Genomic DNA, 56,546 nt, shown 5'->3' on the forward strand with positions numbered 1-56,546 from the left:
GCGCCTCGGGCAGCAGCGGGGCGTCGTCCGTCCGGTCCAGGTGTCCGAGCCGGATGCGGTCCCCGTCGCGGCGCACCTCCAACCGGGGCGAGTCCCAGTCCTCGCGCAGGCGGACGCAGGCCCGTTCCGGGCCGCCCGCCGCGGTCAGCCGGGAGAACCCGGCGGACAGGAGCGCCGGGGACAGGAACGCGAGGTCGGGCACGGTCCCCCCGGGGAAGTCCCCCGGATCGCACACGATCCCGGCGGCGGCGAAGGCCTCGGCCATCCGTCCGGTCCGGTGGAGGTGGTCGATCCATTCGGTGCGGGCGGCGGGGTCGCCGGGGCCGGGGTCGGCGGTGGGGAGCTCGGCCACGGTGCGGGGGGTGCCGTCGGGGTTCAGGAACGGGGCGCGTTCGGCGCTCCCGCCCCACCGTTCGCGGGTCTCGTGGACGTACCGGGCGTCCCACAGGTGCCGTGACACCTGTCGGAGGACCTCCTCCCCGCGGCCGCGGTCCGGCTCGGCATCGGTGTCCACGTCCAGGATGACGCCCTCCGGCGTGCCGGCGTCGTCCCACCGGAGCCGGGCCGTGATCCGTGGGCCCCGGCCGTCGCCGTGCCGGGAGAGCTCGAAGCCGTCCGCGGGGACCAGCGCGGCGGGTGAGTACAGGGCCCGCGGGAAGTGCCAGCGCAGCAGGTCGGGGACGAGATGGAGCAGATCCTCTTGGACCGCGTCCGCCGCCTCCGCGCCCTGGTCCCGGCGCACGCGGTCCAGGTCGATCCACACGTCGACCCCGGCGGCCTCGCAGGCGCCCTCCCAGTCACCGTCGAGGCGGCACTCGGTGGCGCGCTCGATCATCGTCCACGGCACCGGATGGCGGCGGAGGTACCGCGGCAGGTCGGTCCGCCCCCCGGTCCGCGCGTTCCCCGCTGTGTTCTGTGGTCCGGCGTTCATTCCTCTTCCTCTCCTTCGCCGATGAGCGCCTGCCAGGCCGGGTCGGAGCCGTCGGCCTCCCAGCGCACGTCGACGGCGTCCTCGAACGTCTCGCCGTGCCGGTCGTCGCCGCCGATGTCCTCCGTCCGCGCGCCCGCCTCCAGCAGCGCCCGGGCCAGGTCCGGCGGACCGCCCAGCCGGGTGGTGCGGAACAGCGGGGTCTGCTCCTCGCCGTCCCGGGCGTCGACCTCCGCTCCGGCGGCCAGTAGGCGCGGCAGCAGGGCCTCGTGGTCGAGCAGGTGCAGGTAGTGCAGCAGGGACCGGCCGCCCCGGTCGCGGACCCGCGGGTCGCCGCCCGCGTCCAGGTAGGCGAGCAGCGCGTCGGTGTCCCCCTGCTTTACCCGGTCGAACAGGTCGTCGCGCAGGCGGGCCAGCGCCCGGGGCAGGCGGCCCCGGCCGGTGGTCCACGCCTCGCGGGCCCCGTGGCAGCCGGTCGCCGCTCCGCCCAGGGCGCGCAGCGCGGCCTCGCGTTCCTGTTCCTGATCCGTGTGCGGGACGGCCAGGCGGCCGTCGGCGTGGGAGAGGGTGTGCCACGCGCCGTTGCAGCGCACCCGCACCGGTCCGGGGGAGAGGGGCGGGGGAGGGCCGACCGGGCCCTCGGCCGGCGGACGGGCTGGGGCCAGCGCCTCGCGGACCAGGGGGTGGAGCTCGTCGGGGGACAGGCCGTCGCGGACCACGTCCACGTCGACCGGGGGCAGGCGGCACACCTCGGGGAGGATCGCCCCGCCGCCGTCCTTATCCCAGGACCTCCACGCCTCCAGGCGGAACGACGTGGACCCGTCGGGGGAGCGCTCGACCACGAAGCGGCCGTCCGCGTCGTAGGGGAACCAGTGCACGGTCCCGAGCCCGGCCTCCGCCAGCCGTTCGACCTCGCCGGCCAGCCGGGACACGGCCAGGGGCGTGTAGGAGAGCGCTTCGACCGGGTCCACCGGGCCGGTGTACTCCCTCTCCACGGGGGCGGGGTCGAACACGATCCCGGCGGCGGCGAAGGCCTCGGCCACCCGTCCGGCGCGGTGCAGGCCGTCGATCCATTCGGTGCGGGCGGCCCGGTCGCCGGGGCCGGGGTCGGCGGCGGGCGGTTCGCCGGGGGTGCGGGGGGTGCCGTCGGGGTTCAGGAAGGGGGCGCGTTCGGCGCTCCCGCCCCATCGTTCGCGGGCCTCGTGCACGTGCCTGATGTCCCACAGGTACCGGGAGGTCTCCCACACGTGCGGGAGGTTCTCCCAGTGGTTCACCCGCATGGCGGACTCGCAGCGCTCCAGCAGGACGTCCGACCAGGAGTGCCCGACGACCTTCAGGACCAGGCGGCGGTGGCCGTAGGTGTGCGGGTCGGTCCGGTGGACCGACAGCCAGGGGCCGTCCGCTCCGCCGGGCTGGGACAGCAGCAGCCGCTGGCCGGGCAGCAGCCGGCCGTCGCCGTGCCAGAACCGGGGGAAGTGCCAGCGGAGCAGGTCGGGCACCAGGTGGTGGAGGTCGTCCAAGAGCCGGTCGGTGAACTCCGCGCCGTGTTCGCGCCGCAGCGCCCGCAGGTCGAGGTCGACCGCCACGTCGGCTGCGGCGCAGGCACCGAGCCAGTCCCCGGCCAGGCGGCGCTCGGCGGCGCGCTCGATCATGGTGCGCGGGACGCCGAATCGGCGGCCCTTGCGCAGCCCGGCGGCGCGCATCGGCCGATGCGCCTTCGAGGGGTTCACGCGGCGTTCTCCTTCACCGATCCGGACCTTTCCGGCACAGCTTTCCAGAAGCCCCGGACGCACCGTACGGGGAGGCGGCCCCCGGAGGGTGCCGGGCCCGGTTCACGGCGCTCCGTTCGCGGCCTGCTCCAGGTCGCGCAGCAGTTCGGTCCACGGCCCGGGGTCGGTGTACCGGCCCGCCTTCACACCCCGGTCGACGACGGAGGCCAGCGACAGCCGCCCCCGCGCCGGCGTGCCGAGCCCGTCGGTGCGGGCGCCCGCGGCGACCAGCGCCCGGACCAGCGCGGCGTCCCCGTCGTACCGGGCCGCGTTGTACAGCGGGGTGATCCCGGGCCGGGCCTCGGCGTCCACGTCGAGGCCCGCCGCCAGGAGCCGGGGCAGCAGCACCGCGTGGTCCACCAGGGAGAGGCGGTGCAGCAGGGTCTCCCCCTCGTCGTTGCGGACCTGCGGGTCCCCGCCCGCCGCCAGATAGCGCAGGACCGCGTCGGTGTCGCCGTGCCGGACGCGCTCGAACAGTTCCGTCCGGTGGGCGCGCAGCTCACGGGGCAGCCGGCCCCGGGCGGTACGCCAGGCGTCGGACACCTCGAAGCACCCGCGGCGGCGCCCGCCGAAGGCGCGCAGCGCCTCCTCGCGTTCGTGCTCCCGCTCGGTGTGCGGTCCCCGCAGCCGGCCGTCCCTCAGGGTGACCAGGTGCCCCACTCCGCCGCAGTCGACCCACACCGGCGGCGGGGGCTCCCAGGGCGGCGGGCCGACGGGGCCGTCCCCGGTCCGGGCCGGGGCGAGGGCGGCGCGGACGGCCGGGTGCAGGTGGTCGGGGGACCCGCCCCTCAGGACCGTGACGAGGTCGCGGGGCAGCCACCCGGGGACTCCGGCCGCGGCGGCCGCCGCGGCCGCGCCGCTGTTCCGCCCGGTCTGCCTCAGGGTGACGACCCACTCGGACCGGACGGCGGGATCGGCGCCGGGCCCCGGGTCCGCGCGGGGGAGGAGCCCCCTGGCGCGCGGGGTGCCGTCGGGCTCCAGGAAGGGGGCGCGCTCTGCGCTCCCGCCCCAGCGCTCGCGGGCCTCATGCACGTACCGGTCGTCCCACAGGTACCTCTCCTCCTCCCAGGAGAGGACACCGCCCTCGTCGTAGTACCGCTGCACGGGACTTCGGTCGAGGTCGGCCAAGGCGGCCGGGTCCAACAGGTCCAGGGCCAGGCGCTGCGGCGCCATGTGCCCGCTCCTGGGGGCGAGCACGACCAGCCGTGGACCCGGACCGCCGCCGGGGCGGGACAGGACCACCGCGGAGGAGGGGCTCAGCTCCGCCCGGCCGGGGAAGGCGGACCGGGGGAAGTGCCAGCGGACCAGGTCGGGCACCAGGTGGTGGAGGTCGTCCAGGAGGGCGTCGGCGAGCTCCGCGCCGTGCTCCCGGCTGGCCCGGCCGGGGTCGAGGCGGACGTCCATCCGGGCGGCCGCGCAGGCACCGCGCCAGTCCCCGGCCAGGCGGCGCTCGGCGGCGCGCCCGATCATGGTGCGCGGCACGGCGAGCCCCGGGGCGGCGGCCACCACCAGGTCCCTCACCCAGGACGGGTCGCGGTACGGCACGGACATCGGTCCTCCGGCTTCTCGGACTCCTCCGGCCCCTGGGATTCCTCTGCCCCTCCGGCGGTTCGGACCCTCCGGTGCGGCCCTTTGAACGGCTCGGACCTGTCGGCCGGGCCGGTCCGCCGATCCCCCGGTTTCCCGGACGCGGTCCGGTCCGCGGCGGTAGCCTCCCCGGGACGGTGACACCCGGACCGGGAAGGCCTGTGATGGCGCGGGAGATCGAGACGAAGTACCGGGTGCGCGACCCCGACGCCCTGCTCGCCGCGCTGGCGGCCGCCGGTGTCGAGCTCGGCGCCCCGGCCCGCCAGGACGACCAGGCCTACGCCCCCCGGGGCTGGGACCCGTCCCAGGGGAAGGCCGGGTTCACCTTCGCCCGCCTGCGCACCCAGGGCCGGACGCACACCGTCACGACCAAGACCCCCGTGGCGAACGCCATGGAGTGCGTCGAGCACGAGACGGCCGTCGCCGACCGGGAGGCGATGCACGGTGTGCTGACGGCGCTCGGCTACGTCCCGAGCGTGCGCATCGTCAAGACCCGCCGCACCGGGACCGCAGGGCCGATCGGCGTGTGCGTCGACGAGATGGCGGGGGCCGGGGTGTTCCTGGAACTGGAGCTGGTGGTCGACGACGACCGCGACGGGCGGGCCGCCCAGGCCGGGCTCGACGCCTGGGCCCGCGGCCTGGGCGTGGAGCTGGAGCGCACCACCGACACCTACGACACCCTGGCCCGCCGGACCCCGGTCTGAGCCGGACCCGGGCCCGGGCCGCGGCCCGGGCGGCGCGGTCCCGCGGGCGCCGTCAGCGGAGCCCGGCCGCCACCGGAAGGTGGTCGCTCCCGGTGGCCGGCAGCACCCACGAGCCCTCCGCCTCGACGCCCCGGACCAGGATGTGGTCGATCCGCGCCACCGGGAACGCCGCGGGCCAGCTGAACCCGAAGCCGTCCCCGGCCGTGTCCTGGACCGGCTCCAGGAGCGCGGTGATACCGGACAGCGCGCGGTCGTCCACGGTGCCGTTGAGGTCGCCGAGCAGCACCACCCGCTCGCCGGGCTCGGCGGCGAGGGCCTCGGCGAGCGCCTGCGCGTTGCGGTCCCGGCTGTCCGTCCAGAACCCGGTCCGGGGCGTCAGCCGCACGGACCCCAGGTGGGCCACGTACACCTCCAGCGGCCCCCGGTCCGTGGCGACCGTGGTGCGCAGCGCGCGGTTGTACGCCATCGTGACCTCGTCGGGTTTGGCCTCCCCCAGCGGCCCGGCGTCCATCGCGGTGTCGACCGGGCGGGTGTCGGACAGCGGCAGCCTGCTCCACACCCCGACCGTGCCCAGCACGGCGTGGTACGGGTACTCGTCGGCCAGCTCCTCCTCGTACACGCCCCCGGCCGGCCCGGTCAGCTCCACCAGGGCCAGCACGTCCGCGCCGGAGGCGGCCAGGTCCCGGGCGGTGCCGGCCGGGTCGGGGTTGTCGGCGCCGACGTTGTGGCTCACCACGGTGAGGTCGCCGCCCTCCTGCGCCCTGTCGCCGGGCAGCCCGCCGAAGAGGTTCAGCCACACCGCGACCGGGAGCAGCAGCGCGACCGCGGCGGAGGCGGAGCGGCGCCACAGCGCCGCGGCCAGCAGCACGGGGACCGGCAGGCCGAGCCACGGCAGGAAGCTCTCGACCAGGCTGCCCAGGCCCCCGATCCGGTTGGGGACGTGCGCGTGGAACAGCAGGAGCAGGCCGAGGGCGAGCGCGGAGGCCGCGAGCACCGGGCCGCGCCGCCACGGCGCCGGGGCCAGGAGGCCGCGGAACGCCCGGAGCGCGCCCGCGCTCCGGCCGCCGCCGTCCCTCGGGGCGTCCGTGTCCGGGGCGCCCGCGGCCGGGGTGTCCGACCGCGCGGCGTCCGCGCGTGCCGGTTCGTGTTCGATGTCGTTCACCGCTGCATCCTCGGGTCCTGGGCGGGGTCGGCGTACATGTCCGGGCGGCCGCGGCCGGCGGCCTCGGGGTGCGGCTCATAGTGCCAGGCCCCGTTCCGGTGGACCCGGCACGGTCCGTGCCCCACGCCGTGCCCGGACGGCCGGGCCGTCGCCGCCGAGGGGCCCGGCCGGAGACGGCCCGGCCGAAGCCGGGCGGGTCCGGGGGGCGCTGTCCGTGTTCGGGCCATGCCCCGAGTCAAGGCGGTGCGGTGTCGCCGGCGCGTATGCGGTTCCGGATACGCCGACGATATGCTCCGGCTCCTAACCTGGGGACATGCGAGTCTTGGTCGTCGAGGACGAGCCCTACCTGGCGGAGGCCATCCGCGACGGTCTGCGCCTGGCGGCGATCGCCGCGGACGTCGCCGGCGACGGCGACACGGCCCTGGAGCTGCTGGACGTCAACGCCTACGACATCGCCGTCCTGGACCGGGACGTCCCCGGGCCGTCCGGCGACGAGGTCGCCCGGCACATCGTCGCCTCCGGCAGCGGCATGCCGATCCTGATGCTCACCGCCGCCGACCGCCTCGACGACAAGGCCTCGGGGTTCGGGCTCGGCGCCGACGACTACCTGACGAAGCCGTTCGAAATGCGCGAGCTCGTGCTCCGCCTCAGGGCGCTCGACCGCAGGCGCGCCCACAGCAGGCCGCCGGTGCGGGAGATCGCGGGGCTGCGCCTGGACCCGTTCCGCCGCGAGGTCCACCGGGACGGCCACTACGTGGCGCTCACCCGCAAGCAGTTCGCGGTCCTCGACGTCCTCATGGCGGCGGAGGGCGGGGTCGTCAGCGCCGAGGCGCTGCTGGAGCGGGCGTGGGACGAGAACGCCGACCCGTTCACCAACGCGGTGCGCATCACGGTCTCGGCGCTGCGCAAGCGCCTGGGGGAGCCCTGGGTCATCGCCACCGTGCCGGGGGTGGGGTACCGCATCGACACGGGGACCGGGGGAGGGGACCGGGGCGCGGACCGGGGAGGCGGTGCGGAAGTCGGCGGGGGAGGGGCCCGTGGATAGGGCGCCGGGGCCGAGCGTCCGGCTCAGGCTCACCCTCACCTACGCCGGGTTCCTCATGGTCGCGGGCGCCCTGCTGCTCGCCACCGTGTGGGGGTTCCTGTTGCGCGACGTGCAGGTGGTGTCGCACGGGCCGGGCGACTTCACGCCCGTCAGCGCCGTGCTCCTGCGCTCCTACCTGCCGGCGACGGTCGGGGTGATGGCGTTCCTGCTGGTGTTCGGCCTGGTGGGAGGGTGGATCCTGGCCGGGCGCATGCTGGCGCCGCTGAGGCGGATCACCGACGCCACCCGGCTGGCGTCGGCCGGGTCGCTCTCCCACCGGATCCGGTTGCCGGGACGCGCGGACGAGTTCCGCGAACTCGCCGACGCCTTCGACTCCATGCTCGCGCGGATCGAGGCGCACGTCGCCGAGCAGCAGAGGTTCGCGGCCAACGCCTCGCACGAGCTGCGCACCCCGCTGGCGATCTCCAAGGCGCTCCTGGACGTGGCGCGCACCGACCCCGGCCGCGACCCCGGTGAGCTCGTCGACCGCCTCCACGTCGTCAACACCCGGGCGATCGACCTCACCGAGGCGCTGCTCGTGCTCGGCCGCGCCGACCGGCGGGCCTTCGCGCGGGAGCGGGTCGACCTGTCCCTGGTGGCGGAGGAGGCCGCCGAGACCCTGCTGCCCCTGGCGGAGAAGCGCAGGGTCTCCTTGGAGACCGACGGGGACATCGCCCCCGTGCTCGGCTCGCCCGCGCTCCTGCTGCTGCTGACCACGAACCTCGTCCAGAACGCGATCGTCCACAACCTCCCGGAGCACGGCGAGGTGCGGGTCCGCGCCGGGGCGAGTGCCGGGGGAGGGGTGGTGCTGACCGTCGAGAACACCGGCGATCGGCTCGCCCCGGAGCTGGTCGCGACCCTCACCGAGCCGTTCCGCCGGGGGACCGAGCGCGTTCACACCGACCACGCGGGTGTCGGGCTGGGGCTGGCCATCGTCCAGAGCATCGCCCGGGCGCACGACGGGGCGCTCACCCTCACGGCGCGGCCCGCGGGTGGCCTCCGCGCGGTCGTGGAATTCCCGGCGGAGGCCCGGCCCGGCTCCTGACGGGGGCCGGGCCGCAGGAGGGCGCGGCCCTCACTCCACGCGGGGGGCGGCGTCGCAGAGCAGGTCCAGCGCCGCCTGGGTGCGGCCCGCCTCGTCGAGCGTCTCCTGGACGTCCGGCTCCGCGGGCTTCACCTCGACCTCGAGGACGAGGTTGTCCATGCGGTGGAGGGCGTGGCCGGAGCCGTCCCGGGTGCCGGTGAGCGGGAACCCGACGCCCGGGCAGTCCGGCGACTCGGAGCCGTCCGACTCCGGGCGGGAGGAGTAGTAGTAGGCCTGGGCGGCCTCGGTGCCGTTCTCCTTGCTGAGCCCGTCGACCTCGCTGGTGAAGACGATGACGCGCAGGTCCACCTCGTGGCCGGAGGCGGCCCCCCACCCGGGGTGGACCACGCACTCCAGGCCCTCGGCACCGTACGCGTAGGAATGGTCCGCTTCGAAGATCTCCAGGTTCTCGCCGTTCCCGGCGATCTCGCTCGCGGCCTCGGTGTCCAGGACCGCGCAGGGGTCCTGCGGGGCGGAGTAGACGTCCTCCGGGCCGAACCAGCCGAGGTAGTAGGCGCCGCCGAACCCGATACCGGCCGTGGCGAGGAGGAGGAGCGTGCCGCAGCCGCAGCCGATCCAGGCGAGGGTCTTACCGACCGAGCTCTTCTTGGCGGGCGGCTGCCCGGGGTGGGGCTGCCCGGGGTGGCCCGGGGGAGGTCCCCCCTGCGGCTGCCCGGGGGGAGGGCCGGGGGGAGGGCCGGCGGGGGGTTGCGGGCCGGAGGGCCGGGGAGAGCGGGGGTCCTGCGGCCGAGGGGCGCCGTGTTCGTGCATGTGCGTACTTTAGCCAGGGCCGAGGGCGGTGGCCGGGGCCGTGTACGGCCTGTTCCGGCCACCGCAGCGTTCGGCGCACGCGGCACGCCTGTTCCCGAGCGCGGGAGCCCCCGGCCGGACGGCCGGGGGCGGGGGCGGGGTCAGACGGCCGGTTCGGCCGCGCCGTGTGCGGTGGGCCGCACCCGGCGCAGCAGGGCCACGGCCAGGACCGAGCCGACCGCCAGCGCCACCGCCCCCGCCACGGCTGCGGTGCGCATGCTGTCGGCGAACGCCTCCTGGGCGGCCTGTAGCACCGCGGCCGCCTGCGGACCGGTCAGCAGCTCGGACGCGGCCACGGCCCCGCCGATGGTGGCGCCCGCGTCCTGGGCCGCCCCGGCCGGCAGGCCCGGCGGCAGGGCGCCCTCCATCGAGGTGCGGTAGACGGCCGCGCCGATGCTGCCCAGCACGGCGATGCCCAGCGCGCCCCCCAGTTCGTTCCCGGTCTCCGACAGCGCCGAGGCCGCGCCCGCCCGCTCGGGCGGGGCCGCGCCGACGACGATGTCGGTGCCCAGCGCGCTCGCCGGCGCCAGGCCCACGGCGAACACCGCCGTCCCCGCCACCACCGCCGTCAGCCCCGCGGCCCCGTCGGCCGAGGCCAGGACCGCGAATCCGACGGCGGCCACGGCCAGGCCCGCGCCCATGACGAAGGCGGGCCGGATCCGGCGGGCGGCGACGGTGGCCAGGACCGTTCCCACGAGCATGGTGCCCACCATGGGCAGGGTCCACAGGCCCGCCCGGAACGGGGACATGTCCAGCACCATCTGGAGGTATTGGGCGACGAACAGGTTGATGCCCATCATCAGGCAGCTGCCCAGCGTCATCACGCCGATCGAGGTGGAGAAGGACCGGTCGGCGAACAGGCCGAGGTCCACCATGGGGCGTTCCAGCGTGCGCTGGCGGCGCACGAACACCGCGCCCACGGCCAGGCCCGCCGCGACCGCCAGCGCGGCCGTCCAGCCCGGGCCGTGGGCCGCCGCGTCCTTGATCCCGTAGACGACGGCCAGGACCGCGGTCAGCGACAGCAGCGCGCTGAGCGGGTCGGCCGGTCCGGGGTCGGAGGCGCGGTACTCGGGCAGCAGGACGGGGCCCAGCACGAGGAGCAGGCCCATGACCGGCACCGCCAGCAGGAACACCGAGCCCCACCAGAAGTGCTCCAGCAGCGCGCCCCCGGCCAGCGGGCCGATCGCGCCGCCCACCATGAAACCGGCCATCCACACCCCGATCGCCGCGGAGCGCTGGGCGGGGTCCTGGAACATGGTGCGGATCAGCGCCAGTGTGGACGGCATGAGGGTGGCGCCCGCCACGCCCAGGACGGCGCGGGCGGCGATGAGCGTGGCCGCGGTGGGCGCGTAGGCGGCCAGGATCGAGGCCGCGGCGAACACCACGGCCCCGGTCAGGAGGAGTCGGCGCCGCCCGATGCGGTCGCCCAGCGCGCCCATGGTGATGAGGAACCCGGCGATGAGGAAGCCGTAGACGTCGGTGATCCACAGCAGTTGGGCGGCGCTGGGGCGCAGGTCGGCGCTCAGGTGGGGGACGGCCAGGTGCAGGACCGTCAGGTCCATGGTGAGGAGCATGGTGGGCAGGGACAGGACGGCCAGTCCGGTCCACTCGCGTACGCCGGCCCGGGGCGGTGCCGCCAGGCCGGTCTGGGGGTGGGGCATGTGGGGCTCCTCTGGAGGCGGTGGGTCCTACCGGGAAGCATCAGGCCTCAACATTGATTGAGGTCAAGTGGATGCCGCCCTCCCCGCGGTCGGGGCTCCGGGCGCCCCGCGCCGTCCACCGCTGTGACCTCCCCGGAGACCGCGATGCCGGGGAGGGGCGTGCAGCCCGGCGTGACCGGTATCACGGGCCGCCGGTGGCCGGCGTGTCCCGCAGGGCGTCCAGCTCCTCGAACCAGTAGTCGAAGTAGTTCCCGCAGAACACCGGGCCCGGGGCCGGCGGGAAGCCGCCGAGATGCCGGGTCCGGGCCCCGGCGCGGACCAGCGAGCGGGCCGGCCCGGTCTTGGTGCCCTCCACCGCCGCGTAGTACAGCGGCGTGCGCCCGAGGTCGTCCTCGGTGTCCACGTCGAGTCCCGCCGCGAGCAGGCGAGGCAGCAGCACCTCGTGGTCGAGGAAGCGCAGGTGGTGCAGCAGCGTCCTCCCGGACGCGTCGCGGATCCCCGGCGCCCCGCCCCCGTCCAGGTACCGGACCACGGCGCCGGTGTCCCCGTGCCGCACCCGCTCGAACAGGTCGTCCCGGCGCCGCCGCAGCTCCCGGGGCAGCCGCCCCCTCCCGGACGTCCACGCCTCCGCGACGGCGAAGCACCCGCTGCTGCTCCCGCCGAGCCCCCGCAGGGACTCCTCACGCCGCCACTCCTCGTCGGTGTGCGGGACGTCCAGCCCGCCGTCGGCCGGTGCGACGGCGTGCCACTCGCCCCGGCAGCGGACGCGGACCGGGGTGCGGTCGGCGAAGGCGGGTTCCGGCGGTGCGCCGGGTACGCGGGCCGGGGCGATCGCCTCGCGGACCAGGGGGTGCAGCTCCTCGGGGGACATGCCGTCGCGGAGCACGTCGATGTCCGGCGGCCGCGTCCAGAACGCGTCGGGCAGCACCGGGAGCCCCGCCGAGAAGCCGTCGGCGAACTCCGTGAACGCGACCCGCACGGTGTCCCCGTCCAGCGAGGCCACCAGCGTCGTGTGCGTGTCGACGGGGAGCTGGAAGGCCGGCCCCAGGCCGGTCGCGGCCAGGTGGCGGACCTCCCGGGCCAGCCGGGCGAGCGACAGGGGCAGCCGGGCGGCGACCGCCACCGGATCCATCGCGGGCGGTCCCTCCCCTCCGGGGGCCGCGACCACCTTTTCGGCGAACCCGATCCCCGCGGCGGCGAAGGCCTCGACCACCCGTCCGGCCTGGTGCAGCCCGTCGATCCACTCGGCCCGCGCGACCGGGTCACCCGGCCCGGGGTCCCCGGAGGGCAGGTCCTTCCGCGGGGTGCCGTCGGGGTTCAGGAACGGAACGCGGCGCGCGTCCCCGCCCCAGCGCTCCCGCGCCCGGTCCGTGTGCCGGGAGTCCCACAGGTGCCGCGCGGTCTCCCAGACCTGCGGCAGCCCCCGCCAGTGGCCGGTGAGGGACGACTCGGCGGTGCGGGTGATGAACGGCCGCCCCTGCGGCGAGTACGCCAGGGCGGGGTCCGGCCGCCGGTCCTGGACGGCGAGCGTGGGCCGCTGGTCCCCGATGATGCGCGCGTCCCGGAGCCCGAGCGTCAGCCACGGCCCCTCGGGGCCGCCGGGGCGGGAGAGCAGGGCGTCGTGCCCGGGGATGATCAGCCCGACCCCCTTCCAGGACCGGGGGAGGTGCAGCCGCGCCAGGTCGGGGACGAGGTGGCGCAGGTCGTCCAGCAGCCGTTCGGTGAACTCGGAGCCGTGGGCCCGCCGCAGCGAGCCCGGGTCCAGGTCCACGTGCACTCCGGCGGCCGCGCAGGCACCGCGCCAGTCCCCGGCCAGCCGGCGTTCCTCCGCCCGTTCGATCGCCTCGCGCGGGACTCCGTACAGGCGGCCCTTGCGGAGTCCTGCCGCGCGCCACGGCTCGTGCGACGCCGACGGGCGCCGGTGTCGGGAAGGAAAGGTCTTCATGGCGGCCTCCAATGGCGGGGGGTTCGCTCCCCCCGGGAGACGCTCCCGGCGCCCGTCCGGTTCTCCGACCACCAGCCCCGGGCTCACCCCCAGGAGCCGGCGTCGCGCATGGGCGACGCCGGTACCCGTCTCCGTGCTCACGGGTCCGCCGGCGGGCCGCCCTCCTCACGCAGGGCCGCCAGGGCGCCCTGCTGTTCCGCCTCTATACGTGCGGTATCGGCGGCAGCGATCGTGTTCGCCTCAGGGGAGAGGAACCACGGGTCGAGCCGTTCGACCTCCGTCAGGATCTCCAGCCAATGGCGAGCCTTCACCCGCTACCGTCCTTTCCGTGCTCAAGGGCACCCTGTTCGTGACAGGGGCCTTGTCGCGATACCTGTCGCTCCACCGGTCGGGCATGCCGCCCGCGGCCAGGATCACCGCCCGCCGCGCAGCATAAGGGCGCCCGTACGCCCGGCTCAGGCGAACGGGGAAACCGGTCCGTGAGAGGTCTCCGCGGCCGCTTCCAGGAGACGCCTCCGGAGGGAGGTGTTCACGGCCTCCGTCCTGTTCAGCCGGGGGTCATGCCCAGTCCGGCCACTGCACCGGGCCGTGCGTCGCTCCGCCTTCCATGTCCAGCAGGGTCTTCTTCAGGTCGGGGTCGGCGTTCCACCTGCCGATGCGGTCCAGCGGGATCTCTCCGCTGAGGTCCTCGGCGCGGAAGTCCGCGCTGGCGGCGAGCAGGCGGGGGAGCAGCACCGCGTGGTCCAGCAGGGCAAGGTGGTGCTGCAGGGTCTGTCCGCCCGCGTTGCGGATGTTCGGGTCCCCGCCCTCGTCCAGGTACTGCAGGACGGCGTCGGTGTCGCCGTGCCCGACCCGCTCGAACAGGTCGTCCCGGCGTTCCCGCAGCGCCCGGGGCAGCCACCCGCCCCCGGTCGCCCAGGTCTCCCGGACGGCGTGACAACCGCTCGCGCGCCCGCCGAATGCCCGCAGGGAGGCCTCCCGGGTCTGCTCCGCTCCGTCGTGCGGGATCTTCAGGCCGGTCCGGGTGGGGGTGACCTCGTGCCATTCGCCCCGGCAGCGGATCCGCACCGGGGAACGGTCGGCGAAGGCGGGCTCCGGCGGCGTGCCGGGGACGTGTTCAGGGGCGATCGCCTCGCGGACCAGGGGGTGCAGCTCCTCGGGGGACATGCCGTCGCGGAGCACGTCGATGTCCGGCGGCCGCGCCCAGCACACCTCCGGAAGCACCGGCGTTTCCTCTGCGGTCTCCATGTCGAACTCGGCGAAACCGGCTCGTACGGTGTCCCCGGTCAGAACGAACAGCAGCCGGTGCTCCCCGCTGTAGGGGATGAAGAACTCGGTTCCCAGGCCCGCCAGGGAGAGCCGACGGAGTTCGCCGGGGATACGGGCGAGGGACAGCGGCAGCCGTGCGGCCGCCGCCACCGGGTCGATGGACCCGGCGCGCGTCTTCGACCACCGGCTTTCCGGTGCCGGCGCCGTCTCGGTGGCGAACTCGATCCCCGCGGCGGCGAACGCCTCGGTCACCTGCCCGGCCTGGTGCAGACCGTCGATCCACTCGGAGCGGGCGGCGGGGTCGGCGGGTTCCGATCCGGGCATCTCCTCCAAGGGGCGCGGGGCGCCGTCGGGGTTCAGGAACGGGGCCCGGTGGGAGCTCCCGCCCCAGCGCTCGCGGGCCTCGTGGACATACCTGATGTCCCACAGGTGCCGGGAGGTCTCCCAGACGTGGGGTATGTGCCCCCAATGGCCGACGGAGGGCGAGACATTGAAGCGCAGGTACGGCAACAGTTTCCCCTGCGGGGTATAGGAGAGCCAGTGCTCGGGCACCGGCCCCTCCGCTCGCAGTCCGAGGACGGGTCCGCGGATCCAGGGGTGGTAGCGGGCCCCTACCCCGAGCGTCAGCCAGGGGTTGTCGGGGCCGCCGGGGCGGGAGAGCAGTGCGGGCTGTTCCGGCAGGAGGAGTCCCAGTCCTTTCCAGGAGCGGGGCATGTGCAGTTTCGCCAGGTCGGGGACGAGGTGGTGGAGGTCGTCGAGCAGCCGTTCGGTGAACTCCGTGCCGTGCTCGTTGCGGATCGCGTCCAGGTCGAGTTCGACGTCGATCCCGGCGGCCGCGCAGGCGCCGCGCCAGTCTCCGGCCAACCGCCGCTCGGTGGCGCGGTCGATCGCCTGGTGTGAGATCCCGTAGCGTCGGCCCTTGCGCAGCCCGGCCGCGCGCCACGGCTCGTGCGAGGCCGACGGGCGCCGGTGTTCGGACGAGGTCTTCACGGCCACCTCCTAGAAGGGCGGGGAGTCACTGAACTCGGAGCCGTCCACACCAACCGGCCGTCCCGGGAACGGCAGCTCGGCCACCGCTCCTGCGGCCAGGAGTGCGCGCCCCACTGCGGTGTTCTCGCCGTTGTCACCGCGCAACCGCCCGCTGACGAAGCGGAGAGCCGCACGGCCATCGAGGTCCTCGGCATTCACATCCGCGCCCGCCTCCAACAGGCGGGGCAGCAGTACTCTGTGGTCCAACAGGGAGAGGTAGTGCAGCAGGGTCTGGCCGCCCGCACTACGAATGTGGGGGTCACCTTCCTCATCGAGATAACGGAGTACGGCGTCGGTGTCTCCGTGCCTCACGTGCTCGAACAGGTTGTCGCGGCGTCGCCGCAGTTCTCGTGGCAGCCGTCCGGCTCCGGTCGCCCAGGTCTCCCGGACGGCGAAGCACCCGCTGCTGCGTCCACCGAGCACTTTCAAGGACGCCTCGCGGAGAATCTCCTCGTCGCTGTGCGGAATCCTGATTCCGGTGCGGGTGGGGGTGACTTCGTGCCATTCGCCCCGGCAGCGGATCCGGGCCGGAGCACGGTCGACGAAGACGGGTGCGGGGGGTTCGCCGGGCGCATGCCCGGGAGCGACTGCGGCTCGTACCAGGGGATGGAGTTCATCGGGGCTCATCCCGTCCCGGAGCACGTCGATGTCGGGCGGACGTGTCCAGCACACTTCGGGCATGGCGGTGATCTCCGACGTGTCAACGTCGAGATCGACGAAGCCCGCCCGCACGACGCCTCCGTCCATCGAGAACACCACCAGGAAGTCCTTGTCGTAGGGGATCTGGAAGCGGTCGCCGAGCCCGGCTGCGGTGAGCCGTCGGAGTTCGCCGGGGATGCGGGCGGGGGAGAAGGGCAGGTGCGCCGCGGCCTCCATCGGTACCGGGCCGGCGTCGAACCGGATCCCTGCGGCGGCGAACGCCTCGACCACCTGCCCGGCCTGGTGCAGGCCGTCGATCCACTCGGCGCGGGCGACCGGGTCTCCGGCCCCGGGATCTTCAGTCGGCAACTCCTCCAGGGCGCGCGGTCCACCGGCGGGGTTCAGGAAGGGGATGCGGCGGGCGTCGCCGCCCCAGCGCTCGCGTGCCTCATGGACGTGCCTGATGTCCCACAGGTGCCGGGACGTCTCCCATACGTGAGGAACACCTTCCCAGTGCGCGGTCGTGGACGACAGGTTGTAGCGGTGGAGTGCAGGATATTCATACCTGCCGGCTTCCAGATAGTGCCCGGGATGGGTCTCGGCCGGCTCAACCGTCAGGGCGGGTCTGCGGCTCCTGCGTGCGTACCAGGGCTCGACCTTGAGCGTCAGCCAGGGGCCGTTGGGGCCGCCGGGGCGGGAGAGCAGTGCGGGCTGCTCCGGCAGGAGGAGTCCCAGTCCTTTCCAGGAGCGGGGCATGTGCAGTTTCGCCAGGTCGGGGACCAGGTGGTGAAGGTCGTCCAGCAGCCGTTCGGTGAACTCCGTGCCGTACTCGTTGCGTACCGCGTCCAGGTCGAGTTCGACGTCGACTCCGGCGGCCGCGCAGGCACCGCGCCAGTCTCCGGCCAGGCGGCGTTCGGTGGCGCGGTCGATCGCCTGGTGTGAGATCCCGTAGCGTCGGCCCTTGCGCAGCCCGGCCGCGCGCCACGGCTCGTGCGAGGCCGACGGGCGCCGGTGTTCGGACGAGGTCTTCACGGCCACCTCTTAGAAGGGCGGATCATCACTGGATCCCGCCGAAGCACGGAGGAGCCATGCCTGGAACTCCTCCGGGTCCTTCGCCACTGCACCGGCGGCCACGAGTGTTTTCCTCGCGACGGTGTCCTCTCGAAGACCACCGGCGACCTGATCGAATACATCGAGAGGCGTACGACCGTCGCGATCCTCGGCGTTCACATCCGCCCCTGCCTCCAACAAGCGCGGCAGCAGTACCTCATGGTTCAGAAAGGCGAGATGGTGCAGTAGCGCCCGGCCCTTCCCATCACGGATGTCGGGGTCGCCTCCCCTGTCGAGGTAGTGAAGCACAGCGTGGGTATCCCTCTGCCTCACCCACCCGAACAGGTCGTCGCGCCGTTTCCGCAGGGCCTGGGGCAACCGTCCTTCGCCGGTGGACCAGGCTTCCCGGACGGCGAAGCAGCCGGTGCTGTTGCCGCCGAGTGCCCGTAGGGACGCTTCGCGGTTCGTCTCCTCGTCGTCGTGCGGGATCCGCAGCCCGACGCGTGACGGGATGACCTCGTGCCATTCGCCCCGGCAGCGCACTCGGACCGGGGAACGGTCGGCGAAGGCGGGTTCCGGCGGTGCGCCGGGGACGTGGTCCGGAGCGATCGCCTCGCGGACCAGGGGGTGGAGTTCGTCGGGTGGCATCCCGTCGCGCAGCACGTCGACGTCCGGCGGCCGCGCCCAGCACACCTCGGACAAGGCCGGTATCCCCGACGCCGTGTCGAGGTCGAATTCGGCGAACTCCACTCGCACGGTGTCCTTCTCCAGGGCAAGGAGGACCGTGGTGAGCTTGTCGTAGGGGATCTGGAAGCGGTCGCCGAGCCCGGCTGCGGTGAGCCGTCGGAGTTCGCCGGGGATACGGGCGGGGGAGAAGGGCAGCCGTGCGGCGACCTCCACCGATACCGGACCGGGGTCGAACCCGATCCCCGCGGCGGCGAACGCCTCGACCACCTGCCCGGCCTGGTGCAGGCCGTCGATCCACTCGGTCCGGGAGGGCCGATCACCGAGTCCGGGATCCTCGACGGGCAGTTCATCCGGGGCGCGTGGGGTACCGTCCGGGTTCAGGAACGGAACACGCTGGGCGTCGCCGCCCCAGCGCTCACGCATCTCGTGGACGTGCCGGGCGTCCCACAGATGCCGGGAGGTCTCCCAGACATGGGGGAGTCCCGCCCAGTGCGCGGTGAAGGACGAGATTTTCCAACGGTCCAGGGCCGGTTGTTCCCGCATCGGATGATGAGGGTTGTAGTCGGGCACGGCGCCCATCCGTCCCACCTTGAGGACGGGTCCGCGGATCCAGGGGTGGTAGCGGGCCCCTACCCCGAGCGTCAGCCAGGGGTTGTCGGGGCCGCCGGGGCGGGAGAGCAGTGCGGGCTGCTCTGGCAGGAGGAGTCCCAGTCCTTTCCAGGAGCGGGGCATGTGCAGTTTCGCCAGGTCGGGGACGAGGTGGTGGAGGTCGTCGAGCAGCCGTTCGGTGAACTCTATGCCGTGCTCGTTGCGGATCGCGTCCAGGTCGAGTTCGACGTCGATCCCGGCGGCCGCGCAGGCGCCGCGCCAGTCTCCGGCCAACCGCCGCTCGGTGGCGCGGTCGATCGCCTGGTGTGAGATCCCGTAGCGTCGGCCCTTGCGCAGCCCGGCCGCGCGCCACGGCTCGTGCGAGGCCGACGGGCGCCGGCGCCCGTCGGCCCCGCTCACCCCTCCTCCAGCAGGCTCTCCCAGTCCTGCCCCGCGATGCCCCTCTCCTCGGAGTCCTCGCCGGAGCGCTGGTCGATCACATCCACCAGGTCGTCGCCGTTCCCGATGTCCTCGGTCCGCGCGCCCGCCTCCACCAGGGCGAGCGCGAGTTCGGCGGTCCCGCTGCCGGCCACCGCGTAGAACAGCGGCGTGCGCTCCTCCGGGTCGGCGGCGTCCAGGTCCGCGCCCGCCTTGAGCAGGCGCGGCAGCACCGCCTCGTGGTCGACCATGGAGAGGTGGTGCAGCAGGGTCCTCCCGTTGCGGTCGCGCAGGTTCGGGTCGCCGCCCGCGTCCAGGTACCGCAGGACCGCGTCGGTGTCGCCGTGCCGGGCCCGCTCGAACAGCTCGTCGCGGGGCTCCCGCAGCCTGCGGGGCAGCCGCCCCTGCCCGGTGCTCCACGCGTCGCGCGCGGCGAAGCAGCCGCCGCTCGCGCCGCCCAGCGCCCGCAGCGCCGTCTCGCGCTCCAGCTCCTCCGCGGTGTGCGGGATGTCCAGGCCGTCGCCGGCGGGGGTCACCGTGTGCCACTCCCCGTCGCGGCAGCGCACCCGGACGGGGCCGAACCCCTCGGGATCGAACCCCGCAGGCCCGGGCCGCCGGTCGGCGGGCGGACGCGCCGGGGCGAGGGCCTCGCGGACCAGCGGGTGCAGCTCCTCGGGGGACATGCCGTCGCGGAGCACGTCGACGTCCGGCGGCCGGGTCCAGCACACCTCCGGGAGCACCGGGGGCTCGTCGTCCTCCCAGAGCAGGTACTCCTCGATCCCCAGCCGCGGGGCGTCCCCCTCCAGGTTCAGGATCACCGACTCGTGGATGGTGAGCGGGATCCGGAACCGCGTGCCGAACCCGGCGTCGGCCAGCCTGCGCGCCTCGCCGAGCAGCCGCGCCGGGGAGAACGGCAGCTGCGCCGCCACCTCCACGGGGTCGGCCGGGTCGCCCCAGTCCAGTTCCGCCGGGGCGGTGTCGAGGACGATCCCCGCGGCCGCGAAGGCCGCGACCGCCTCCCCCGCCTGGTGCAGGCCGTCGATCCACTCGGTCCGGGCCGCGGGGTCGCCGGGCCCGGGGTCCCCCGTCGGGAGCTCCCCGGCGGCGCGGAGCGTCCCGTCGGCGTTCAGGAACGGCGCGCGGTCGGGTCCCCCGCCCCAGCGCTCACGCATCTCGTGGACGTGCCGGGAGTCCCACAGGTGCCGGGAGATCTCCCACACGTGGGCGGCGCCCGACCAGTGCGCCGCGTAGGGGACCCGGTTGGAGCGCGGCAGGAACCCCCGCAGGAACACCTCCTCCACCGCCAGCACCAACCGCTGGTCCCCGTGGATCTTCCAGCCCCGCGGCCGCAGCGTCAGCCACGGCCCCTCGTCCCCGCCCGGGCGCGACAGCAGGACGGCCTGCTTGGGGACCAGCGTGCCCGACCCGCTCCAGAACCGGGGCATGTGCAGCCGCGCCAGGTCCGGGACCAGGTGGTGCAGGTCGTCCAGCAGCCGGTCGGCGAACTCGGAGCCGTGCTGGTCGCGCAGGTCGTCGATCTCGACGTCGAGGAGGGTCTCCACCCCCGCGGCCTCGCAGGCGCCCTCCCAGTCCCCGGCCAGGCGCCGCTCGGTGGCGCGGTCGATCATTTCGCGCGAGATCCCGTAGCGCCGGCCCTTGCGCAGCCCCGCCGCCCGCATCGGCCGGTGGGACACCGAGCGGGAGAGGTCCGAAGGCGTCACCGGTACAGGCTCGCGATCGCGCGCATGTCCTCGTGCACCCGGCGGGCCGGGCGCAGGTGCCCGGCGATCGTCCGCTTGGTGCGGCGCGGCAGGCCCGGACCGAGCCCCGCGTACTCCATGCGGCCGCTGCGGGCCACCGCCTCCGACAGCGCACGCGCGGCCGGGTAGCCGAACCCGGTGTGGCGCACCTCCAGGCGGCGCAGCGGGCTGGCGGGGATCGCCTCGGCCAGCGCCGTCACACCCGCGTCGCCCAGCTCGTTGGACGGCGCGCCCAGCGCCCGCTGCGAGGGCGGGCGGCCCAGGTCGAGCGCTTCGATGCCGCCCAGCGCCTCGGCCAGGGCGATCGCGCCGTCGGCGCCGATGCCGTTGCCGCCCAGGCCCAGGGTGACCGGCCGGTCCAGCCCGGCGACGGCGGCGGCGATGGTCCGCGCGCCCGCGTCGCCCAGGTGGTTGGCGGGCGCGTACAGCTCCCGCACCCCGGCCTCGCACAGGAACGCGGCCAGCAGGTCCGCGGTGTCCGGGCCCAGCCCGTTGCCGCCCAGGAACAGCCGCTCCAGCGGGGCCTCCCGCCCGGCCAGCGCGTCCAGGAGGGCGCGCAGACCGTCGGCGGTGACCCCGGTGTTCACCAGGTCCAGGGAGCGCAGGCGGCCGTTGGCGGCCAGGGCCCCGGCGACCGCCCGGGCACCTTCGTCGCCCACGGGGTTGCGCTTGAGCCACAGGGCCCGCACGGTGTCGTCCCCGGCGAGCCGGTCGGCCAGGGCGGCGGCGCCGTCCGCGCCGATCCGGTTGCAGCCCAGGTAGAGGGTCTGGAGCCCGTGCCCGTCGGCGAGGGAGCCGGCCAGCACGCGGGCACCCTCGGAGCCGATGGCGTTGGTGCCCAGCAGCAGGTGGGCGGCGTGCGGGGAGGCCGCGGCCGCGGGGATCACCCGCCGCGCCCCGGCCAGGCCCAGGCCCTGCTTGCACAGGTCCACCCGGCCGTCGGGGCGCAGGGTCCCCAGCGGGAAGGTCTCGTCGGCCGTCACGGGGGCCGGGTCGGCCAGCCGGGCCAGCAGCGGCTCCAGGCCGGCGGGGTCCGCCAGAGGCAGGTCGGGGTGCTCGATGGCGGGGCAGCGTACGGGCGTCTTGTCGGTCATCACCATTCCACCGCTCGATCGTGATCGGGCCGGTGGACGGAGCCGACCGGGGCCCCTGCGTGCAAAAGAAGAAGCGGCAGGACCGGTCGGATTCGAACCGACGTCCTCCAACTCGCTGTCCGGCGCGACGACCTCTGCGCTACGGCCCTGCCGAGCAGGCAGTCTAACCACAAATACCGACGTTTCCGGCGCTCTCCCCCTGGTTTTCGGCGTTGCCGCAGGTGGGGGGCGGAGAAAAGGATCGGGGTGACGGGGGCGGCCGGATTCGAACCGGCGTCCTCCCCCATGACGTGTAGGCGCGACGACCTCTGCGCTACACCCCCGCCACGCGACGAGCGTAGCGGTTGCGCGGGCAGCGGTCCGGGCCGTGGGCGGCGCGGAATGGAACCGACCGGATTCGAACCGGCGTCCTCCCCCATTGAAGAGTGGGCGCGACGACCTCTGCGCTACGGTCCCACCGCTGCGGGGAAAGATAGCGCACCGGCGCCGCGGAGGGAAAGGGCGGGGCCGGCCGGATTCGAACCGGCGTCCTTTCGGTGTGCAGCCGAACGCGACGACCTCTGCGCTACGGCCCCGCCGCGGGGCACACGCTAGCGCACGGACCCGGGGGCCCGCGGCGCCCGCCCGAGGCCCGGAAGGCGCAGGCCCCCGGCCGGGACCGGTCAGCCGGCCGCCGCCGGCGCGGGCAGCGGGAGCGCGCCCGAGTCCAGGGCGTGGATGACCCCCGCCGCCCCGCCCCGGGCCGCGGCGCTCAGCCCCAGCGCCGACGGCTCCACCCGGCATCCGCCCGCGTCCGGGGCGAACACCCCGGCCGCCAGGGCGCTCCGGCAGGGCGGCAGCAGCCAGGGGCCCATCGGCACGAAGTACCCGCCCAGCAGCACCAGCCCCGGGTCCACCAGGTTGACCAGCGCCGCCAGCCCCCGGCCCAGCATGCCTCCCGCCCGCTCCAGTGCCGCCACCGCCACCGCGTCGCCCGCCGCCGCCCGGCCCACCGCCGTGTCCACCAGGACCGCCACGTCCGCGCCGGACAGCGGCCCGCCCGGGGCCAGGTCGGGGAGCGCGTCGCGCAGGATCGCGCCGATGCCCGCCACCGCCTCCAGGCAGCCGCGCCGCCCGCACGAGCATTCCGGCCCGCCCGGGTCCAGCGCCAGGTGGCCCAGCTCCCCGGCGAACCCGCCCGCGCCGCGCAGCAGGGCGCCGTCGGTGAGCACCCCCGCGCCGATCCCGACCTCCCCGGTGACGTAGACCAGGTCCGGGGTCCCGGCGAAGGAGCCCACCCGGTACTCGGCCACGGCCCCCAGGTTGGCGTCGTTGTCCACGCGCACCGGGAAGCCCAGCGCGTCCGCGCGCGCCCCCAGCGGGAAGTCCGCCCAGCCCAGGTTGGGGGCCCGGCGCACCGTCCCGGACGGGGCGTCCACCAGGCCCGGCACCGCGATCCCGGCGCCCACCACGGTCCTTCCGCGCACCGCCGGGTCGTCGGCGGCCTCGCGCAGCGCCGCCACGATCCGGCGGGCGCTCTCGTCGGGCCCCGCCTCCCGCGCGTCGAAGGGCGTGTGCCGGGCGGTCAGCTCCCGCTGCACCAGGTCCACCGCCACCACCGACAGGTAGTCGACGTTGACCTCCAGGCCCAGCGCCGCCACCGACGTGTCGTCCAGGTCCAGCAGCACCCCGGGGCGGCCCACGCCGCTCTGCGCGGTCCGGCCGGTCTCCCGGACCAGGCCGCGCGCCATCAGGTCGGCGACCAGGCTGGACACCGTCGTCTTGTTGAGGCCGGTGGCCGCCGCCACCGCCGCCCGCGAACACGGCGCGGACTCGCGGATGGTGCGCAGCACCACCCCCAGGTTGGCCTCACGGACCGTGCGCAGGCCCACCGTTCCCGAACCCATCGCCACGGGGACCTCCCTCGTCAACCCACCGCCGTGTCCGGATCGTACCGGGCGGGCCGAAAACGGGTTGCCGGACGGCCCCGACCGGTGGTGGGATGCGGGCCATGGTCCCCGCAGACGTCTTCCGCGACCAGCCGGTCCTCACCGGTGACCTGGTCGAACTCCGCCCGCTCGACGCCGAGACCGGCGCCCCGCTCGTCGGGGCCCTCGTCGACATGGACCCGGAGGTGCGCCGCCTCACCGGAACCCACCGGCGGTTCACACGGGAGGCGGTCCAGGAGTGGAACCGGACCCGCCCGGACCACCACGACCGCGCCGACTGGGTGATCGTCGAACGCGCCGGGGGCACGACCGTCGGCGACTGCGCGCTCACCGAACTGGACCCCGACAACGCCTCCGCGGGCTACCGGATCGCGCTGACCTCCACCGCCCACGCCGGGAAGGGGTACGGGACCGCCGCCACGGACCTGGTCCTGGAGTACGCGTTCACGGTGGCGGGCCTGCACCGGGTGGCGCTGGAGGTGTTCGACTTCAACCCGCGGGCGCGGCGCTCCTACGAGAAGTCGGGGTTCGTCCGCGAGGGCGTGTGGCGCCAGGCCCTGCACTGGGACGGCGAGTGGCACGACGCCGTCCTGATGTCGGTGCTCGCCCACGAGTACGCGGCCCTACGCGCCGCGGGGGACACCGGGGCCGGGGACGGCTAGCCTCGGGGTATGCCCGTTCCCGAGTTCCTGCGCGAGCTGCGCGATCAGATCGGCCCGGCCCTGGTCCCCCTGGTGGGGGTCACCGCCGTGGTCCTGGACGAGGACGACCGTGTGCTGCTGCACCGGCGCGCCGACGACGGCCGCTGGGCGACCCCCGGCGGCATCCTCGAACCGGGGGAGCAGCCCGCCGTCGCCGTGGTGCGGGAGGTCGAGGAGGAGACCGGCCTGGTGGTGGAGGTCGAGCGGCTGGTCAGCGTGCTCGGCCAGGACCCCTACGTCTACCCCAACGGCGACCGGGTCCAGTTCCTGGACCTGGCGTTCCGCTGCCGCCCGGTCGGCGGCGCCCTCGACGCCGGCGGCGACGAGACCCTGGAGGTGGGCTGGTTCGCCCCCGGCGGGCTGCCCGCCATGTCGGAGCGCATCCTCGACCGCATCGCCTACGCCCGGGAGGCCCGCCCCGAGCCCTTCTACGTCCGCTGACCGCCGGTCCGCGCGGGCGGGTCAGAGGAAGACGCGGCCGCGGCGGCCGCGGTCGCGCAGGGCCGCCATGCGGCGGACGTTGCCCGGCCGGCGCGACAGCAGGTGGTAGAGCAGCAGCGTGCACCCCCGGTCGGTGCGCGCCCGGTCGGCCATCTCGCCCATGTTGACCCGCGGGTACAGCCGCACCCCGCCCGCGTGCACCCGCACGGTGTGCGCGCCCTCCGGGAAGTGGGCGTAGGCGTGGTTGTCCGCCGTGTACTCCGAGCAGCGCGCCAGCGCCGCCCCCAGCAGCGGAACCGGTTCCGCGCCCAGCACCGCGAGCCGCCGCCAGAACCCGGTGTGCCCCGCCACCACGTGCCCGAGCTGGTGGGCCACCGTGAACGCCAGCGCGTCCGGGTCGCCGACCCGCCCGTCGTCGTCGAACAGCTCGCCCGACAGCACCAGGTAGCGGCGCAGCCCGTGCGCCCCCGCGTCGGCCCGGCCGCCGTCCACCCGCACGTACGCCTCGGGGGTGCGCACCCCCATCGCCGCCGACAGCGTCGCGACCACCCGGTACGCCTCGGGGAACTGGGTGGGGGAGATCTTCACCGACTCCGCCCGGTGCCGCGCGTACCGCAGCCCCCGGACCAGCCAGCAGCCGGCCGGGACGGCCGCCAGCGCCAGGACCGGCGCCTGCCAGGTGCCGGTCAGCACGGCCAGCAGGTGCGCGCCCAGGCCCAGCAGCAGCACGTTCGCGACCGCGCACACGACGAACAGCGGGGCCTCCCACGGGTGGGCGGGCGCCGGGACGATCTCCTCGCCGTCGCCCAGCTCGTAGGGCCCGCGGCCGCCCGGTCGGACGGACCGGCAGTAGGGCGCGGCCGGGTACCGGGTCTCCGGGACGTATCCGCAGCCACCCGCCCCGTGCACCGAACACCCCTTGAAGCGGCCCTGCGCGGGCGCGGGATGGAACATGGAGGCCTCCCCTCGGGCGCGGGAATCGTGGACAGGGATGATCACTCCCTGTGTCCAAATATTACTTTCCGCTTCCTCTGGGATGGGCTTAGAGCCCGACGGCGTGTCAACGACGGTTAACGGACACCTTCCCCCGGTCCGCACCGCCGTCCGGAACCCCTTCGAGGCCCCTCCGCCGGGCCCTCAGCGCTGCTCGTACCGGCGCAGCTCCTCGGCGAGCACGTCCAGGAACCGGTCCACCTGCGCCGGGTCGTACCCCGGCCGGGCGCGGGTCGTCGAGAACTGGACCCGCTCCACGTCCTTGGCGGACAGCGTCGCCCGCTCCGGCCGCCCCTGCTGGAGCACCTCCAGGGTGAACTCGGCCCGGTCCAGGAACTCGTCGACCTCCTGCTCGTTGTAGCCGGTGGTCAGCCGCGTCGTGGCGAACTGCTGGTCGCGCACGTGCTCGGGCGTCATCCGGGGCGGCGGCCCCTGCCGTCCCCGGCCGCCCGCTGGCCCGGGCCCGGGCCCGGGCCCGGGCGCCGCCGCGCCGCCCGCCTGCGGTCCCGCCATGCCGGCCGCGGCGGCAGCGGAGGGGTGGCCGGGCCGGAACGGCCCAGGCCGCGCCCGGCCAGGTCGGCGACCACGACGTCGAGGAAGTCGTCCACCTCGTCCTCGCGGTACCCCGGGCTCAGCCGGGTGGTCCGGAAGCGCGAGTTGCGCACCTCCTCCGCCGTGATGAGCGGGCCCGTGCGCGGCCCGCCCTCCAGTGCGACGAGCGTGCTCTCGATGCGGTCGAGCAGCGCGTCGACGTCCTCCTCGTTGTATCCCGGGCGCAGACGCACCGTGTGGAACTTCTTCTTGCGGATGTCCGCCGGTGTCAGAGGCATGGTCCCTATTGTGCAGTTCAGGAGGTTCTCGGGGTGGTCATTCCGGCCCGCTGTGCGCCTCCGACCGCGCGATGCGCTGTGCGAGGTCGTTCAGCGCGTCGGCGACCTGGGTGCGGTCGTACCCGCGCAGGACCACGTCGAGCCGCGCGAAGGCGAGCTCGTCCGCGGTGATCGCCGCGGTCCCGGCCGGGACCGCGACGGGGGAGGGGACCCCGGTGCGGGCGGCCAGGGTGGCGAACGCCCGGTCCAGGAGCTCCGAGACCTGGACGCGGTCGTATCCGCGCAGCACGATGTCGAAGTCCGGCAGCGGCGGCGGGGTCTCCGCGGGCGGGTCCCAGGGGGCGGAGGGGGCCGGAGCGCTCCCGTCCCGCGACTCCAGGAGGGCGAGTTCCCGGGCGACACCGTCCATCCAGTCGGCGACCTGGGTGCGGTCGTATCCGCGCAGGACCACGTCGAACCGGGCGGAGGCGAGCTCGGCCGAGGTGATCGGCTCCCCGTCCTCCGGGGCCCGCGCGGCTGGTGGCGCCCCGGTACCCGCCGACAGCGCGGCGAGCGCGCGGTGCGCCAGGCCGGCGACCTGGTTGCGGTCGTATCCGCGCAGCACGATGTCGAAGTCCGGGACCGTCATGGGGGAGTGCATGCCCGCATTATGCCGAGGGCTCCGCGGCCCGCGCCATAGCGGACCGGCCCCGTGGCCGACAGCGGACGCGTGTCCCCGCTCTCACTCCCGCAGGAGGTAGACGGCGAGGGCGCGGGCGATCGAGTTCGCGGCCCGCTCCTGCCACTGCGGGTCCTCCAGGAGGGCGGCGTCCTCGGGGTTGCGCATGTTCCCGGCCTCCAGGAACACCTTGGGCACGGTGGACATGTTGAGCCCGCCCAGGTCGGTGCGCTCGTCCAGGCCGTCCTGGGCCAGGTAGTCGGCGTAGGGGATGTCGGTGCCCTCGCGGTACTCGCGGCGCAGGTCCTCGGCCAGCTCCCGGGAGGGCTCCACGATCTCCTCGGTGTAGCCCTCGACCTCGCCCGGCACGATCACGTGGAAGCCGCGCCCGGTCTCGGGGCCGCCGTCGGCGTGGATGGACAGGGCGGCGTCGGCGTCGGCCTCGTTGCCGATCTCGGCGCGCTCGTTGATGCAGGGGCCCACGCCCTCGTCGTCCTCGCGGGTGAGGATCACGGTGGCGCCGTCGGCCTCCAGGCGCTCCTTGACGAGGAGGGAGAGCTCCCAGTTGAAGAGGTGCTCGGGGTAGCCGGACCCGGTCTCCGCGCCGACGGTGTCGCAGGCCTTCTGCTGGGGGCCGGCGGGGACCAGGCGGTTGATCTCGGAGGAGGCCTCGGCGTTGCCGCCGTTGTGCCCGGGGTCGATGACCACGACGCGGTCGTGCAGCGGGCCGTCGCCGACGGGCTCGTGTGCGCCGTCCCCTCCGTCGGCGGTGCCGGGGGAGCCCTCGTCCGAGGATCCGTCGTCGGGGCCCGGCAGCGGGATCGCGGCGGTGGGGTCGGCGCCGGGCTCGGCCCCCGAGGCCGACGCGCAGCCGGTGGCGAGGAGGGCGAGGAGCGGGATGAGGTACAGGGCGCGGGTGGCGCGGCTCCGGGGCCCTGGCGGTGCGGAGACGGGCATGTCCACAACCTACCGGGCGAACCGGGCGGAACACCCCGGTCCTCGCGCGGTACTTCTTATTAAGACGCCCGGAAGTCGGATCGGTTTACACGATACAAGGAAAAATTTTCGAGCGAATCCGTTCCTGTGCGCAGTGTAATCCGAGTTTCTCCCGTGATCTTCTTGTGATCTATTTTCGGATGTTTTCGGGCATTCGGCCGGTGTAAGGTTTCCGTGAGGAAACGGGAAGTATCCCGCGTCGGCTCCGCTGGCCCCTCCGTCCGAGGCCGCTGTCGATTCTCCCTGGTGGAAGCCGTTTTTTCGAGCCTCCCCATCCCATCCGAACCCCGGCCGCAGTACCCCCGCACCGCGTGGCCGCACCCCGCCCGCGAGTGTTGCACTGAGCCGGGCCGACCTGGCGAGCACGGGTCGGAATCCCCTATGAGGATTGATTTGAAGAACACCAAGATCGCCGCTCGTCGCGTCTTTCAGGCCGGTGCCGCTTTCGCCGCCCTGGGCGCCCTGAGCATTGCGACGGCCCTCCCCGCCGCCGCGGACGAGCAGTACGGCTGGGCCTACGCCACCTCCAACGGCGGCAACGGGTTCATCGAGACCCAGGACGGCAGCGTCAGCGACGCCTTCTCCGTCGACTACGGCTGGGTGTCCTGGTCGGGCACCTCGTCCGCGTCGGTGACCTCCAGCGGCATCCTGGCCACGGTGGAGGTCCCCTCCGTCCGTGTCCAGATCACCGTGTCGGACGCCGAGAACGGCCTCCCCACCGAGGAGGACGAGGAGCTCACCGAGGACGAGGAGCCCACCGAGTCCGAGGAGCCGACCGACGGGGCCGAGGACCCCGAGGGCGGCGAGGACACCGGGGATGACGACACCTCCGGCGGCGGCGAGGACGACGGCTCCTCCGAGGGCGGCGACAACGGGAACGGCGACGGTGGCGACACCGACGAACCCGCCCCGACCACGCCCCCGGTCGACGGGGACGACGAGACCGTCGACCCCTCCCCGGAGCCCAGCCCCAGCCCCTCCGCCGAGGCCGAAGACACCGACGCCGACGCCACCGTGGTCACGCTCGACGAGACCAACAGCGAGACGGTCGCCGACTCCGACGAGGTCCTCGTCGAGGCCACCATCTCCGGCATCTCCGTCAGCACCTTCAAGAGCTGGGACGGCTCGGTCGAGCACAGCGTCGACCCGGGCACCGTCAGCAACATCACCGCCCCCGAGGGCGTGGAGTTCACCATCACCCCCGACATCTACGAGTGGGAGCAGCCCACCGAGGTCGACGGGTACCTCTGGGAGGACGCCTACTCGGTCCTCGACTACGACTTCAAGGCCGACGGCGAGCTGGTCCAGTTCGTGACCATCGCCGAGACCGGTGTCGGCACCGTCACCATCGGCGAGGGTGAGAACCCCGGCGGCGGTGACGACGACGGCGAGGAGAAGCCGCGTCCGGAGAAGCCGATCGAGAAGCCCGAGGGCGAGGACAAGAAGCCCGTCGCCAAGCCCTCCGAGGCCCTGGCCACGACCGGTAGCCCGATCGGCGGCCTGATCGCCGCCGGTGCCGCGATCGCCGCCGGCGGTGGCGCCGCCGCCTACCTGGCCCGCCGCAAGAAGAACGCCGCCGTCGAGGCTCCCGCCGAGGAGAACGACAACTAGGCGACCCACACCGCACCGCCGGCCCTGACCCGCCGGTGACACGGTGGCCTGAACGGCCCCGGGGACTCCTCCCCGGGGCCGTTCGCGTTCCCGGCCGCCGGAACTCTTCCGCGACCCCGGCCGTTGATCCGGCATCCGACCCCTCACGGTGAGCGATCACGCGCCGGAGAACGGTTTCCGATTCGTGATCGAGCGGTTAGGCTCGGCCGTGTGGGCGCTCCGCGCCCCGCCACGCACGGACCCTTCCCCCGGGGCGGGAAGGCGACCGTCCCCGCCGCCCCGCATGCCGCGGCCTCGCACGCGGCGCTCCCCGTGAACCGGCCCCGGGCCGGAGGACGGGGCCGGCCGTACGGCCGGACATCCCCCAGTAGCTACAGGAGTGCCGTGGTGACCCCCGCCAGAACGACAGCACACCGCCTCCTCGGCGGCACAGCCGCGGCCGCGCTCGGCCTGACCCTGTCCGTGCCCCCGGCCGCCGCGGCGGCCACCGCCGTCGACCCGCTCGTCTGGGGCAACGCGCAGGCCTGGGCCGCCAACGGCGACGCCGTCTCCGGCTACTCCACCGCGGTCAGCTTCGGCGGGGACAACGAGGCGCGCGGCGACACCGCCGACGTGTACGGCCCCCTCGCCCCCTACGTCGACATCGAGGGCTCCAGCCGCACCGTCATCGGCGCCGAGGGCGCGGCCGCCACCGCCGTCGTGGACTCGGCCGTCCTGCGCCTGACCGTCGCGGACCTGATCGCCCTCGGCATGATCGACGTGCCCGCCGGCATCGACCTCTCCCCGTCCGCCCCGGACACCCTGGACGCCGAACCGACCTCCGAGGAGGGCGAGGACCCGCTCTCCCCGTACTGGGACGTGCCCACCCCGGAGGGCGGGGAGGAGCCCCGGCCCCAGCAGCCGCCCGCCGACGGGGACCACTCCCACCTCAAGGAGGAGTCGGAGAGCCCCGGCCCGGAGGATTCCGGCCCCGCGAGCCCCTCCCCGAGCGAGAGCCCGACGGACGGCGTGATCGCCCTGGACGACTCCTCCACGCGCCGGTTCGCGGCCGAGGGCCCCCTGGAGGCCGACGACGCCCTGGAGGTCTCCGTGGCCGACGTCGTCACCACGGCCTCGGCCGGGTACGACGGGCACACCGGCAGCGGCTTCGAGCACGGCGCCCTCAGGGCCTTCGGGGTGCCCGTGGACCCGCTGCGGCCCGGGCGCGCCCAGGTCGTGGAGGACGTCCTAGAGGTCGTGGACGAGGAGGGGGAGACGGTCCTGGAGGTCCCGGTGGCCGTCCACTTCGCGAGCGTCCAGGAGACCTTCGACGACGAGGACCCGGACTGGCGGGGCCAGGGCGCCCGCTCCCGGCTCAGTGTCACCGTGAACGTGGGGGAGGCGGAGGACGGCAACGGGCTGACCGTCGACTTCGCCGACTCCTGGGCGCTGGGATCCACCTACGCGGCGGACTCGGGGGCCTCCCCGTCCCCGGACGGCCGGACCGGCACCGCCCCGCAGGCGCAGCAGCGCCCCGGCAACGACCTGGCGATGACGGGAAGCTCCCTGGCCGCCCTGGTCACCGCGGCGCTGGTGGCCATCGGCGGCGGGTCCGCCGCCACCTTCCTGGCCCGCAAGCGCACCTCCGCCATGGACGACCGCATCGGTGACTGAGGCCCGGGCCGGGCGTCAGAGCCAGCCCTTCTCGTAGGCCACCCGCGCCGCCTCCGTGCGGTTGCGGGTGCCGGTCTTGCCGATGGCCGAGGACAGGTAGTTGCGGACGGTGCTCTCCGACAGGTGCAGCCGGGCCGAGATGTCGGCGACCGTGGAGCCGTCCCGAGCGGCCGCCAGCAGCTGGCGTTCCCGGGCGGTCAGCGGGTCCGGCTCCGAGCCCAGCGCGGCGGCGGCCAGGCCCGGGTCGACCACCGTCCCGCCCGCGGCCACGCGCCGGATCGCCGCGGCCAGCTCCTCCACGGGGCCGTCCTTGCAGAGGAACCCGGCGGCGCCCGCCTCCATCGCACGGCGCAGGTAGCCGGGGCGACCGAAGGTGGTGACGATGAGGACCCGGCAGGACGGCAGCCGCTCGCGCAGCTCCGCGGCGGCCTCCAAGCCGCTGCCCCCGGGCAGCTCGATGTCCAGTACGGCGACGTCCACCCGGTGCTCCACCGCGGCGGGCACGATCCCGGGGCCGTCGGCCACCAGGGCGACGACCTCCAGGTCCTCCTCCAGGCCCAGCAGGAGGGCCATCGCGTCGCGCATCATCCCCTGGTCCTCGGCCAGCAGGACCCGGACGGGGGAGGAGGGGGTGTCGGCAGCACTCATGGGCCGAACCCTAGGGCACCGCCCCTGGCGCGGGCGACCGCTCCCCGCCCCGGACCCGCGAACCCCGCGAACCCTGCGGGCCCCGCGAACCCCGCGAACCCCGCGGGCCTCGGGCGCGCCCGGCCGCCCCGCCCCCTCAGGGGAGCCGCGCCTCCCCGTCCGCCACCGGGAGTTCGGCGACCACCCGGAACCCGCCCCCGGGCAGGGCCCCGCTCTCCAGCCGGCCGCCCGCCAGGGCCAGCCGCTCGCCGAGCCCGGCCAGCCCGTGCCCGCCGGCGCTCCGCTCCCGCGGGCCGTCGCGCCGCCCGTCCCGCGGGTCCCCGCCGGGCGCGGGACCGCCCCCGCCGTCGTCGGCCACGGTGACCCGGACGGTGCCGTCCGCGTGCTCCACGGACAGCTCCGCCGACGCGGCGCCGCTGTGCCGGAGCACGTTCGTCACGGCCTCGCGTACCACCCAGCCCAGGACCGCCTCGGCCCGCGCCGGGACGGGCGGCCCCGACCGGCGCACCGCCACGGCGATGCCGGACCCCTCCAGGGCCGGGACCGCCCGCTCCAGCTCGCGGGTCAGCCCGTCCTCCCGGTACCCGGAGACCGCCTCCCGGATCTCGGTCAGCGAGCGCCGCCCCACCTCCTCGATGTCGGCGGCCTGCGCGGCGGCGGCCGCCGCGTCGCGCGGGGCCAGCCTGCGCACCGCCTCGGCCTTGACCACGATCACCGACATGCTGTGCCCGAGCAGGTCGTGCAGGTCGCGGGCGAACCGCAGCCGCTCCCGGTCCACCGCGGCCAGGGCCAGCTCCTCCCTGGTCCGGCGCAGCTCCCGCACGGTCTCGTTGAGCCCCAGCAGCGCGGACACCATGACCCCCGAGATGAACGTGCCGTACCCGGAGACCATCGGCAGCCACAGGGCGTCGCCCCGGTGCCCGGCGATCACCCCGGCCGCCCCGCCCAGCACGATCAGCGCGCCCACCAGCGGCACCGTCGGCAGGGCGGTCCCGCAGGCCAGCGCCGCCATCATGAACAGGAACACCCAGGTGTCGCCGTAGACCAGCGCCAGCACCGTGGTCAGCGCCGCCTGGGCGGCCAGCAGCCAGAGCAGGCCCCGGCCCGCGTACCGGGGCGGGGAGAGGTCCCGGGTGACCACGGCGGCGTACAGGGCCGAGACCGCCAGCAGCCCGGCCCAGCCGAACCAGGGCCAGCGGGCGCCGTCGAACAGGTCGGTGACGGCCCCCGCGGTCAGCAGCAGCCCGGGCAGGTACCCGGTGCGCCCGGGCGGCCCGACCGGTCCCAGCGCCGCGACCGGGTCCACGACACCGCAGCCCTCGCGGTCGTCCCCGCCACCGCCACCGCCGGCGGCGCCGGCCGCCCCACCGCCCCCGGACCGGTCGTCCATCGCGTTCCTAGCCCTTCGTCGCCGGTCGCAGGAAGGAGTGCACCGCGTAGGCCCCGAACACCAGGGTCCACCCGAGCAGCCCCGCCACGGTACCGGGGGAGGGCGCGGCCCCGTCCACGGTGGCCCACCCCAGCGCCCCGAACAGGTGGCCCGGAGACCAGGCGGCGAGGTCCGCCAGCGCCCCCGGGAACTCCGAGAGCGGGAACCACAGGCCGCCGAGCAGGGCCAGCAGCAGGTTGACCACGATGTTGGTCGTCCCGGCGGCGGAGGGCGACAGCCGGTACCCGTTGGCGATGCCCAGCAGCACGAACGGCAGTGCCCCGATCCACAGCAGCAGCGGCAGCACGGCCCACTGCCAGGCCTCCAGCCGGACGCCGTTCAGCAGCGCTCCGGTGGCCAGGACCAGCAGCACGGAGGGCAGCACCATGAGCGACCCGGTGAGCGCCCGCCCGGCCACCACCGTCCATGGACGCATCGGCAGCAGGCGCAGCAGGCGCAGCCAGCCGGTCCCCTTGTCCTCGGCGACGGCGGTCCCGGCCGACAGCCCGGAGCCGAGCGCGCCGTAGGCGGCCAGGCCCACCATGGACACCACGGCCCAGCCCGGGTCGGCCGGGCCGTCGCCGCGGCCGATGCTCGTGAACAGCACGTACATCAGCACGGGGGTGCCCAGCCCGAAGATCATGAACCCGGGGTCGCGGTAGGTGCGGCGGAGCTCCAGGCCCACGTAGGCGGTCAGCAGGGCGGCGGTGCGGGTCATCGGTCGGCCTTCCGGGCTCGGGCGGGGGAGGGGGCGGGCTCGGAGGTGATGCCGATGAAGGCGTCCTCCAGGTTCGCGGTGGCGACCTCCAGGTCGCGCACCCGGACCAGGGCGCTCAGGGCGTGCACGGTCTCGTCGGAGTCGGCGGTGCGCAGCCGGATCCGGCCGCCCAGGTCCTCCACGGACACCACTCCGGGCAGGCCCTCCAGGCCCGCGGGGCGTTCGGCGCCGTGGGGCAGCGCGAAGGACACCACCCCGGTCCCGAACGAGCGGCGGATGCGGTCCGGGGCGTCGTCGGCGATGATCCGGCCGCGGTCGATGACCACGACCCGGTCCGCGTTGAGGTCGGCCTCGTCCAGGTGGTGGGTGGAGAAGAGCACGGTGGTGCCGCGCTCGGTAAGGGCGCGCACGGAATCCCAGAACACGCGGCGGGCGGCCACGTCCAGGGCGGCCGTGGGCTCGTCCAGGATCAGCAGGTCGGGGTCGCCGACCAGGGCGAGGGCGAAGCCCACCCGCTGGGTCTGGCCGCCGGAGAGGCGGTCCGCGCGGCGGCGGGCCACCCCGGTCAGCCCGGCCAGCTCCAGGGCCTCGGCGACCGGCATGGGGGCGCGGTGGGTGCCGGCGACGAACCCGACCAGCTCGCGCACGGTGACCCGGGGGACGGGCCGGACGTCCTGGAGCATCGCCCCGACCCGGCCCGCGTCGACGGCCGCGCGGGGGGTGCCCCCGAACAGCCGGGCGGTCCCGGAGGTGGGGGTGTCCAGCCCCAGCAGGATGTCGACCGTCGTGGACTTGCCGGCGCCGTTGCGGCCCAGCAGCGCGACCCGCTCGCCGGCGCCGATGCCGAGGTCCACGCCGTCCACGGCGCGCACCGCGCCGAACTCCTTGACGACCCCGTTGAGTTCCACGGCCGGGGGTGCCGCCTGCGTCCTGTCCATGCCCCGAACGCTACGGAGCGGCCGGGGGCCCGCTGTAGATGGAAATGTACGGACCCCGCCGGTACGAATGTCCCATCCGCAGGTGGGAGCGGGTGCGGGCCCGTGGCGCCGTGTCCCGGAGGCGCCCCGGGAGCACAAGGGGGCGGGCCTTCTCGGTGAAGGCCCGCCCTCGGGTCTTGTCAGCCTGCCTGCACGGCCGGAGCCCGTCCGGCCGTTTCCCCCCGGAACCAGCGGCTCAGACCGGGGAGATCACTCCGTACGCTGGCTGGGGATGCCGGCCAGCAGGGCACGGACCTCCGTCTCACGGTAGCGACGGTGTCCGCCCAAGGTGCGGATCGAGGTCAGCTTGCCCGCCTTGGCCCAGCGCGTCACGGTCTTGGGGTCCACGCGGAACATGGTGGCAACCTCGGCGGGGGTCAACAGGGGCTCCGCCTCGGGCGTGCGAGTTGACATGTGTACGGCCTCTCCTCCTGGATCTGTGTGCCGATCCTTGAGCCTGTGATCCTGGCGCTTCGCCCGGATGTCCAATATGAGTCCATATTGGCATCACCCGAGGTGATGGTGCAGCCACTTTCAGCAACTTTGCTCATGGGAGGCCCTGGAAAGCCGCCCGTGGCTGCGTCACGCTAAGTGATTCTAGCGACACGTTTAGTGGCATGTGGCGTATTCGGTCAAAACTTCGTTCTCGGGCCTTGTTTTTCTCGATCCGGAGGTCACGAAGTGCTACAGAGGTCTGACCGAAACCCCGGTGCCAGGCCTGCTGCCCGCTGGGTCGCGCCTTCGGCCGGCCCGCCGGGGGAGGGCGGGGCCGCCGGGGGCGGGATCCCCCTCCGCGGGCCGCCCCGGGGCGGTCGGGTCGCGCGGGATCGCCCGCGCGGTAGGGGTTCTCCGATGGACGGCGGTGCTTTCGGTGATCGGACGGCTACAGTCTACGTCGATCACTAACGGGCGTTATGCCCAGTTTCACCACGCTTGATGTCGTGCGCGGACGACGTCCGGGCTCGCACCGTTGTCACGTGCGCAAACGGGTACGCCGGGCGGAAAGAAACCTGGTGTACCAGGTTCGCGGGCGGCGCGTCGCGGGGGTGCCGGCGCCGGAATTTCACGACACCCCGGGGCCGGTGTCCACGAAAACCTGGGCATCTCATCACCCTCAGTTGGCGTGCTCCAGGGCGCGGATCGACCTCCACCTGCGCAGCAGCCGGTCCCGCAGCTCCACCACCCGCTCCGCGTCGCCGGCGGCCAGCGCCTCCACCGCGGCGGCCACCTCCGCCACCGAGCGCTCCCCTGCCAGGTGCTCGTCGTCCAGCAGGTGCACCAGGCCGCCGTAGTCCAGCTCCAGCAGCGAACCCGGATGGGCCACCGCCCGCAGCCACTCCACCAGACCCTCCGTGGCCGCCGACACGGCGTGCCGCCCGATGTACTCCGTCAGCACCGCCGCCGTGCGCTCCAGGCGCTCCAGGCCCGTCGCGGTCCGCGTCAGGTACAGCAGGGCCCGGGTAGGGCCGGTCTCGGGTACCAGGCGCCGCTCCCCGTCCGAGAAGGGCACGAACCACGCCACCGGGACCGCCCAGTTGCTCGACAGGATCCCCGGCCTCAGGCGCGCGCCCGAGGCCCGCCACTCCCGGTACCCGTCCTCGACCCGCTCCGCCTCCCGCTCGGACACGAACGCCTCGCTCAGCGCCGGGGGGACCTGTTCCGCGAAGTCCGCGAACGCCCGCCACGACCGCAGCCGGGTCTCCCAGGGGCACACGTACAGCCGCCCCTCCACCCGGCGCAGGTACGCGTTCCGGCTCTCCTCGCGCGGCGCCAGGACCGGCGGGGTCACCACCAGCCGGCCCAGGCTCTCGGCCTGCTCGGCGGCCAGCGCGTGCGCGCGGCGCGGCCGGTCGGGGGACCGCGCGTACTCCTCCCAGCGTCTCCGCTCGTCCGGCGCGAACGACTCGATCGGCTGATAGACGCGGAGATAGGCGGTGTAGGGCAGCACGGAACGCATCGTGGCACACATCCCGCCGTGTGGCACTCGCCACGCCCGAACCCCGTATCCGCCGGTCGGGCAGGGTTTGCAGCGTGGCGACCGGCGGCGCCCCGGGGCGTGCCGCGTCCCCGCACCACATCCGTCACACCCGGGTGGCGTAGGCACGGCGGGGCCCGACCAGGTACGGTTGTACGTGTACGTAAGCTGACGCCTGTCGTCAGTCGCGTTTGACGGCCGTCAGCCCGTTCAGTGCGGGTTAGTTAAGTGATCCGGGGTTCCGTCGGAACCCCATCGTTGAGGGGGTCGAGCCAATGGGGCGCGGCCGAGCCAAGGCCAAGCAGCAGAAGGTCGCCCGGAAGCTCAAGTACAGCACCGGTGGGACCGACCTTGATCGGCTGCGGTCGGAGCTGGGTGTCGCTGAGGATGAGGGACCGACCGGACCGGGTCCGGACGATTCCTACGCGGATTCTCACGATGACCTGATCGACCGTTACGCGGATCTCGCCGAGAAGTACTCGGAGTCCGACAAGTAGCAGTACGTCGGGCGGGGCTTCCAGGTCGCTCGGGCAACACAGCAGACCTGCGGACACCACCGGTCCCCCACCAGGGGCCGGGCCGGACAGGTGGATATAGCCGGTGCGAACCACTGCGGTGGTTCGCACCGGCTATGTTCGCGTCCGTCACGCGCCGGGGTGCTCGCCGTCCAGGCGGGCCAGCCCCGAACCGGACACGATCGTGCCCAGGCGCCAGGCCGGGACACCGCGCTCGGAGAGCACGTCCAGGGCGCGCCCTTCGTCCTGCGCCGCGACGACCGCCACCATGCCCACACCCATGTTGAACGTGGCCTCCATGTCCTCCCGCGACACGCCGCCCCGCTCCGCCAGCAGGCCGAACACGGGGGCGGGCGTCCAGGTGGAGCGGTCCAGCACCGCGTCCAGGTGGCCGGGCAGCGACCGCGACAGGTTGGCGGCCAGCCCGCCGCCGGTGATGTGCGAGTACGCGTGCACCTCCACGGCGCCGGTCAGCGCCACGCAGTCCTTGGCGTAGATCCGGGTCGGGGTGAGCAGTACCTCGCCCAGCTCCCCGCCCAGCTCCGGCACGTGCGCCCGCAGGTCCAGCCCCGCGGTGTCCACGATGTGGCGGATCAGCGAGTAGCCGTTGGAGTGCGGGCCCGAGGACGCCATCGCGATGACGGCGTCGCCCTCGCGGACCCGGTCCGGGCCCAGGATCGCGTCGCCCTCCACCACGCCGGTCCCGGCGCCGGCCAGGTCGTACTCCTCGGGGCCCATCGCCCCGGGGTGCTCGGCGGTCTCCCCGCCGATCAGGGAGCACCCGGCCTGGTGGCAGCCCTCGGCGATGCCGCCGACGATCTCGGCGATCCGCTCGGGGACCACCGACCCGCAGGCGATGTAGTCGGTCATGAACAGCGGCTCGGCGCCGCTGACGACCAGGTCGTCGACGACCATGCCCACCAGGTCGATGCCGATGGTGTCGTGGCGGTCGAGCTTCTGGGCGAGCAGGACCTTGGTGCCCACGCCGTCGGTGGAGGTGGCCAGCACCGGGTCCTTGTACCTGGCGGTGTCCAGGCGGAACAGGCCCGCGAATCCGCTGGCGTCGGTGACCTGCTCGGGGCGCCGCGTCCGCGCGACATGGCGCTTCATCAGGTCGACGGCGCGCTCCCCGGCGGCGATGTCGACGCCCGCGGCGGCGTACGCCCCCGTGGTCTTGCTGTCGGCTGCCACGCGAGTTCTCCTCGTGCTGTGATGGTTGGTGCTCGTTGTGCCGGACGGCCCGCCGGCCCCGCGGTCGGATCCGGGGCACGGCGGACGTCCGCACGGCGGTGACGCCGTGCGGACGGTTACTTGGTGCTGGTGGCCAGGGTGGATCCCTCGGGAGTCCCGCAGGACTTCTCCAGCAGGTACTTGCCGCGCGCGGCGGGGTCCACCTCGATCGGGTAGACGCCGTCGAAGCAGGCCCGGCACAGGTCGTTCTTGGGCACGGTGGTGGCGGCGATCAGCTCGTCCAGCTCGACGAAGGCCAGGCTGTCGGCGTTCACGGACGCGGCGATCTCGTCCACCGAGAGGTTCGCGGCGATGAGCTCGGCGCGGGTGGCGAAGTCGATGCCGTAGTAGCAGGGCCACAGCACGGGCGGGCTGGAGATGCGCACGTGCACCTCGGCGGCGCCCGCGTCGCGCAGCATCCGGACCAGGGCCCGCTGGGTGTTGCCGCGCACGATGGAGTCGTCCACGACCACCAGGCGGCGGCCCTGGATGACCTCGCGCAGCGGGTTGAGCTTGAGCCGGATGCCCAGCTGGCGCAGGGTCTGGCTGGGCTGGATGAAGGTCCGGCCCACGTAGGAGTTCTTGACCAGGCCCTGGGCGAACGGGATGCCGCTCTCCTCGGCGTAGCCGACCGCGGCGGGTGTGCCGGACTCGGGCACCGGGATGACCAGGTCGGCGTCCACCGGGTGCTGCCTGGCCAGGCGGCGGCCCACCTCCACGCGCGTGGAGTTGACGTTGCGCCCGGCGATGGTGGTGTCGGGGCGGGCCAGGTAGACGTACTCGAACAGGCAGCCCTTGCGGCGGGCGGGCGCGAACCGGCGGGACCGGACGCCGCGCTCGTCGATGGTGAGCAGCTCGCCCGGCTCGATCTCGCGGACCACCTCGGCGCCCACGATGTCCAGGGCGGCGGTCTCGCTGGCGACCACCCAGCCGCCCGCGCCGGAGGTCTCGCCCAGGCGGCCCAGCACGAACGGGCGGATGCCCTGCGGGTCGCGGGCCGCGTACAGGGTGTTCTCGTCCATGAACACCAGGGAGAAGGCGCCCTGGACCTGCGGGAGCAGCTCCATGGCGGCCTCTTCGACGGTGCTGCCGTCGCGGGCCCGGGAGGCCAGCAGGTTGGTGAGGACCTCGGTGTCCGTCGTCGCGTTGCGCCGGGTGTCGGGCAGCAGCGCGGCCAGTTCCGGGGTGTTGATCAGGTTGCCGTTGTGGCCGAGGGCCAGGCCCCCCTCGCGCGCCGTGTAGAAGGTCGGCTGCGCGTTCTCCCACACCGGTGAGCCGGTGGTGGAGTAGCGGCAGTGGCCGATGGCGAGGTGGCCGCGCAGGGAGTCCAGGGTCGCCTCGTTGAAGACCTGGGAGACCAGTCCCATGTCCTTGTAGACGACGATCCGTTCCCCGTCGCTCAGAGCGATGCCCGCGGATTCCTGTCCGCGGTGCTGCAATGCGTAGAGACCGAAGTAGGTGAGCTTGCTGACTTCTTCGCCGGGAGCCCAGACCCCGAATACACCGCAGGCGTCCTGCGGGCCGCGTTCGAGCGGATCGAGGTCCATGGAGAGCCGGCCGTCGGAGTACGACACGCTCACAGCTTAGTGCCTGGGGACGAGGGCGGGACCACCCGGGGCCACAGGGGCAGGTGTTCGGACAGGTCGGAGCGGGTACCGCTGGCCTGGACCTCCCCGTCCGCGATCGCCTGCCCCCAGGCGGTTCCGCCCGTCGCCAGGCGCAGCCAGACGGCGGGGGAGGTCTCCACCACACCGGGAGGGGTGCCCCGGGTGTGACGTGGGCCCTCGATCGCCTGTACGGCTCCGAACGGCGGGACGCGGACCTCCAGGGAGTTGCCGGGCGCCCGGTCGGCGAGCAGGGCCAGGGAGGCCCGCACGGCGAGTTTCACCAGCTTGGGCGCGACGCCGGGGGCCATCGCGGTGCGCACGAGCAGGGCCACGGCGTCTTCGGGTCCCAGGTTCTCGGGGGTGGTGGCGCCCGCCTCGGCCAGGGCCAGCCGGACCCGGCGCACCAGTGCGGGAGTGAGGTTGGACGGCATGGGACCGAGCCTAGATGCACCGGCCCGAGAGGTCGGGAACGCGGGAGGTGGGAGGCCCTCTCCGTTCGTGTGAGGCGGGACGGGTGTCACCGGCCTCCCCGGCCGGTGCACCCGGATCGTGTTCTCCGGGCCCCGCTCCGGTTCGGCCCGCCCGCCGTCCCCGGCCGGAGGCCCGCGACCACGGGCCCTTCTGGGGCCTCCGGCCCCGGTGACACCGGAGAACACCCGGGAACAGGCCCCGGACGGCGTCGGGGAGGTGGCGGCCGGGGGTCCGGGGGACCGGATCGGCCGGTGCCGGGCAACGGGCGGGTGAACGAGGGGGATACTTGCCATTGCCGCCCAATGGCCCGAAAGTGGACATCGGAGAACCGTGGGGTCGGCGTCCACCGGTCTCCCACCGATCGGGTGATTCGTGTCTCAGCGCACCGCTGGTCAGCGGGCCCGGAACACGGTAGCGTCCCGAACCGTCCCGGTGTCGTTGAGATTGGGAGGAATGCGATGGGCCCCTTCCCCCAGGGAGTTCCACGCACCGGTGCCGCCGAGTGAACGAGGGATGACCGCGCACGCGATCGACGCGACGGACCCTCGCGTCAAGACGAGCCGCTCGGCGGACCCGCTTAACATCCACCAAGGAAGACCCACCGCACCATCGGGAGAGACGACGTGCGCCTGCGTTTGCGCCCGCGTGATGACAGCTACTACGAGATGTTCACCGATTCGGCGAACAATTTGGTCATCGCGGCCCGCCTTCTGGTGGAGCTGATGAGCGACGGTGCCGACCGAGAGGCCATCACCGAGAAGATGCGCGCCTGCGAGCACGCGGGCGACGACGCCACGCACGCGATCATGCGCCGCCTCAACAAGAGCTCGGCACCCCCCATGCACCGGGAGGACATCTACCGGCTGGCCTCCAACCTCGACGACGTCATGGACTCGATGGAGGCGGCGGTCGACCTCATCGGCCTGTACGGCCTGGAGCGCCTCCCCAAGGGCATCATCGACCAGATCGAGGTGCTGGAGCGTGCCGCCGAGCTGACCGCCGAGGCCATGCCGCGGCTGCGCACCATGCAGGACCTCACCCGGTACTGGATCGAGATCAACCAGCTGGAGAACCAGGCGGACAGGATCTACCGCAAGCTCCTGGCCAAGCTGTTCAGCGGCGAGTACGACGCGCTGACGGTGCTCAAGCTCAAGGACGTCATCGAGGAGCTGGAGACGGCCGCGGACGCGTTCGAGCACGTGGCGAACACGGTGGAGAGCATCGTCGTCAAGAACGGCTGAGCCGCGCCCCGGCCGGGACTCAGGGCACGTCGCCGGAGAACACCAGCGGCGGGTACAGCGGCTCGCCCTCCTCGTCGTAGAACTCCAGGGTCCACCGCAGGGGCACGTCGCCCTCGGTGATGAGGCAGTCCGCGTCCCAGCTCCCGCTTCGGCCGGGTGCGAGGCTCCGCGGCGGGTCCACGCTCTCGCCCATGGCGGGTGCGATGGACTCCTGGAGCGGATCGCCGACGGCGCAGGTGTCCAGCGGCGATCCGGTGTGCACGGGGGCGCCGGTGCCGTTGGTGGCGGTGACCGTCCAGGCGAAGTAGTGCAGGGCGTCGTACTGCGGCTCCCGCGGGGTCTCCTCCTCGCCCCACTCGTCCTCCCCGGGGCCCTCGCTCGGCTGCTCGGGGACCTCCTCCGGGGACTCCCCGGCGGGGTCGTCCCCTTCGGCGGACTCCTCCTCGGCGGGGCCGGTGCCCTCGGGGGACTCCCCGCCGGTCCCCTCCTCCCCGGGGGCGGTGTCCCCGGGCGACTCCCCGCCGGATCCCTCCTCCCCAGGGGAGGCGTCCTCGGGGGACTCCCCGCCGGAGGGCCCGTCCTGCGGGGGCTCCCCGGGAGACTCCCCCTCATCCGGCTCCTCCGGGGACTCCCCGCCCTCCGGCGGCCCCTCCCGCGGAGTGGCGCCGTCCCCGGGCTCCCGGGGCGCGAGCCGGTCCTCGTCCCCCTCCGTCCGGCGCTCCACCGGGCCCATGCTCACCGAGAAGCCGTCCGCGAACGTGTGGGAGCCGCCCAGGGGCAGGTGGACGGCCGCGCCCCCGCCGGGCTCCTCCGTCCTGCCCGGACCGCTGTCGGACCCCTCCTGCTCCCCCTGGCCGCCGGGCGGCCGCGACGGGGGCTCCGAGGCGGGCCCGGACGGGCTCCCCGACGGCGGGGGAGCGGTCTCGGTCCGCTCCCCCTCCCCGCCGGTGGTGTCGACACCGACGGGGCCGCAGGCGGTCGCGTACACCAGGGCCGCGGCCGCCGCGGCGGAGGCGAGTGTGGAAGTCTGCACGGTGGATCCTCCTCCCCTGAGGCGGACCCTAGGTGACATATCCCCACAAAAGGGTCAAAGCGCGTAGAAGAAAGCGGGACCGCATGTCCACCGAGAACCCCGAGCCCGGAACCGCGCCGCTCTCCGGGGCCGACGCCCTGGCCCTGGCCGCGGCGGTGCTGGACGCCCAGCCGTTCAGCAGGCTGATCGGCGCCCGGGTCACCCGCTTCGCCCCGGGCGACGCGGTCCTGGAACTGGACGTGCGCGACGAGCTGCTCCAGCAGAACGGCTTCCTGCACGGCGGCGTGCTCTCCTACGCCGCGGACAACGCGCTCACCTTCGCCGGGGGCACCGTGCTGGGCCCGTCGGTCCTCACCGGCGGCTTCACCATCGAGTACCTGCGCCCGGCCCGTGGCGTCCGCCTCAGCGCCCGCGCGCACGTGGTCGAGCACACCCGCCGCCGCGCCCTGTGCCGCTGCGACCTGGTGATGGCCGACGCCGAGGGCGGCGAGACGACCGTCGCCGCCGCCCAGGGCGTCATCACGTTCACAGGCCGGTGATCTCGCGCTCCGGCGCGGTCTCGCGGGCCAGCACGCCCTTGATCAGCTCGTAGAACGCCTCGGAGTCGATCTCCTCGACCACCCGGGCGTTGGGCTCCAGGCCGTGCACGCCCCACGACATGGCCGAGTAGCCCCGGGTCAGCTCCCCGGCGGTCTCCACGTCCACGTGGTACGGCGAGGCCCTGCGCACCAGCTCGGGGTGGAGCAGCACCGCGGCGGTCAGCGAGTCGGGGTGCGTGGTGCCGTCGATGCCGACCCTGCGGTCGAACTCCAGGGTCGCCGCGCAGATGCGGGTGAAGAACCGCGACAGGGGCGTGCCCAGCGCGGCGATCTCGTCCAGGCGCTCCTGCCCGAACACGGCCTGGCGCAGCGTGAGCGGGTCCCAGGGCACCACGGTGATCTCGAAGCCGGCGGAGAACACCGTCTTGGCCGCCTCGGGGTCCACGTAGAAGTTGAACTCGGCGGCGGCGGTGATGTTGCCGCGGCCGTTGTTGGAGCCGCCCATGATGAACAGCGACTTCACGTTCCGCGCGAAGCCGGGGTCCTTCACCACCGCGGCGGCGATGTTGGTGAGCGGGCCGATCGCCACGATCGACAGCTCGCCGGGGGCCTCGGCGGCCATCCGCACCAGGGCGTCCACGGCGTGCTCGGCCTCCGGTACCAGGCCCTCCTGCGCCATGGCCAGCCCTCCGGAGCCGTCTCCGTGCACGTCCTCGGCGCTCACCCACTCGCGCACCAGCGGCCGCCGGCAGCCCAGGTACACGGGCACCGCGGGCGTCCCGGCGACGTTCAGCGTCATGAACGCGTTGCGGACCTGCTGGTCGAAGCCCACGTTCCCGGCGACCATCGTGATCGCCCGCAGGTCGGCCGCCGGATCCAGCAGGCCGACCAGCAGGGCGACGCAGTCGTCCTGCGCGGTATCGGTGTCGATCACCAACGGCACGGTCATGCGGTTCCCCCAGACGAACGAACGGGAGCCCGCCGCGGGCCCCCTCCCGGTCCCATTCAACCCCGCCGGCGGGAGCGGTCCACGTCACGTCGGGTCTCGGGACGGGCGCGTGCGGCGCACGGGGTCCGGCCCTCCCGCGCGGGATGATAAGCCGGGCAAAGGGTCGGGTCAATACTCGAATGAGGCTTTCAGGGATCTTCTCCGAGAAAGAGGAGAGGGTGGCCTGATGTGGTCGGAATCATGCGTGGAATGGGCTTCCCCGTTACTCTGGGCGTGGATTCCAGAGGCCTTGCCCGCCACGGGATTCCACCCTCGGCCGAGGTCCCCCGATCAAGCCTTGAATGATGGAGGAAAGCCTGTGAAGGCCACGAAGTCCCGTCGGCTCGCCCGCGGTCTGGCGACCATGGCGGCCACCGCCGGTGCCGTCGTCATCGGCCTGTCCGCCCCCGCCCAGGCGGCCCCCGCGCCGGAGCAGGCGCCGGCGGCCGCCGCCGTCTGGTGCACCTACAAGGTCAGCGCCAGCGGCGGCCTGAACATCCGCAGCGGCCCCGGAACCGGCTACTCCATCGTGGGTTCGCTGGCCAACGGCGCGATCGTGAACGCGACCCAGACCACCACCAACGGCTTCCGGCAGATCGGCTCCAGCCGGTGGGTCTCGGCCAGCTACCTGATCAAGCAGCCGGGTAACTGCTTCACCTGATCCTCCGCCCGACCCCGGGTCCCGGCCGGGCCCCCGCCCGGCCGGGACGGCGCGCGCCCACCGCCCCCCGAATTGGGGAAACGGTGGACAACGCCTTTCGCGACCCTTTTCCCGGTTCTCCGGAATGAACGCAAAAGGGCCCCGGATCGGTTATCCGATTCACTTCCGGACGCCCTCCGGTCCACGCCGGAGGGCCGTCGGCATTTCCTCCCGCCCACCCCCGGGCGGCCCTGCGCCCCGCCCGCGGCGCGCTCCCGCACACGAAGGGGGCCCGTGTCCACGGGCCCCCTTCGGGAGGACGTTCGGCGCGGGGCGGTTACCCGAAGCGGCCGGTGATGTAGTTCTCGGTCTCCTTCTTTTCGGGACGGGTGAAGATCTTGTTCGTCTCGCCCATCTCGATCAGCTTCCCGGGCTTGCCCGGGGCCGACAGGTTGAAGAAGGCCGTGCGGTCCGAGACGCGGGCCGCCTGCTGCATGTTGTGGGTGACGATCACGATCGTGTAGTCCTCCTTCAGCTTGTGAATGAGGTCCTCGATCGCCAGCGTCGAGATCGGGTCCAGCGCCGAGCACGGCTCGTCCATGAGCAGCACCGACGGCTTGACCGCCGTGGCCCGCGCGATGCACAGGCGCTGCTGCTGGCCGCCGGACAGGCCCGAACCGGGCTTGTTCAGCCGGTCCTTGACCTCTTCCCACAGGTTGGCGCCGCGCAGCGACTCCTCGACCAGGTCGTCGGCGGCGGCCTTGCTCATCCGCTTGTTGTTGAGGCGGGCCCCCGCGAGCACGTTCTCGTAGATCGACATCGTCGGGAACGGGTTGGCCTTCTGGAACACCATCCCGACCTCGCTGCGGACCATCACCGGGTCCACGTCGGGCGCGTAGATGTCCATGTCGTCCAGGAGCACCTTGCCCTCGGCGCGGGCGCCGGGGGTGACCTCGTGCATCCGGTTGAGGGTGCGCAGGAAGGTGGACTTCCCGCAGCCGGAGGACCCGATGAACGCCGTCACCGAACGCGGCTCGATGGTCATTGACACGTCCTCCACAGCGAGGAAGTCGCTGTAGTAGACGTGGAGTCCGGAGACGTCGATTCGTTTCGCCACTGGATGTTCCTCGTGATTGCCGGGTTGGCGGGCTAGCGGGACTTCGGCGCGAACAGGCGGCCGATCATGCGGGCCAGGAAGAAGAGCAGCATCACCACGAGGATGAGCGTCAGCGCGGCCGCCCAGGCCCTCTCGTAGTTGACCGCGCCGCCCATGCGGACCTGCGAGTAGATGAACACGGGAAGGCTCATCATCTGCCCGTCGAACAGGTTCCAGTTGATCGAGACCGCCGACGACCCCGCGGTGAGGATCAGCGGCGCCGTCTCTCCGATAACACGCGCGATGGCGAGCATGATTCCGGTGGTCAGGCCGGCGGCCGACGTGGGGAGCACCACCTTGGTGATGGTCCGCCACTTGGGCACGCCCAGCGCGTAGGAGGCCTCGCGCAGGTCTTGCGGGACCAGGCGGAGCATCTCCTCGCTGGAGCGCACCACGACCGGGATCATCAGCACGGCCAGCGAGATCGCGCCCGCGGCGCCGTTGGTCTTGCCGGGGCCGAACAGCAGGATCCACAGGGCCACCACGAACAGGCCGGCGACGATGGACGGGATGCCCGTCATGACGTCGACGAAGAACATGATGGTGCGCTTCATCCGCCCCCGCGCGTACTCCACCAGGTACACGGCGGTCATCACGCCGACCGGCACCGCGATGAGCGTGGCCATGCCGGTGATGGCCAGGGTGCCGACGATCGCGTGGTAGGCGCCGCCGGCGTCCATGCTCGGCAGCACGCCGTTCATGGAGACCGACAGGAAGTACCCGTCGAACCGGGCCATGCCGTTGCCGAGCACCGTCCACAGCACCGACACCAGCGGCAGCATCGCCAGGGTGAAGCACAGGTAGACGAGCGAGGTGACCAGGCGGTCCTTGGCCTTGCGGCCGCCCTCGACACGGGCGGAGGCCGCCACCACGATCACCGTGTAGGCGAGCGCGGTGAGCACGCCCCACAGCACGAACCCGAAGGACGAGAAGGCCAGCAGGACGCCCGCGACCACGGCGGCCGAGGAGGCCAGCAGGGCGGGCGGGAAGTAGCGGGGCAGCGAGCCGCCGCGCAGGTCGCGCCGGGGGGCGCCGGAGCCCGGGCCGGGGTCGGTGGGCTGAGCGGTCGTCAGGCTCATCAGGACTCCTTGTTGCCGCGCGCCACGATGTAGCGGGCGCCCATGTTGACGACCAGGGTGATCGCGAACAGCACCAGGCCGGCGGCGATCAGCGCGGACACGCCGTATCCGGTGGCCTCGGGGTACTGGAGCGCGATGTGCCCGGCGATGGTCTGGTTGCCGCTCTGGAGCAGGTTCCAGGAGACGGCCAGCGAGGGCGACAGGATCATGGCGACGGCCATGGTCTCGCCCAGGGCGCGTCCCATGCCGAGCATGGCGCCGCCGACGACGCCGGACTTGCCGAAGGGCAGGACGGCCAGGCGGATCATCTCCCAGCGGGTGGCGCCCATGGCCAGGGCGGCCTCCCGGTGCCCCTGCGGGACCTGGTGGAACACGTCGCGGGACATGGCGGTGATGATCGGCAGGATCATCACGGCGAGCACGATCCCCGCGGTGAGGATGGTGCGGGCCGAGGTGGAGGCGGGCCCGGCGAAGAGCGGGATCCAGCCGAAATTGCGGGCCAGCCCCTCGTAGACGGGGACGAGCTGGGGGGCGAGGAACCCGATGCCCCACAGGCCGTAGACCACGCTGGGGATCGCGGCGAGCAGGTCCACCAGGTAGCCCAGCAGGGCGGCGAGGCGGCGCGGCGCGTAGTAGACGATGAACAGCGCGATGCCGATGGCGACCGGGGTGGCCAGCAGCAGCGCGATGGCGGCGGCCAGGACGGTGCCGAACGCCAGGGCCCCCACGCCGAACGCGGGGTTCTCGCGGACGTTGGCGTCCCAGGACTGGTCGGTGATGAAGTTCGCCGTGTTCGCGGCCAGCGACGGCCAGGCCTGAACGATCAGGAAGGCGGCGACGCCCGCGAGGATCACGAGGATCAGGATGCCCGAGCCTCGGGCGAGCCCGGCGAATGCGACATCGCCGATCCGGCGCCTGCCCTTGGGCGGTGGTGCCACCGTGGGCGCGTCCGTCGTCGTCATGTATCGGCTCCGGTTCGGAAGGGTTCAGTGCTGCCCACCAGCCCCCTGCGGGTGGGTTCCGGACCCTTGTCGGGTTCGGGTGTCCTCCCCGGGGGTTCACCCCGCGGGAGGCCGCCGCGACCGCCGAACGCCGAGAGGTCGCGATGCGCCGAATGCGAAGGTAGGCCCACTAGGTGACGAGTTGTCCCAAGGAAGGTGAACGGGAAATGAACGGGATGTCGCACTCCCGTGGCGGCCAAGGGTTTGGCCGGTTAATGTGATGAGCGGCACGTGCGGGCAGACCCTCTCCACGGGTCTACTGCCCACCACGCGCCCCCTCATTCCTCGCCCGGCGGCTCCTCCGGCGGCGCGTACATCACGTCGGTGTCCCAGATCTCGAAGCCCAGCGAGGTGTACAGCCGCACGGCCGCCTCGTTGTCCCCGTCGACGTACAGGTGCACCCAGGGCAGCCCGGCGTCGCGCAGGTGCCGCAGCCCCTCCAGGGTGAGCGCCCGGCCCAGGCCGGTGCCCTGCCACTGGGGGTCCACGCCCACCACGTACACCTCGCCGACGGGTTCGCCGTCGGTCAGCCCGGCGCCGTCGGCGTGCACCTTGGTCCAGTGGTACGCGGCGACCCGCCCGTCCTTGCCGGTGGCCAGGAAGAACCCGTTCGGGTCGAACCAGTCCTCGACCTCGCGCTGCAGCAGGTCGTCCAGGGTGAGCCTGCCCTGTTCGGGGTGGTGGGCGAAGGCGCGGGCGTTGGTGTCGAGCCAGGCCTGCTCGTCCTGCCCCACCACGAACGCGCGCACCTCGACCCGGTCGGCGACCTGGGGGCGCAGCACGGGAGGGGGCAGCTCCGGAGCGGTCCGCGGCCCGCCCTTCTCCTCGGCGGCGATGTCGCGCAGCGGCATGCGCATCTTGTGGAGCTCGCGGACGGCCCGCCAACCGTCCTCCTCGGCCACCGCCACCGCCTGCGGGGTGCGGCCGTGCGCCCACACCCGGACGCCGTTCGCGCCGGCGTCCCGGTGGACGGAGTGCAGCAGGGCGGTGCCGTGCCCGCGCCCCCGGTGGGCGGGGTCGACGACGACCTCCCCGGAGTCGGGCTCGTCCTCGCCGCGTTCGACGAACGCGAAGCCCACGACGCGGCCGTCCTCGGAGACCACGTGGAAGCGCGCGCTCCCGGAGGGCGCGCCGTGGCGGACGCGCAGCAGGGTGTGTTCGGACAGGGGGGCCACGCCGTCGGTTCTGCGGGCGGCCTCGGCGAGCGTCAGCACCTGGTCGGCCGTCGCGGCCGCCAGGTCGTCGGTGACCAGCGGGGTGCTCATGGACCGAAAGCCTACGACGACAGGCCCGTGAAGATTCCGTTGGCCTCGCCCGTGGCGTTCCGCGTCTGGTCGGAAGGGGTCCGGACACGGGCGCGCCCCGGCCCCGCTGGCGCGGGACCGGGGCGCGCCCGGCCGGTTCGGGTGTCAGCCCTTGCGGCGGCGCCCCTGGTAGCCGCCCGTGCCGGGGCGGACCCGGCGGGTGGGGGCCAGCGGGGCGGCCAGCAGCAGGGTGAGCAGGAAGGCGGCGAGCAGCACCGCGGGGGCCATGTTCGGTCCCATGTCGGTGTGCTCGGCGGCCACCTCGGTCTGCGCCGCGTCGTCGGACCCGGTCGGGGTGGCCAGTGGCAGGGTCGCCAGGTCCTCGCCGGGCAGCACGTCGGGCAGGTCGGCCTCGTTCCGGGGCAGGGTCGGGATGTTCGAGCCCGTGGTGGGCACGTCGCTGACACTGCTGCGCGGACGGTCGGGCGTGGAGGGCCGGGACGTGGTGCCGCTGGAGGGCCGCGACGAGGGCCGGCCGCTCGTCTCGGAACCCGGGGCGGTGGGGGTGGCCGACGGGGTGGGCCGGCCGCTCGGGGTCGGGGAGGGGGTCTCGGCGGGCGGGTCCGGGCGGGTGGGGGTCGGCGACGGCGTCGGGGAGGGCGACGGGCTCGGCCCGGTGATGGTGACCGCCCACACCCCGGAGGAGATGCTGTGCACGTCGCCCGGGGGCGTGGTGCAGCCGGTCTCCGGGTCGGCGGCGGCGAAGGTCAGGGTGGCGACCACGTCGGTCGACCGCCGCGGGGAGCCGGTCACCATGACGGTGTCCGAGGCGCCGGCGGCGAGCTGTCCGGCGGCGAAGCCGTGCCCCTGGAAGCCGCCGCCGATCTCCAGCCCGATCACGCAGATGTCGAGGGTGCCGGTGTTGCTCAGGGTGAGCGTGTTGGGCGGCGCGGGGGTGCCCAGCGCGACGCTGTCCGCGTCGCGCGCGAAGGCGACCGCGGCGACCGGCGCCGGCGTCGGGGAGGGGGACGGACCGCCCGGGTCCGTGGGCTGCGCGATGGCGGGGGAGGCCACCGCGACCAGTGTGGATCCGACGAACGCGGCACCGAGGGCGATGCCCAGGCGTCGGAGGGTGAGCGGGGTGTTCGCGGCGCTGGTGGACATCAGGGCGGGTTCACTCCTCAAGGGTGGTGCGCCATGCAGGGGTCCGCACCCGTCGGGGGAGCCATGCCGCGCCTGGCCTGGCCTCGGGGTGCTCCACAGATCTTAGGCCGTCCCCGCTCCGAACACGAGGCCCCACGACGCACCGTTGTCCACCCGTCACCCGCCCGTCCCCCGCTGTCCGCCGCGGTCCGCCCACCCGCCGTCCACCCCGGACCCGCCGCGCCCGCCGCCGGAAGTGCCCCTGCCCGTGCGGTCTTCGGACCGGTCCGGCCCCGGACCTAGGCGACCCGCGGGTGCCCTCCGTGTACAGGCGAGGTGTGCGGGGAACGCGTCTGGGAACGGGGCGCCTCCGTGCGCAGGAGGCCGCGGCCCGTGTGTCCGGCCGCGCCGGGGGCGGTCCCGGGCATGGGCGTTCCGCGGGTGCCTTCGTGCACTCGGGGGCCGCGGCCGACGTGTCCGGCCGCGCGGCGGTCCCGGGCGGGGCGCGGCGCTCCGGACGTACGGCGCGGGGCCGCCCCGACGGGGCGGCCCCGCGCCGTACGAACGTGCGGGCGTCCGGTCAGCCGGTGGCGGCCTCCCGGCGGGCGGAGGGCAGCGCCTCGCCGCCCTCGCCGGACGGGGAGGGGGCGGCCCCGGACGGCTGCCCCTTGCCGACGGGGTCGGGCACGAAGCGGTAGCCGACGTTGCGGACGGTCCCGATCAGGGACTCGTACTCCGAGCCCAGCTTGGCGCGCAGCCGCCGCACGTGGACGTCGATGGTGCGGGTGCCGCCGAAGTAGTCGTAGCCCCACACCTCCTGGAGCAGTTGCGCCCGCGTGAACACCCGGCCGGGGTGCTGGGCCAGGAACTTCAGCAGCTCGAACTCCTTGAAGGTGAGGTCGAGGATGCGCCCGCGCAGCCGGGCGATGTAGGTGGCCTCGTCGATGACCAGGTCGCCGCGGCGGATCTCGTCGGGGTCGTCGGTGCCCGCGTCGGCGGATCCGATGGCCAGCCGCAACCGGGCCTCCACCTCGGCGGGACCGGCGGCGGTGAGGATGAAGTCGTTCACCTGCCAGTCCGGGGTGAGCGCGGCGACGCCGCCCTCGGTGAGGATGACGAGCAGCGGACAGTCCAGGCCCGTGGTGTCCAGCAGGCGGCAGAAGTTCCGGGCGGCCGCCAGGTCGGTACGGGCGTCGACCAGAATGGCGTCGACCGGGGCGCTGGAGCCGGTCCCGGCGCCGGACGCCAGGAGTGCGCCGGCTTCGGCAGGCGCCACCCGCACGGAGTGCAGGAGGAGGCCGAGAGCGGGCAGCACGTGATCGGACGGTTCGTTGGAGTTCGTCAACAGAAGCAGATGGCTCATGCGTCTCTTCCCGTCATCCCGCGCTATGCGGACGATCGAAGGCGCCATTGCCCCCGGTGAAGATTTGTTTAATACGTCGCCTCCGAGCAACACCAAGGATAATCAACAGATGGCGAAGTGCACTATCAGGTACTGGGCCGCGGCCAAGGAAGCGGCGGGAATCGCCGAGGAGCCGGTCCTTGCGGCGACTCTCGGCGAGGCGCTCGACGCGGCGCGCCGACTCCACCCCGACGACCGCTTTCAGCGGGTTCTCGGGGTTTCCTCGTTCCTGGTCGACGAGAAGCCGGTCGGCCGGCGGGCCCATGGTGACGTTCCGGTCACGGATGGGACTGTGATCGAGGTCCTACCGCCCTTCGCGGGTGGGTGAGGTGCTCGAAAAGGCTGCGGAATCCGGAGGAAACATGACGGAAACCCCTGAGTGGGCGGGGCGTGCGCGCGTGGTGATGCTCGGCAGGGACGGGTGCCATCTGTGCGAGGACGCCTGGAAGGTGATCGGCGCGGTCGCCGCCGAGACGGGCGCGAGCCGCGCCGAGGTGTCGCTGACCGAGGTGGGGGAGGCCGACCGGGAGGAGTACTGGGACAAGATCCCGGTCACTTTCGTCGACGGCGCCCGGCATGATTTCTGGCGGGTGGACGAAGGCCGTCTGCGCGCCGCGCTCAACGGCTGAACGGCACCGGAATCGTTCTGTTGCGAAAGCGGGATCGGCGTGTGAACGGGTTTCCCATTCACGCGCTTTCACCACCGGAACGGTCGTCGGGGGGACGGGGGCGACACCGCGCCCCATCGGGCCCGTTCCGGGCACGGGATCGTCGGATCATCCCGGCCCGGCGGTCCGCGGGACCGGCGGGCCGGGCCGCCGCTGGGAACTTATGAGCGCGGCGTCACAAGCGACCCCACTTTGTGCGTGCTTTCACAAGCGCGTAACCTAGGGCGTGTTCGGTGGCCGCCTCCGGCCGTCCGGCGCTCGCGCCGGCCGCGGGGGGCACCCTCCGGGCGATCTCTCGCAGGACGACCGGCGGGGGCGCTCCCACCGCGCCCCGTCCGGCGGGTCCCGCGGCGCCGCGCGGCGGGCCGTCGGGGGCCGGCCGTCCGAGCGCGGCCGGAGCCGCCGTGCGGGAGGTGGCCCGGCGGTCGCGCCCCGGGGGCCGGACACGGCCCCGGCCACCCGACAGCCCTCCGGGGGCGTGCCCCCGGCCCCGCGCCCGCACGACCGCCCTCAGGAGCACCCGCCCGTGACAAGTCGTCCGCCCAGGCCCCGGGAGAGGGGAATCCCGGAGGCCACCGTCGCCCGGCTCCCCGTCTACCTGCGCACCCTGCAGGCGCTCCAGGACCGGGGCACTCTCACGGTCTCGTCGGAGGACCTGGCGTCGGCCGCCGGGGTGAACTCCGCCAAACTCCGCAAGGACCTCTCCCACCTGGGGTCCTACGGAACGCGAGGGGTCGGCTACGAGGTCCGGTACCTCGTGTACCAGATCTCGCGTGAACTTGGTCTCACCCAGGACTGGGCCGTCGCCATCGTCGGCATCGGCAACCTGGGGCGCGCCCTCGCCAACTACGGGGGGTTCGGGACCCGAGGGTTCCGCATCGCGGCCCTGCTCGACGCCGACCCCGCCATGGTGGGGCGGCGCGTCGCCTCACTCGACGTGGGGCATATTGACACCCTGGAAACGGTTGTCCGCGACAAGGGCGTCTCCATAGGGGTGATCACCACGCCGGCCGCGTCCGCGCAGGCGGTCGCGACCCGCTTCGTCGGGGCGGGGGTGAGCAGCATCCTCAACTTCGCGCCGGTGGTGCTGAATGTGCCGGACGGGGTCGATGTGCGTAAGGTCGACTTGTCCATCGAACTCCAGATCCTCGCCTTCCACGCGCAGCGCCGCAACGGCGACGAGGGCCACGGCGCGGAGCCGGCGGGACTGGAACTGACATGAACGAACCGCGGGGCGGCGCCCCGCGGACCGGGTCGCGAGGCCTGCATGAGCGGCGGCGGTGAGCGAGCGTCCGCCGCGCTTTCCGGGGGGCCGCCCGCAGTGCGCGGGGGCCCTGGCGGAGCATGAAGAGACGCTGATGTAGTGCCTGCATAGGAGAATGCGGATGAGTGTCCTGGCCGTGGGGTTGAGCCACCGGAGTTCGCCGGTGGCGCTCCTGGAGCGCGTCGCGCTGAACGGGGAGACGCGGGCCAAGGCCGTCGAGGAGATGCTCGGCACCGAGTCCGTCAACGAGGTGATGGTGGTCTCCACCTGCAACCGGACGGAGATCTACGCCGACGTCGACGCCTTCCACGGCGGTGTCGCCGCCGTGACCGAGCTGCTGTCCTGGCACACCGGCGTCCCCCTGGCCGAGCTGTCCGAGCACATGTACGTGCACTACGAGGACCGCGCGGTCCAGCACCTGTTCTCCGTCACCTGTGGCCTGGACTCCATGGTCCTGGGCGAGGGCCAGATCCTCGGCCAGGTCCGCGACGCCCTCAAGGCCGGACAGGAGACCGGCTCCGTCGGCCGCGTCCTCAACGACCTGGGCCAGCGCGCCCTGCGCGTGGGCAAGCGCGCCCACACCGAGACCCACCTGGACCACGCCGGGGCCGACATGGTGAGCTTCGGCCTCACCGTGGCCCTGCGCCGCCTGGGCACCGGCCCCACCGGCGGCGGCGAGGTCACCGCCGACCGCACCGTCCAGCGGCTCGGCGCCACGCCGCCGGTCGGCTGCCCGATGTCCGCGGCCGAGGGCGACACCGCCGACGCGCCGGGCATCGCCCGCGCCACCTCCGGGCCCCTGGCCGGGACGCGCGTCCTGATCCTGGGCGCGGGCTCCATGAGCGCCCTGTCCGCCAACACCGTCGCCCGCCAGGGCGCGGCCACCGTCGTCGTGGCCAACCGCACCCGCGAGCGCGCCGACCGCCTCGCCGAGTGCCTCACCGAGGCCTACGACGGCGTCACCGCCCGCTCCGTCCCCTTCGCGGACGCCGCCGCGGTGCTGTCCGAGGTCGACCTGGTCATCTCCTGCACCGGCGCCCAGGGCCTGGTGCTGACCGCCGATGCCGTCGCCGCCGCCACCGCGGGCCGCACCCGGCCGCTGGTCTTCCTCGACCTCGCGCTGCCCCACGACATCGACCACGCCGTGCGCGACCTGCCGGGGGTCCACCTCGTCGACATCGAGGACCTGCGCCGGGCCGCCTCCCACGGCGGCGGCACCGGGGCGGGCCGGGGCGGCGCCCTCGAACTCGTCCGCGGGATCGTGGACGAGGAGGTCTCCGAGTTCCGCACCGTCCGCCGGGCCGCCCAGGTCGCCCCTACCGTCGTTGCCCTGCGCGCCCAGGCCCGCGACGTGGTGGAGGCCGAGCTGGACCGCCTGCACGGCCGGCTGCCCGAGGACCTGGACGACCGCACCCGCGAGGAGATCACCCGCGCGATGCGCCGCGTCGCCGACAAGCTCCTGCACAGACCCACCGTGCGGGTCAAGGAGCTGGCCGCCGCCCCCGACGGGGAGTCCTACGAGGCGGCCCTGCGCGAACTGTTCGACCTCGACACCACGACCACGGCGGCCCGCGCCGCCCAGGAGAAGGCATGACCGGCACCACCGGGCCCGCCAGGCTCGCCACCCGTCGCAGCAACATGGCCACCAGCCAGTCCCGGCTGGTCGCCGACGCCATCACCGAGCGGACGGGACGGGCCATCGAACTGGTGCTGATCACCAGCTTCGGCGACGTCACCAAGGCCCACCTGACCCAGCTCGGCGGCACCGGCGTGTTCGTCAACGCCCTGCGCGACGAGCTGGCGGCCGACACCGTGGACTTCGCGGTCCACTCCCTCAAGGACCTGCCCACCACGCCCGCCGACGGCCTGGTCCTGGCCGCCATCCCCGAACGCGACGACCCCCGCGACGCCCTGTGCGCCCGCGACGGCCTCGAGTTCGCCGACCTGCCCGCCGGGGCCAGGATCGGCACCGGTTCGCCGCGCCGCGTCGCCCAGCTCGCCGCCCTGCGCCCCGACCTGGAGTACGTGCCGATCCGCGGCAACGCCGAGACCCGCCTGGGCAAGGTCGCCTCCGGCGAGCTCGACGCCGTCGTCCTGGCCTACGCCGGGCTGGTCCGGGTGGGCCGCATGGCCGACGTCACCGACGTCTTCGACCCCGAGCTGGTGCTGCCCGCCCCCGGCCAGGGCGCCCTGGCCGTGGAGTGCCGCGCCGACCGGGCCGAGGGGGACCTCGCCTACCTGTCCGCCGTGGACCACCCGGCCACCCGCCTCGCGGTCGTCGCCGAGCGCACCGTGCTGTCCGAGCTCGAAGCGGGCTGCGCGGCGCCGGTGGGCGCCCACGCCCTCTACGACGCCGACAGCGGTGAGCTGCGGCTGCGCGCCGCCGTGGTGGCCACCGACGGCTCCGAGTCGGTGCGCGGCGAACGCGCCGCCGCCGTCGGGGGCCCCACCGACGTGGAGGGCGCCGCCGCCCTGGGCC

50 protein-coding genes, 2 tRNA genes and 2 pseudogenes (2 of these 54 cut by a window edge) are annotated in these 56,546 nt (G+C 74.1%); 16 read left to right on the forward strand and 38 right to left on the reverse strand.

The window, feature by feature from the left end; all coding sequences use genetic code 11:
- From K1J57_RS11900 to K1J57_RS11910, 3 genes are all read right to left on the reverse strand, one after another.
- On the reverse strand, positions 1-931 hold the 5' portion of the coding sequence (locus tag K1J57_RS11900) for a hypothetical protein (RefSeq protein WP_220564503.1). Its footprint begins 788 nt before the window's first position; only the first 931 of its 1,719 coding nucleotides appear in the window; its start codon is at positions 929-931; the stop codon falls past the left edge of the window.
- Positions 928-2,658 (reverse strand): hypothetical protein, encoded by a 1,731-nt coding sequence (locus K1J57_RS11905; RefSeq protein WP_220564504.1) that lies wholly within the window; start codon positions 2,656-2,658, stop codon positions 928-930. The genes K1J57_RS11900 and K1J57_RS11905 overlap by 4 nt, the downstream gene beginning before the upstream one ends.
- Positions 2,659-2,760: 102 nt before the next feature.
- Positions 2,761-4,248 carry an ankyrin repeat domain-containing protein gene (locus K1J57_RS11910; RefSeq protein ID WP_220564505.1) on the reverse strand — a complete coding sequence of 496 codons (1,488 nt, stop codon included), beginning with the start codon at positions 4,246-4,248 and terminating at the stop codon, positions 2,761-2,763.
- 200 nt (positions 4,249-4,448) lie between these two features.
- On the opposite strand from K1J57_RS11910, the gene K1J57_RS11915 reads away from it, so the two are divergent.
- Entirely contained in the window at positions 4,449-4,988 is a 540-nt protein-coding gene (locus K1J57_RS11915) for a class IV adenylate cyclase (RefSeq protein ID WP_220564506.1), read from the forward strand.
- 52 nt (positions 4,989-5,040) lie between these two features.
- Here K1J57_RS11915 and K1J57_RS11920 read toward each other — a convergent pair whose 3' ends face one another.
- The gene (locus tag K1J57_RS11920; RefSeq protein ID WP_370634677.1) at positions 5,041-6,012 is read right to left on the reverse strand and encodes an endonuclease/exonuclease/phosphatase family protein; all 972 of its coding nucleotides are present in this window, start codon (positions 6,010-6,012) and stop codon (positions 5,041-5,043) included.
- A gap of 451 nt (positions 6,013-6,463) precedes the next feature.
- Here K1J57_RS11920 and K1J57_RS11925 point away from each other — a divergent pair, with 451 nt between their 5' ends.
- Both K1J57_RS11925 and K1J57_RS11930 read left to right on the forward strand, forming a co-directional pair.
- Positions 6,464-7,195, forward strand: coding sequence for a response regulator transcription factor (locus tag K1J57_RS11925; RefSeq protein ID WP_220564507.1), 732 nt, complete (start codon positions 6,464-6,466; stop codon positions 7,193-7,195).
- Entirely contained in the window at positions 7,188-8,279 is a 1,092-nt protein-coding gene (locus tag K1J57_RS11930) for a HAMP domain-containing sensor histidine kinase (protein WP_220564508.1), read from the forward strand. Before K1J57_RS11925 ends, K1J57_RS11930 begins: the two co-directional genes overlap by 8 nt.
- Positions 8,280-8,309: 30 nt before the next feature.
- On the opposite strand, the gene K1J57_RS11935 is transcribed toward K1J57_RS11930, so the two are convergent.
- The 13 genes and pseudogenes from K1J57_RS11935 to K1J57_RS11995 all read right to left on the reverse strand — a co-directional run bounded on the left by K1J57_RS11935 (position 8,310) and on the right by K1J57_RS11995 (position 23,180).
- Complete coding sequence (locus K1J57_RS11935; protein WP_255646989.1) at positions 8,310-9,089, reverse strand: hypothetical protein; 780 nt, start codon at positions 9,087-9,089, stop codon at positions 8,310-8,312.
- A gap of 140 nt (positions 9,090-9,229) precedes the next feature.
- Positions 9,230-10,789, reverse strand: coding sequence for an MFS transporter (locus K1J57_RS11940; RefSeq protein ID WP_220564509.1), 1,560 nt, complete (start codon positions 10,787-10,789; stop codon positions 9,230-9,232).
- 181 nt (positions 10,790-10,970) lie between these two features.
- On the reverse strand, positions 10,971-12,734 hold the full coding sequence (locus K1J57_RS11945; protein ID WP_220564510.1) for a hypothetical protein: 1,764 nt from the start codon (positions 12,732-12,734) through the stop codon (positions 10,971-10,973).
- Positions 12,735-12,871: 137 nt separating this feature from the next.
- Positions 12,872-13,045 carry a hypothetical protein gene (locus K1J57_RS11950; protein WP_220564511.1) on the reverse strand — a complete coding sequence of 58 codons (174 nt, stop codon included), beginning with the start codon at positions 13,043-13,045 and terminating at the stop codon, positions 12,872-12,874.
- Between the two features lie 247 nt (positions 13,046-13,292).
- On the reverse strand, positions 13,293-14,993 hold the full coding sequence (locus K1J57_RS11955) for a hypothetical protein (protein ID WP_220564512.1): 1,701 nt from the start codon (positions 14,991-14,993) through the stop codon (positions 13,293-13,295).
- 9 nt (positions 14,994-15,002) lie between these two features.
- Entirely contained in the window at positions 15,003-16,703 is a 1,701-nt protein-coding gene (locus K1J57_RS11960; RefSeq protein WP_220564513.1) for an ankyrin repeat domain-containing protein, read from the reverse strand.
- Between the two features lie 9 nt (positions 16,704-16,712).
- The gene (locus tag K1J57_RS11965) at positions 16,713-18,416 is read right to left on the reverse strand and encodes an ankyrin repeat domain-containing protein (RefSeq protein ID WP_220564514.1); all 1,704 of its coding nucleotides are present in this window, start codon (positions 18,414-18,416) and stop codon (positions 16,713-16,715) included.
- Positions 18,413-20,155: an ankyrin repeat domain-containing protein gene (locus K1J57_RS11970; RefSeq protein WP_220564515.1), complete on the reverse strand. Its 1,743-nt coding sequence runs from the start codon at positions 20,153-20,155 to the stop codon at positions 18,413-18,415. Before K1J57_RS11970 ends, K1J57_RS11965 begins: the two co-directional genes overlap by 4 nt.
- On the reverse strand, positions 20,152-21,288 hold the full coding sequence (locus K1J57_RS11975) for a gala protein (protein ID WP_220564516.1): 1,137 nt from the start codon (positions 21,286-21,288) through the stop codon (positions 20,152-20,154). Before K1J57_RS11975 ends, K1J57_RS11970 begins: the two co-directional genes overlap by 4 nt.
- Positions 21,289-21,365: 77 nt before the next feature.
- Positions 21,366-21,437 (reverse strand): annotated as a pseudogene (locus K1J57_RS11980).
- Positions 21,438-21,538: 101 nt separating this feature from the next.
- Positions 21,539-21,611: transfer RNA gene (locus tag K1J57_RS11985), tRNA-Met, on the reverse strand.
- A 179-nt stretch (positions 21,612-21,790) separates the two neighbouring features.
- Positions 21,791-21,863: transfer RNA gene (locus K1J57_RS11990), tRNA-Cys, on the reverse strand.
- A gap of 87 nt (positions 21,864-21,950) precedes the next feature.
- Positions 21,951-23,180, reverse strand: coding sequence for an ROK family transcriptional regulator (locus tag K1J57_RS11995; RefSeq protein ID WP_220564517.1), 1,230 nt, complete (start codon positions 23,178-23,180; stop codon positions 21,951-21,953).
- 98 nt (positions 23,181-23,278) lie between these two features.
- Here K1J57_RS11995 and K1J57_RS12000 point away from each other — a divergent pair, with 98 nt between their 5' ends.
- Both K1J57_RS12000 and K1J57_RS12005 read left to right on the forward strand, forming a co-directional pair.
- On the forward strand, positions 23,279-23,878 hold the full coding sequence (locus K1J57_RS12000; RefSeq protein WP_220564518.1) for a GNAT family N-acetyltransferase: 600 nt from the start codon (positions 23,279-23,281) through the stop codon (positions 23,876-23,878).
- A gap of 9 nt (positions 23,879-23,887) precedes the next feature.
- Positions 23,888-24,358: an NUDIX domain-containing protein gene (locus K1J57_RS12005; RefSeq protein WP_220564519.1), complete on the forward strand. Its 471-nt coding sequence runs from the start codon at positions 23,888-23,890 to the stop codon at positions 24,356-24,358.
- A gap of 21 nt (positions 24,359-24,379) precedes the next feature.
- On the opposite strand, the gene K1J57_RS12010 is transcribed toward K1J57_RS12005, so the two are convergent.
- The 4 genes and pseudogenes from K1J57_RS12010 to K1J57_RS12025 all read right to left on the reverse strand — a co-directional run bounded on the left by K1J57_RS12010 (position 24,380) and on the right by K1J57_RS12025 (position 27,796).
- Positions 24,380-25,312 carry a M48 family metallopeptidase gene (locus K1J57_RS12010; protein ID WP_255646990.1) on the reverse strand — a complete coding sequence of 311 codons (933 nt, stop codon included), beginning with the start codon at positions 25,310-25,312 and terminating at the stop codon, positions 24,380-24,382.
- A gap of 183 nt (positions 25,313-25,495) precedes the next feature.
- A pseudogene (locus K1J57_RS12015) lies at positions 25,496-26,190 on the reverse strand (DivIVA domain-containing protein).
- A gap of 28 nt (positions 26,191-26,218) precedes the next feature.
- Entirely contained in the window at positions 26,219-26,821 is a 603-nt protein-coding gene (locus tag K1J57_RS12020) for a DivIVA domain-containing protein (RefSeq protein ID WP_255646991.1), read from the reverse strand.
- A gap of 81 nt (positions 26,822-26,902) precedes the next feature.
- The gene (locus tag K1J57_RS12025) at positions 26,903-27,796 is read right to left on the reverse strand and encodes an N-acetylmuramoyl-L-alanine amidase (RefSeq protein ID WP_220564520.1); all 894 of its coding nucleotides are present in this window, start codon (positions 27,794-27,796) and stop codon (positions 26,903-26,905) included.
- Positions 27,797-28,228: 432 nt separating this feature from the next.
- Between K1J57_RS12025 and K1J57_RS12030 the strand changes: the two genes are divergently transcribed.
- A complete protein-coding gene (locus K1J57_RS12030) occupies positions 28,229-29,446 on the forward strand; it encodes a cell wall protein (RefSeq protein ID WP_220564521.1) in 1,218 nt (405 codons plus the stop codon).
- 387 nt (positions 29,447-29,833) lie between these two features.
- Positions 29,834-31,099, forward strand: coding sequence for a hypothetical protein (locus K1J57_RS12035; protein WP_255646992.1), 1,266 nt, complete (start codon positions 29,834-29,836; stop codon positions 31,097-31,099).
- A 15-nt stretch (positions 31,100-31,114) separates the two neighbouring features.
- Here the strand turns inward: K1J57_RS12035 and K1J57_RS12040 are convergent, their stop codons facing one another.
- The 6 genes from K1J57_RS12040 to K1J57_RS12065 form a co-directional block, all read right to left on the reverse strand.
- Positions 31,115-31,747 carry a DNA-binding response regulator gene (locus K1J57_RS12040; protein ID WP_220564523.1) on the reverse strand — a complete coding sequence of 211 codons (633 nt, stop codon included), beginning with the start codon at positions 31,745-31,747 and terminating at the stop codon, positions 31,115-31,117.
- A gap of 136 nt (positions 31,748-31,883) precedes the next feature.
- Positions 31,884-33,137, reverse strand: a complete 1,254-nt coding sequence (locus K1J57_RS12045) for a sensor histidine kinase (RefSeq protein ID WP_220564524.1) — start codon at positions 33,135-33,137, stop codon at positions 31,884-31,886.
- 7 nt (positions 33,138-33,144) lie between these two features.
- Positions 33,145-33,894, reverse strand: a complete 750-nt coding sequence (locus K1J57_RS12050; RefSeq protein WP_220564525.1) for an ABC transporter permease — start codon at positions 33,892-33,894, stop codon at positions 33,145-33,147.
- Positions 33,891-34,832 (reverse strand): ABC transporter ATP-binding protein, encoded by a 942-nt coding sequence (locus K1J57_RS12055; protein WP_220564526.1) that lies wholly within the window; start codon positions 34,830-34,832, stop codon positions 33,891-33,893. The genes K1J57_RS12050 and K1J57_RS12055 overlap by 4 nt, the downstream gene beginning before the upstream one ends.
- A 249-nt stretch (positions 34,833-35,081) precedes the next feature.
- Positions 35,082-35,285, reverse strand: a complete 204-nt coding sequence (bldC, locus tag K1J57_RS12060) for a developmental transcriptional regulator BldC (RefSeq protein WP_013155387.1) — start codon at positions 35,283-35,285, stop codon at positions 35,082-35,084.
- Between the two features lie 700 nt (positions 35,286-35,985).
- A complete protein-coding gene (locus tag K1J57_RS12065; RefSeq protein WP_220564527.1) occupies positions 35,986-36,819 on the reverse strand; it encodes a hypothetical protein in 834 nt (277 codons plus the stop codon).
- Positions 36,820-37,121: 302 nt separating this feature from the next.
- Here K1J57_RS12065 and K1J57_RS12070 point away from each other — a divergent pair, with 302 nt between their 5' ends.
- On the forward strand, positions 37,122-37,343 hold the full coding sequence (locus K1J57_RS12070; protein ID WP_220564528.1) for a DUF3073 domain-containing protein: 222 nt from the start codon (positions 37,122-37,124) through the stop codon (positions 37,341-37,343).
- A gap of 147 nt (positions 37,344-37,490) precedes the next feature.
- Here the strand turns inward: K1J57_RS12070 and purM are convergent, their stop codons facing one another.
- The 3 genes from purM to K1J57_RS12085 form a co-directional block, all read right to left on the reverse strand.
- A complete protein-coding gene (gene purM / locus K1J57_RS12075; protein WP_220564529.1) occupies positions 37,491-38,552 on the reverse strand; it encodes a phosphoribosylformylglycinamidine cyclo-ligase in 1,062 nt (353 codons plus the stop codon).
- Positions 38,553-38,668: 116 nt separating this feature from the next.
- Complete coding sequence (gene purF / locus K1J57_RS12080) at positions 38,669-40,165, reverse strand: amidophosphoribosyltransferase (RefSeq protein ID WP_220564530.1); 1,497 nt, start codon at positions 40,163-40,165, stop codon at positions 38,669-38,671.
- Positions 40,166-40,167: 2 nt separating this feature from the next.
- A complete protein-coding gene (locus K1J57_RS12085; RefSeq protein ID WP_220564531.1) occupies positions 40,168-40,629 on the reverse strand; it encodes a sterol carrier family protein in 462 nt (153 codons plus the stop codon).
- Positions 40,630-41,292: 663 nt separating this feature from the next.
- Between K1J57_RS12085 and K1J57_RS12090 the strand changes: the two genes are divergently transcribed.
- Complete coding sequence (locus K1J57_RS12090; RefSeq protein ID WP_220564532.1) at positions 41,293-41,910, forward strand: DUF47 domain-containing protein; 618 nt, start codon at positions 41,293-41,295, stop codon at positions 41,908-41,910.
- 19 nt (positions 41,911-41,929) lie between these two features.
- Here the strand turns inward: K1J57_RS12090 and K1J57_RS12095 are convergent, their stop codons facing one another.
- Positions 41,930-42,943, reverse strand: coding sequence for a hypothetical protein (locus K1J57_RS12095; protein ID WP_220564533.1), 1,014 nt, complete (start codon positions 42,941-42,943; stop codon positions 41,930-41,932).
- 83 nt (positions 42,944-43,026) lie between these two features.
- Between K1J57_RS12095 and K1J57_RS12100 the strand changes: the two genes are divergently transcribed.
- Entirely contained in the window at positions 43,027-43,482 is a 456-nt protein-coding gene (locus tag K1J57_RS12100; protein WP_220564534.1) for a PaaI family thioesterase, read from the forward strand.
- On the opposite strand, the gene K1J57_RS12105 is transcribed toward K1J57_RS12100, so the two are convergent.
- A complete protein-coding gene (locus tag K1J57_RS12105; protein WP_220564535.1) occupies positions 43,469-44,431 on the reverse strand; it encodes a nucleoside hydrolase in 963 nt (320 codons plus the stop codon). The genes K1J57_RS12100 and K1J57_RS12105 overlap by 14 nt on opposite strands.
- Before the next feature lie 358 nt (positions 44,432-44,789).
- Between K1J57_RS12105 and K1J57_RS12110 the strand changes: the two genes are divergently transcribed.
- Positions 44,790-45,131 carry an SH3 domain-containing protein gene (locus tag K1J57_RS12110; protein WP_220564536.1) on the forward strand — a complete coding sequence of 114 codons (342 nt, stop codon included), beginning with the start codon at positions 44,790-44,792 and terminating at the stop codon, positions 45,129-45,131.
- Positions 45,132-45,447: 316 nt separating this feature from the next.
- On the opposite strand, the gene pstB is transcribed toward K1J57_RS12110, so the two are convergent.
- The 6 genes from pstB to K1J57_RS12140 all read right to left on the reverse strand — a co-directional run bounded on the left by pstB (position 45,448) and on the right by K1J57_RS12140 (position 52,096).
- Positions 45,448-46,227: a phosphate ABC transporter ATP-binding protein PstB gene (gene pstB, locus K1J57_RS12115; RefSeq protein ID WP_220564537.1), complete on the reverse strand. Its 780-nt coding sequence runs from the start codon at positions 46,225-46,227 to the stop codon at positions 45,448-45,450.
- Between the two features lie 32 nt (positions 46,228-46,259).
- A complete protein-coding gene (gene pstA / locus K1J57_RS12120; RefSeq protein WP_220564538.1) occupies positions 46,260-47,345 on the reverse strand; it encodes a phosphate ABC transporter permease PstA in 1,086 nt (361 codons plus the stop codon).
- Positions 47,345-48,307 (reverse strand): phosphate ABC transporter permease subunit PstC, encoded by a 963-nt coding sequence (gene pstC / locus K1J57_RS12125; RefSeq protein ID WP_220564539.1) that lies wholly within the window; start codon positions 48,305-48,307, stop codon positions 47,345-47,347. Before pstC ends, pstA begins: the two co-directional genes overlap by 1 nt.
- A 317-nt stretch (positions 48,308-48,624) precedes the next feature.
- Positions 48,625-49,611 (reverse strand): mycothiol synthase, encoded by a 987-nt coding sequence (mshD, locus tag K1J57_RS12130; RefSeq protein ID WP_220564540.1) that lies wholly within the window; start codon positions 49,609-49,611, stop codon positions 48,625-48,627.
- Between the two features lie 144 nt (positions 49,612-49,755).
- The gene (locus K1J57_RS12135; protein WP_220564541.1) at positions 49,756-50,754 is read right to left on the reverse strand and encodes a hypothetical protein; all 999 of its coding nucleotides are present in this window, start codon (positions 50,752-50,754) and stop codon (positions 49,756-49,758) included.
- 559 nt (positions 50,755-51,313) lie between these two features.
- Positions 51,314-52,096 (reverse strand): response regulator transcription factor, encoded by a 783-nt coding sequence (locus K1J57_RS12140; protein WP_220564542.1) that lies wholly within the window; start codon positions 52,094-52,096, stop codon positions 51,314-51,316.
- A gap of 109 nt (positions 52,097-52,205) precedes the next feature.
- On the opposite strand from K1J57_RS12140, the gene K1J57_RS12145 reads away from it, so the two are divergent.
- The 5 genes from K1J57_RS12145 to hemC form a co-directional block, all read left to right on the forward strand.
- A complete protein-coding gene (locus K1J57_RS12145; protein WP_220564543.1) occupies positions 52,206-52,463 on the forward strand; it encodes a MoaD/ThiS family protein in 258 nt (85 codons plus the stop codon).
- Positions 52,464-52,497: 34 nt separating this feature from the next.
- Complete coding sequence (locus K1J57_RS12150; protein WP_220564544.1) at positions 52,498-52,764, forward strand: glutaredoxin family protein; 267 nt, start codon at positions 52,498-52,500, stop codon at positions 52,762-52,764.
- Between the two features lie 565 nt (positions 52,765-53,329).
- On the forward strand, positions 53,330-54,025 hold the full coding sequence (locus K1J57_RS12155) for a redox-sensing transcriptional repressor Rex (RefSeq protein WP_220564545.1): 696 nt from the start codon (positions 53,330-53,332) through the stop codon (positions 54,023-54,025).
- Between the two features lie 163 nt (positions 54,026-54,188).
- Positions 54,189-55,661 (forward strand): glutamyl-tRNA reductase, encoded by a 1,473-nt coding sequence (locus K1J57_RS12160; protein ID WP_220564546.1) that lies wholly within the window; start codon positions 54,189-54,191, stop codon positions 55,659-55,661.
- A protein-coding gene (gene hemC / locus K1J57_RS12165; RefSeq protein WP_220564547.1) for a hydroxymethylbilane synthase crosses the window boundary here: on the forward strand, positions 55,658-56,546 show its 5' portion. Its footprint extends 89 nt past the window's final position; the window shows 889 of its 978 coding nt (coding positions 1-889); its start codon is at positions 55,658-55,660; the stop codon falls past the right edge of the window. Before K1J57_RS12160 ends, hemC begins: the two co-directional genes overlap by 4 nt.

The organism is Nocardiopsis sp. MT53 (genome assembly GCF_019598965.1).
Classification (GTDB): domain Bacteria; phylum Actinomycetota; class Actinomycetes; order Streptosporangiales; family Streptosporangiaceae; genus Nocardiopsis; species Nocardiopsis changdeensis.

Excerpts from the sequence above, each read along its gene's own strand:
- K1J57_RS11915 (WP_220564506.1), top strand. The coding sequence starts at position 4,449 with ATGGCGCGGGAGATCGAGACGAAGTACCGGGTGCGCGACCCCGACGCC.
- K1J57_RS12025 (WP_220564520.1), bottom strand. The coding sequence starts at position 27,796 with ATGCCCGTCTCCGCACCGCCAGGGCCCCGGAGCCGCGCCACCCGCGCC.
- K1J57_RS12100 (WP_220564534.1), top strand. The coding sequence starts at position 43,027 with ATGTCCACCGAGAACCCCGAGCCCGGAACCGCGCCGCTCTCCGGGGCC.
- K1J57_RS12145 (WP_220564543.1), top strand. The coding sequence starts at position 52,206 with ATGGCGAAGTGCACTATCAGGTACTGGGCCGCGGCCAAGGAAGCGGCG.
- K1J57_RS12005 (WP_220564519.1), top strand. The coding sequence starts at position 23,888 with ATGCCCGTTCCCGAGTTCCTGCGCGAGCTGCGCGATCAGATCGGCCCG.
- K1J57_RS11975 (WP_220564516.1), bottom strand. The coding sequence starts at position 21,288 with ATGACCGACAAGACGCCCGTACGCTGCCCCGCCATCGAGCACCCCGAC.
- K1J57_RS12055 (WP_220564526.1), bottom strand. The coding sequence starts at position 34,832 with ATGGACAGGACGCAGGCGGCACCCCCGGCCGTGGAACTCAACGGGGTC.
- K1J57_RS12010 (WP_255646990.1), bottom strand. The coding sequence starts at position 25,312 with ATGTTCCATCCCGCGCCCGCGCAGGGCCGCTTCAAGGGGTGTTCGGTG.
- K1J57_RS12020 (WP_255646991.1), bottom strand. The coding sequence starts at position 26,821 with ATGCACTCCCCCATGACGGTCCCGGACTTCGACATCGTGCTGCGCGGA.
- K1J57_RS12070 (WP_220564528.1), top strand. The coding sequence starts at position 37,122 with ATGGGGCGCGGCCGAGCCAAGGCCAAGCAGCAGAAGGTCGCCCGGAAG.
- K1J57_RS12160 (WP_220564546.1), top strand. The coding sequence starts at position 54,189 with ATGAGTGTCCTGGCCGTGGGGTTGAGCCACCGGAGTTCGCCGGTGGCG.
- K1J57_RS11935 (WP_255646989.1), bottom strand. The coding sequence starts at position 9,089 with ATGCACGAACACGGCGCCCCTCGGCCGCAGGACCCCCGCTCTCCCCGG.
- mshD (WP_220564540.1), bottom strand. The coding sequence starts at position 49,611 with ATGAGCACCCCGCTGGTCACCGACGACCTGGCGGCCGCGACGGCCGAC.
- pstA (WP_220564538.1), bottom strand. The coding sequence starts at position 47,345 with ATGAGCCTGACGACCGCTCAGCCCACCGACCCCGGCCCGGGCTCCGGC.
- K1J57_RS12050 (WP_220564525.1), bottom strand. The coding sequence starts at position 33,894 with ATGACCCGCACCGCCGCCCTGCTGACCGCCTACGTGGGCCTGGAGCTC.
- K1J57_RS12150 (WP_220564544.1), top strand. The coding sequence starts at position 52,498 with ATGACGGAAACCCCTGAGTGGGCGGGGCGTGCGCGCGTGGTGATGCTC.
- K1J57_RS11940 (WP_220564509.1), bottom strand. The coding sequence starts at position 10,789 with ATGCCCCACCCCCAGACCGGCCTGGCGGCACCGCCCCGGGCCGGCGTA.
- K1J57_RS12140 (WP_220564542.1), bottom strand. The coding sequence starts at position 52,096 with ATGAGCCATCTGCTTCTGTTGACGAACTCCAACGAACCGTCCGATCAC.
- K1J57_RS11925 (WP_220564507.1), top strand. The coding sequence starts at position 6,464 with ATGCGAGTCTTGGTCGTCGAGGACGAGCCCTACCTGGCGGAGGCCATC.
- K1J57_RS12085 (WP_220564531.1), bottom strand. The coding sequence starts at position 40,629 with ATGCCGTCCAACCTCACTCCCGCACTGGTGCGCCGGGTCCGGCTGGCC.
- K1J57_RS12105 (WP_220564535.1), bottom strand. The coding sequence starts at position 44,431 with ATGACCGTGCCGTTGGTGATCGACACCGATACCGCGCAGGACGACTGC.
- bldC (WP_013155387.1), bottom strand. The coding sequence starts at position 35,285 with ATGTCAACTCGCACGCCCGAGGCGGAGCCCCTGTTGACCCCCGCCGAG.
- K1J57_RS12000 (WP_220564518.1), top strand. The coding sequence starts at position 23,279 with ATGGTCCCCGCAGACGTCTTCCGCGACCAGCCGGTCCTCACCGGTGAC.
- pstC (WP_220564539.1), bottom strand. The coding sequence starts at position 48,307 with ATGACGACGACGGACGCGCCCACGGTGGCACCACCGCCCAAGGGCAGG.
- K1J57_RS11945 (WP_220564510.1), bottom strand. The coding sequence starts at position 12,734 with ATGAAGACCTTTCCTTCCCGACACCGGCGCCCGTCGGCGTCGCACGAG.
- K1J57_RS11910 (WP_220564505.1), bottom strand. The coding sequence starts at position 4,248 with ATGTCCGTGCCGTACCGCGACCCGTCCTGGGTGAGGGACCTGGTGGTG.
- K1J57_RS12135 (WP_220564541.1), bottom strand. The coding sequence starts at position 50,754 with ATGTCCACCAGCGCCGCGAACACCCCGCTCACCCTCCGACGCCTGGGC.
- K1J57_RS12045 (WP_220564524.1), bottom strand. The coding sequence starts at position 33,137 with ATGGACGACCGGTCCGGGGGCGGTGGGGCGGCCGGCGCCGCCGGCGGT.
- K1J57_RS12040 (WP_220564523.1), bottom strand. The coding sequence starts at position 31,747 with ATGAGTGCTGCCGACACCCCCTCCTCCCCCGTCCGGGTCCTGCTGGCC.